Here is a 57,671-nt window from a genome sequence, read left to right on the forward strand (position 1 = left end):
CCGCTGCGGGCCCTGGTCACCGACCCCGTGCGTGACTGGCTGGACAAAGCCACCGCCACCGGGCGGCGCCGCCTGTTCAACGCCGTGGACGCCGCCTCGTCGGCGGCGGGATTCGATGCCGCGGTGGCCGCTGCCGACACCCTGATCCAGCGCGGGGATGCACCGGACATGGCCATGCTGGGCATGCTGGCCCGCCGTCTGGCTGACGGCACCGAACCGCCGGCAGCCAACGTGGATCTGAGTGTCTATGACACCTTCACCACCCTGAACACCACCACCGGAGAAGTCGCATGAACCCGATCACCGTCCAAGACATCCTCGAAGCGGGCAAGCATGCCTCGCTGACCGGCAGCGTGTTGACCGAATGGGCCGAGAAGGGCACCCCGAAACAACGCGAATACCTCCACGAGGTCCTGCTGGCCGAGCACGAATCCCGGCAGGAGTCACGCCGCCAACGATTGCTGAAGGCAGCGAGGCTGCCGGCCATGAAAACACTCACCGGGTTCGACTACGGCAGTGTCCGGTTCCCGGAGGACTACGGCCGCGAACCCCTCGAATCCCTGGATTTCATCAACCGGGCCCAGGACCTGGTCCTCTACGGGGACGTCGGCACGGGCAAGACCCACATGGCCACCGCCCTGGTGGCCGCAGCCTGCCGGCAGGGCATCCAGGCCAGGTTCTTCACGACCTCCGCCCTGGTCATGATGCTGCGCCGCGCCAAGGACGAAGACCGCCTCGACAAGGAACTGGCCGCCCTGGCCAAGAACCAGCTCCTGGCGATTGACGAACTGGGCTACCTGCCGATCGATACCGAAGGGGCCAGGCTTCTCTTCCAGGTGATCGCTGACGGGTATGAAAAACGCAGCCTGATCATCACCACAAATTTGGAGTTTTCCCGCTGGGGAACAGTGTTCGGGGACGACAACATGGCCGCCGCCGTCATCGACCGGCTGGTCCACCACGGACGGCTTCTGCAATTCCGCGGCGAGTCCTACCGGGTCAAAAATGCCCTCATGAAATAGCCAACCGCTGAAATGGACCAGAAACGGGCCGAGGTGGCCTAATTCTTAGCGCTGAAACGGCCTACTTAGACTTGACGAAACACACCGCCGCACCATGCTCGACTGGGCCCACCAGGTCGAGCGCCTGCTCACCGTCGACTACCCCGACGCCGGGAAGGTCGTGCTGGTGATGGACAACCTCAACACCCACACGATCGGCTCGCTCTACGAGACGTTCGCACCGGCCAAGGCCCACGCCCTGGCCCAGCGACTCGAGATCCACCACACCCCCAAGCACGGGTCCTGGCTGAACATCGCCGAGATCGAACTCTCCGCCCTCACCCGCCAATGCCTGGACAGGCGCATCGACGACCTCGACGTACTTAACCACGAACTGGCCGCCTGGCAAGCCAGCACCAACGCCGACCAGCGGCAGGTGAACTGGCACTTCACCACCAGCGACGCCCGCACCAAGCTCCGCCACCTATACCCCGAATATTAGAGACGACGATCTACTAGTGTCCTGCGCCACAACTTCGGTTCCCCATGGTGGAACGGGGCATGGCGAACAGTGGACGGCCGAAGGCCCGTGTGGAGCCATTGGATGAGGCGCGAGATGCGTTGTCCGGTGGGCGCAGGGCGAACTCGTCCCAGATGCTGGCGCCACGCTCGAGGATCGTGTTGGCCGGCGCCGGCGGCCAGGCCAACGTCGCCGTTGCCGCCCGGTGCAGGATCGCCCCCACCCGGCCGCCCCGCCAGCATCACCACCAACCAGGTCGAGGAGGTCATGGCCGCGCCCCCTGGAATCAAAACCGAAGAACGCCACGCACTTGGCCGCTGGCCAAGATGGTGGAACGATCCGGGCTCTCGAAGACCGCAATCGCGAGGCTCTGGAAGGCCTTCGAACTCAAGCCTCACCGCGCCGATGGGTTCAAGCTCTCCAGTGATCCGCTGTTGGCGGAGAAGGCCTACGACGTGGTGGGGCTCTGCCTGAATCCGTCGGAATAGGCCGTGGTGGTCAGCATTAGATGAGAAGTCGCAGGTCCAGGCATTGGCCCGATCCCAGCCGGCGTTCTCAATGATGCCCGGCATACAGAAGAAGGTGCCCCCTGACGACGTCCGGCACGGAACCACGACCTTGTTCGCGGCATGGAAAGCCGCGGACGGTTCCGCGCTCCCCGACCTGCACCGCAAACACCGGACCGCCAAGTTCAGAACGGTCCTGGCCAAGATCGCTGCCCAGGTCCCCGCGGGGCTTGATGTGCACCTGATCCGAGACAACCACTGGACCCAAAAGACCCCCGCGTTGTGAAGACATGGCTGCAGAACCACACGCACGTCTACCTGTACTTCGCCCCAACGCTCACCTCCTGGCTGAACCAGGTCGAGCGGTTCTTCGGCGGCGACGCCCGTGGACCGCCTACGACTTCGCAGGCCAGGGTACGGGGAAGCGACTGCATCAGGGATGTCGGGCATGCCCAAAATTGAACGTCCCGGTTCCAAAAATCAGGCATGAACCCCCGCCCGCGGGGGTTCATGCCGCGGCACAGGGGTCCGTTCGCACGGGGGCCGACAAGGGGCAGCTGCGACAGCCCTCCCGACAAGCGTGCAGTGACGTAAAGAGAAACTAATTCTCAAAAAAACTATTGAACTATAGCTATTTGGTTGTAACCTCGGAGATGAAGTGACCTGCTTCACAGTAGGCATCGCCTGAACGGTCCGAAGTCTCGCACAAGCTAGCAGACCGGATGAAGAAGCATTTCCCCAACTACGACGTACCTTCGTCGGAGTCGGTGCGAACCCGCCCCCGGTGTTCTTCCTCAACGACCCAATGGCGCATTCGTCGGCTATGTAAGCCAAATCAGACGATCAAGGGAGATTGTTATGAGTGAAAATCGTTCAGATGGAGTCGATCATCTGGAAAGGTCAATCGACTGGAAGCAGGGCCTGGCCATTGCGCTGGGTGTGCCCCTGCTGATTCTGCCCTCGTTGGGCTACCTTCCGATGTACTTGTCGGCCGCTGCCATTCTCATCTGGGGGCTGTCGGTCATTCAGGGCTTCATACAGAGCACCGCATATGCTGAAATGGCCACTACGTTTCCCAAGGCCTCTGGTCTGCCGGGTTTCGCGCAGCATGTATTTCGCACCGAAAATTACCAGGGCAAGTACGACAAGAGCAAGCTGCTCGGCGGCTTCAGCGCCTGGAGCTACTGGTTCGCCTGGACCCCGGTGCTGGCAATCTTTTCCATCCTGATCGGCGGCTACCTGCACGGGCTGTTTCCGGTGCTGAGCGAGACGTTCACGGCGTATCAGCTGTCGTTGATCTCAGGACTGGTGATTTTCGGCGGATTGTTCGTCGTCAATTGGTTCGGCCTCAAGGATGGCGCCAAGCTGGGTTACATTCTGGCTGCTTTTTCCCTGATACCACTGGTCATCCTGACAGTGGCCCCTTTTGCCACCGGGCACGTTGAGATGTCCAATATCATCGGCAACTGGTTGCCGGCCGATTGGGCCTGGGATCTGCACCATATCCTAATTCTCTTTGGCATCTTTGGGATCGCGCAGTGGAGTGCCTGTGCCTGGGAAACGGCGGCCATCTACGGTCCTGAATACAAAAACCCGGCCAAAGATGTCTCCAAGGCACTGTTTGCCTGCGGCATCATCTGCTTCTTCTCGTTTGTACTGGTGCAAGCTGCAGTGATCGGCGTGCTTGGTGTCGACGGCGTACTGGCCGAACCCGTGTCGCCCCTGATCCCTGTCGCCCATGCTGTCTTTGGTGAAGCCGGCTCCATGGTCACCATCATCATGTTGATTGCCGCCATGGTACTGATCATCCAAACCGCCTATCTGGGATCTTCCCGCGCCATGCACTCCATGGCGACGGAAGGAAACCTTCCAAAGTCCCTCGGTAAACTGAACCGCCACGGAACTCCGTTCGTTGCCATGCTGGTCATCGGAGGCTTTAACCTGGTCCTGATTTCGATGGGAAACCCCGCGGCGATTGTCGCGGCATCGGCGATTGGCTACACCTGCGCCAACGGCATCAGCCTGTTCGCCTATGTCAAAGCCAGAAAACACCCTGCCTTTGCTGCTCTAGAAAGGCCCTTCAAGGCACCCAAGGGCTGGAAGAATGTCGCCATGGCCTTTGGCCTGTTCAATCTGCCGCTGTGCCTGGTCGGGGTGGTCTACCTGAACAGCCTGGAGGTTGGCTGGACCTCCACCTGGGTTGGATTCCTCGTGTTGGCACTCTATATACCCATCTGGCTGTATTCCCAGCATGAGTCGAGGCGCTCCAAGAAGGCAGCCACTCCTCGTTCATCAGACCACGATGCCGCAGATCTGACAGCTACTAGGTGAGGGAATTGTCGCGTACTAGGTAGAGGAACTGTCGCGCCCGTCCCGTTGCGGATCAATTCAAGGATGGGAAGGCGGACCGGTCACGGAACTCGGTCCTGCCTTCCCGTCTTTGCATCCTGTGAGTGTGCGGGCCCTATTCACTCTACCGAACGCACTTTTCCATGCTTTTGTGCCGCAGAACGCCGTTACCCGATGGTGCCCGTGGGCGCTGAACAGGTGGCCGGCGCAGCAAAGACGGCACGGGTCATGCCCGGCGAAGCTGACAGCTTCCCCACTATTCCCCGGTCTCGGGACTATCTGGCGAAAGCTTGATCGGGTCCCACCGAGCCAGCGAACGCGACCACCGGTTCCGTGTCCCGCCTGCCGATGCCGGCCCCGCTGCCGCACAGCGGCCAGTACCCCGTCAGCTGCGCATTTCTGCAGCAGGACCCACACCGCTCCCAACAGGTCCGGCATCACCCAGAAAGGCAGGATCCGGGCCTGGATGCGGCCTGAGAACGATCAGATCCGCAGGGACGAGGGAACGGCCGGAGGGTCTCCTCCGCAACCAGGCCCGGAGATTGCGTATCCGAGTGCGAATCCACGCCGGTCAGATGCCCCGGGCACATATTGGTCCCGGCGCACGTCATGGACCCGAGCCCAAGACCCTAGCATCGCCGGGTCCAATGGTGCCGTTCGCAACAGCACCTGAACGCCTCCAGAATGTCAAGGGATCGTGGAAAAGTAACTTTAAATTTCGCATGAATTTTTTTAAAAAAGTCTGGACTATATGAATTAACAGGCGTAGTTTTGCTTTGGGGATGAACCCTCGTGACTCACATCACACACCCGAAGAGTTCAAAGTAGAGCTTGGTTGGCCCCTAGAAATAGAGGACGGCGGGTCTGCGATCTTCTTCTTACAGGCGCCGTAGTCAGCGCTCTGGCTCATCCTCAAAGCAGTCTTAAATACACCCAAGATGAACCATTCCCAACGGTATTCACAGGAGAGACCATGGAAACCACACTCGTAGGAACACTGAGCAAGGCCGGATCCATCCACAAGGTGGAAGGCGGCTACATCGGACTGCCGTCGATGAACGAGCCCGGCACGATCGCCGCCATCGGCGACTCCCTGCACAACCCCGAAGGATCGGTCATGTGCGCCGGATTCTTCGAACTGAAGGCCTCCGAGCCGCTGGTGTACACGTACACCTACGACGAGATGAAGGTCGTCGTGCAGGGTGAATTCATCCTCACCGACCAGAGCACGGGAGAAGTGACGCACGCCAAGGAACGCGACGTGCTGTTCTTCCCCAAGGGCACCACGGTCAAGTTTGAGACCCGTGACTACGCCCTGGGGTTCTTCGCCGGCGACCGCACCTTCGCCCCGTAAGACCCACCATGCGTACCGCGTCCATGCCGCCGGCTACAGGCGCCGGCTTGGAACCGGGTTTCCGCGGTGTCATCTGTGCCTCCTTTGGGGCAACAGGTGGCACCGCGGAGCACGACACCGGCAGCCAGCCCCGGCACGACCTCCGTTTCCACTCCGCCACCCCACAGACCCTCTCGGGCCTGAGGAATGTGCTCGGAACCTCCCAGGTAGGTGTCCGTCTAGTACTCGCCGGACCGCCGGCGGACGTCCGTGCAGCCGCAGCCGTTGCAGCGGATTGCGGGCTCCTGGACGAGGAGGTAACGCTCCTCTCGGACGATACCGGCCCCCGCGTTATCTATTGCCCGCACTGCCATGCCACCACCGTTGATCGGTTGGCCGGCTCCGAGGTGGAATGCCAGGGATGTGCCACTGTCCTGGCCACCACCGAGCACTTCTCCCGCCGGAAAGGTGCATATCTGGGTTACGCAGCTCATGCCGAGGAGGCATCATGACAATCACGGCACTCAAGGCCACTGTCCACCCAGCGGTGGAAGGCGGCCTCCTGCTGGAGGTGACAAACGTCAGCCTTCAGACGGCATCGATTGTCAGCATTACGTTCGCCGACCCCTCGGGGGAAAGGCTTCCCTCCTATGTTCCGGGGAGCCACCTCGTGGTCCAGTACGGCAGCGGAGTCAATGCCTACTCACTCACCGGTTCAGGCAACGCTCCGTTCGAGTACTCCATCTCGGTCCTCCGCGTCGAAGACGGCGCCGGCGGATCCGTGGCCATGCACCAGCTCTCGCCCGGTGATCGTGTGCATGTTTCACGTCCCCGCAGTGCCTTCGCCCCGGTGTCAACAGCTACCCATCATCTGCTGGTTGCGGCGGGAATCGGCATCACGCCGGTGCTTTCCCACGCCAGGGCCGCCGCCGAACGGGGAACAGCGTCATCGCTGATCTACGTACACCGGCCCGGGGCCGGGGCGCACATGGCTGAAGCGAGCGAGCTGCTGGGACTGGGGCTGACCGCGCTGGTCGAATGTACTGATCGGGACAGTTTCCAGACGATTCTGGCCGACCAGCTCGCGGCCCAGCCCCTCGGCACCCATCTCTACGTCTGCGGGCCGACCGCCTTCATGGATTCCGTCCTGGAGCAGGCCCGGGAGCTTGGATGGCCGCCGTCTCGGCTGCATTCGGAAGCCTTCGGTGCTCCCTTGCTGGACGAAGGCGAACCCTTCACGGTGAACCTGGTCCGCAGCGGCATCAAGCTGGAAGTTCCTGCCGGCGTTTCGCTGCTGGACACCCTCGAAAATGCAGGGAAGGTCATCCCCAATATGTGCCGCAAAGGCATCTGCGGCGAATGTTCCCTGTCCGTCCTTCGGGGTACACCTCGGCATCGGGATCTCTACCTGTCCGACGAGGAAAAGGCTGAGAACACCACAATGATGTGCTGTGTTTCGCGCAGCAAAGACCCAGAATTGGAGTTGGACCTTTGAGCATCACCATCGACAAAGACCCTGACAGCGCCGTACTCCCGGAACGGATCAAGCGCTTTCCCTTTCCCTTTTCCAGTGACAGCTACCGCTACAGCGCCAACGTCGAGCCGGCCCACAAAACAGTGCCGACAGAAGCCGGTGCCTGGGGTGCAGGGCTGATCGACATCGACGAAAACTATCTTCAGGAACTGGCCGAACGGGACGGGATCCTGGCCCGCGACCCCTCGCGCATGCAGGTCCTGCCCCACATGGGGCCTGCAGTGTGGGACGCGATCACTGCCCTGCTTCCCGTCATGGCCGAGGAAAACCCAAGCATCATGTCCTTCCACCGCGAAGGAAACACCTGCCGTTGGCGGAACACCCTGCAGGACCTGGACGTGGAATTCACCGTCGGCGACGACGATTCGCTGCCCATGGGTCCGCTGCGGTTTCTGGGCAGCCAGATCCAGGACGACATCGTTCTGCTCGACATCCGCGAGGACACAATGTGGCTCGACGCGGGCCTTGTCACCTTTGCTGCCGACTGGTCCTTCGGCTTCGATGTCGGCATGAATTTCCTTGAAATCCATGGTCCGGTTCCGCGGGTGAAGGAAGAAAGGATTGTCTCCCGGGCGCATCAATTCCTCATGCGGCTGCAGCCCGGGGAACAGTACCGCAGAACCAACTGGACCATGACCGTCGGCCAGCGCCTGGACACGTCCACCGAAACCTACCCCGAATGGGGTCCGGACCGCGCCACCATCGCCGACGACCCTGACCTGCCCAACAAGCTCCACCTTCGGGTGGAGGTCCAGCACCTGATCCGCCTCCCGCACACCGGGGTCCTGCTGTTCCTGGTGCGGAGCTACCTCCTGCCCCTGGCCGACATTGCCCGGGTCCCGGCCTGGCGTGAAACGTTTGGGCACGTCTTGGCCGAGCTCCCCGAAGACATGGCCGAATACAAAGGCATCATCCGCTACCGCAAAGCGGCATCCGACTGGCTGCTCGCCAGATAGCACCCCCATCCAACCACACCACCGGAACATCAAAGTCACATAAGTTATCGCAGAAAAAAGTCTGGACTAGATGATTTATCTGGCGTAGCTTTCTTACAGAAGGAATGTACGTGGCGCGCGTCACACCTGCAGGGTTCGAAGTGGAGCGTGGCCGGTCCCTTGGAACGTAGGGATGCAGGGGTGGCAGACGTTCCCTCCCGGAACCCCAACAGAGATTCGGAGGGGACTTCGGCGCAATCTTATTCGCAACCAGGAATGAACAGTTCTGTCAAAGGTGAACAGCACTGGGAATCCAAACCGGGCCGCACGGGCCACCACCCGGAACGGCCCTCGTCCTGAAAAAGATCTAAGGAGAGAACCATGACGATCAATACTGAAACCCAGACCGTGGTAGGGACAGCACACCCCCTGGATCCGCTGTCCCGCGCCGAGATCTCCCGAGCGGCCGCCATCCTTAAGGACGGCCCAGCCGCGGCGGAGTCCTTCCGCTTCATCAGCGTTGAGCTGCGCGAGCCCGAAAAGGAGTTGCTGCGCACCGGTGCCGCGACGGCGCGTGAAGCAGACGCCGTGCTGGTCAACCGTGCCGAGGGACGCGCCTATGAGGCGGTCGTCGATCTTGATTCGGGCATCGTTTCGAAGTGGACGCAACTGGCTGCCAACGTCCACCCTCCCTTTATGCTCGACGAGTTTGCCGAGGGTGAAGCGACCTGCCGGCAGAACCCCGAGGTCCAGGCGGCCCTGGCCAAGCGGGGCATCACGGATATGGACCTGGTCTGTTTCGAACCGTGGTCCGTGGGCTACTTCGGTGAAGACAACGAGGGCCGGCGCCTGATGCGCGCCCTGGTCTTTGTCCGTGATGAGGCCGACGACAGCCCGTACGCGCACCCGATCGAGAACTTCATCGTCATCGTGGACCTGAACTCCGGAGAGGTCGTCAAGGTCGAGGACGACCAGGCGATCCCGGTTCCCAGCGCCAGCGGCAACTACCTGCCCAAGTACGTCGGAGAGGCCCGGACCGATCTGAAGCCCATCTCCATCACCCAGCCCGAAGGGGCGTCCTTCACGGTCACCGGTAACCACGTCCAGTGGGCCGACTGGTCCTTCCGTGTCGGCTTCACCCCCGCGAGGGCCTGGTCCTGCACCAGCTGCGCTTCCGCAACAAGGACACCGAGCGTCCCGTCATCAACCGGGCCTCCCTGTCGGAAATGGTCGTCCCGTACGGAGACACCGCCCCGGTCCAGGCGAAGAAGAACGCCTTCGACTCCGGTGAGTACAACATCGGCAACATGGCCAACTCCTTGACCCTGGGCTGCGACTGCACCGGGGAGATCAAGTACTTCGACGGCATCACCACCGACAGCCACGGCAACCCGATGACCATCGAAAACGCGATCTGCATGCACGAGGAGGACGACAGCATCCTGTGGAAGCACTTCGACTTCCGCGAGGGCACCACCGAGACCCGCCGCAGCCGCAAGCTCGTGATCTCCTTCATCGCCACCGTCGCGAACTACGAGTACGCCTTCTACTGGCACCTCTTCCTTGACGGCAGCATCGAGTTCCTGGTCAAGGCCACCGGCATCCTCTCCACCGCCGGTCAGAAGCCCGGTGAGAAGAGCCCGTACGGACAGACCCTGAACAACGACGGCCTCTACGCCCCGATCCACCAGCACATGTTCAACGTCCGCATGGACTTTGAAATCGACGGCCCGAAGAACGCCGTCTATGAAGTGGACATGGAAATCCCCCAGGACAACCCGACCCACACCGCCTTCATGGCCGTGGACCGGCTTCTGGAAACCGAACAGGCCGCCATCCGCAAGACGGATTCGGCCAAGCACCGCTTCTGGAAGATCGCCAACCACGACAGCCGCAACATCGTGGACGAACCCGTCGCCTACCGGCTGATCCCCACTGATGGCATCCAGCTGGCCGCCGGAGACGAGTCCTACGTGAGCAAGCGGGCACAGTTCGCCCGCAACAACCTCTGGGTCACCGCCTACGACCGGACCGAACGCTTCGCTGCCGGCGAGTTCCCGAACCAGGCCACCGGCGCCGATGACGGACTGCACATCTGGACCCAGAAGGACCGCAACATCGTCGATCAGGACCTCGTGGTCTGGTACACGTTCGGCATGCACCACGTCGTGCGTCTGGAGGACTGGCCCATCATGCCCCGCCAGAACATCGGCTTCATGCTCGAGCCCCACGGCTTCTTCGACCAGAACCCCACCCTGAACCTGCCGGCCAGGATCGAAGCCACCACCACCGAAACCTGCTGCAAAACCGACTAACAACCCCTCACCACTAGCGCAATGAACTAGCGCTGGAGAAGGACTAGTCCCCCAACCTGTGGTCCCCGGCGCTGCTGTTCACAGCAACACCGGGGACCACACTCACACCCACACCAAAAACCCACCAGGGAGCGTGATCGGCGTGTTCAACATCCCCGCAATTACCTGGACCCTCACAGCCGTCCTGCTGCTGAGCGGAAGCCACCACGCCCTGCAGGCGGCAAGGTCCCACCACCTCACGGACAAGGTCAACAACAGCCTCCACACCCTCATGAACGTTCTGATGGCCGCCATGCTGTGGAACCTCGCCCCCGCAACCACCCTGGCCCAGATCGCAGTCCTCACCGCCGCGGCACTGTGGTTTGTCATCCAGGCGGTCGCCCGGCCGGAATTCAAAACACTCTGCGCCGGTGGCCAGAGCCGGCTCAAATGCGCCTACCACGGACTCACCATGGCCGGCGCCGCCCTCATGGTCGCAATGATGGCCCACATGACCACCCCCGGCCAGGGCATCGCTCCGGCAGGCGGAACGCCAATGGCACACAACCACCACGCGATGGCCGCCGCAGCCCCCAACACGGCCGCAGCACCATTGGGCGGATCGGCCGGACTGGCGATCCCGCTGACGGTCTTCTTCGGAGCCGCGGCGGTGGTGTTCATGATCCTGCCACTGCGTTCCCGGGCAACGACAACCACCCCCGGCCACACGGCCACACGAAAACTCACCCTCCGGGCAGAACACGGACTCGAAGCCCTCGGCGCCGCCGCCATGGCCGCAATGTTCGCCACCATGGCCACATGAGCCCCAACGGCCCACCGCCGCTGCGAAGGAACCAACGCAGACCCAATAAGGGCGCAACCGGCATCGAGAAGCCGCGACACGGCTAAGCATCGGCTGCCCCTGGAAGCCTGCGGCGGACGAAACCATCCACCCGGCCCGACCAGGTCTCCTCTGACACCGCAGCGGCACTCCCAGGATCTGGGCAGTGGATGCGCCCCCGCCGTCGTCCCCGGACGCCGGATCAACCAGCCCGACGCGGCCAAAGACTGCCAAGCCCCCCGGTTCCCGCCAGCCCCCGGCCCACCCACCAGCCCCGGCCGGCAACGGAGGAAGCCACCCCCCCAGGGACCGGCCGGGGCAACCGTTCGCAACGAAACCCCACGGCCTCAACCAAAACCACCAGCCGGAAACTTCCACAGCCACACTTTCGGTGTGCCGCCGCTTGTCTGCCGGCCACCGCAACACATACCCGTGGCCCCGGCCCGGCTGGCCCCGCAGAGCATGCCGGTGAGCACCGATCTTGATTCCCACCAGGCGACTCTCCCTGGATCGATAGGATGAAAGCCATGACCGACTCCGGCGACCTCGCCATCCCCGACGACTACGGCCACCTCCTCGATTCACTCAAGGCACGGGTCCGGTCGGCCCGGACACAGGCACAACGGAGCGTCAACACCCAACTCATCCCCTGTACGGGTCCATCGGCCAGGACATCCTCACCCGCCAGGACAAGGACGGCTGGGGCAGCGGAGTCATTGGCCGGCTGGCCGGGGACCTGCACACGGAATTCCCCGACATGACGGGCCTGTCCCGAAGCAACCTGCAATACATGCGCAGCTTCGCCGCAGCCTGGCCATCCTTCGACCCAAATGTCCCACAGCCTGTGGGACATTTGCCGTGGGGCCACATCCGCACCATCCTGGACAAGAACCTCAACCACGATCAACGCAACTGGTACGCGGCCGCCGCGGTCGAGAACGGCTGGTCCCGCAACGTCCTCATGAACATGATCATGAACAAAACGCTGGAGCGCAGCGGCGCCGCACCGTCGAACTTTGCCACCCACCTGGTGGCACAGGATTCCGAACTGGCCCAACAGATCGCCAAAGACCCCTACAACTTTGACTTCCTCGGCCTCTCCGGCGAAGTCGCCGAACGCGACCTGGAACAGTCCCTCATGGACCGCATGGTCGAGACCCTGCGCGAGCTCGGACCCGGGTTCGCCTTCGTCGGCCGGCAGGTGCACTTCGACGTCGACGGCGACGACTTCTACCTTGCTGTTCTTCCACATCAAGCAGCTCCGCTATGTGGTCATTGAACTCAAGACCGGCAAATTCAAGCCTGACCACATCGGGCAGCTGCAGTTCTACATCGCCCTGGTCGAGGACAAGCTCCGCCGGGACGCCCATGCCCCGACCGTGGGAATCCTCGTCTGTGGCAGTCGCAACGACCACACCGTCCGCTATGCCCTGAACAAGGCCGACTCCCCGATGGCGGTTTCAACCTACACCTATGAAACGCTCCCCGCTTCAGAGCAGGCGGCCCTGCCCAGCGAAGACCACCTGACCGCGGCGCTGGATTGGGTCCAGGACCAGGCACCCGGCGGCCAGCCAACGTAGCCGTGCGCGGCGTCGACAACGCTGCCTATTGGCCCGCGGGGCCCTATTCCTCTCCCCCGGTTCGCGGATCCGCGGTCCTGCGCTCCTTGGCCGTCGTCTCGCGGATCTGGGCCAGCTCCCCTCGCAGTTGGTCAACTTGCCGGCCATAGGTGTCGTAGAGGTCCTTGATGCGCTGCTCCCCATGGGCACGCTCACGCTCGACATCGGCTCTGGCCGCCTCACGCTCGGCGGTCAACGTTGCCAGGTTGCCGCGCAGGTCGGCCGCCGCCTCGCGGCTACGTTCAAGGTCCGCCCGGGCGCCCTCGAGCTGGCCCCGCACCTCCTCGGCCGCGGCTTCCCCGCGGCCGGCGCGCGCCGCCTCGGCCTCGGCGCGGCTCTCGGCCGCGCCCGCGCGCTGCTCTGCCTCGGCCCGGGCCTGCCCCTCCTCCTCGGCCCGTTGGGTCACGAGGTCACGTTCCTGTTCGACCTGCCTCAACTGTGCACGTGCCGACTCGAGGTCGGCCAGCAGCTGCGCGGCATCATTCTGGGTCTGCTCCCGGTCGGCCGCGGCCGCCGCATGCGCCTGTGCGATTTCTGATACGAGCTGCTCGCCCCTCTCGCGGGCTGTGGCCAGCTCGTCTTGGACTCCAGCCAGTTCCCCGGCCAGGTCCTGGCTCGTCCGTGTGGCTTCCTCGGCCGCGGCGTCGGCTTCATCCTTGTCGGCCTCGGCCCGGCGCTGGGCCTGCTCGGCGCGGGTGGCCCGCGCGTTCGCGGCGGCGACCTGCTCGGCGGCCTCGGACGCCACCGACTCGATCTGCGCCTCCGCCGCCTCGGGGTCCCCCACCGTGCGCAGCTCCTCGACAAGGGCCGTCAGCTGCTGCCCGAGGTGCTCAATCATCCCGGACACCTGCCCGGTAATCTCGCTCGCCCGCTGGCGTGCGGTATCCACCGGGCGGGTCTCGACGGTGCGGGCCGTGTCCTCACCGAGCCGCTGCCGGGCCCGCCAGGCCGAGGCCCGGTTGTGGGTGGGGTCGTCGCAGTACTCCGGCGGGCGGCCGGTGCCGGCCTCCGACGCGAGGGTGGGGCGCCGGCACCCCGGGTACCGGCAGGTGCGCTCTTCGACGATGTTCTCGCTCAAGTTTCCATTGTATCGTTTTCGGCACAGAATGGAATATGAAACTAAACGAAATACGAAATACGTTTGCCATCGGCCCGTCACCAGGTTGCCCTGGTGTCACTTTCCGAACTCGTCTGCACAAATTTCCATACTCGCCTGCACAGCTGCGAAAGACATGGTCGACGACCTCACACGCCGTGAAGTGAAGCTCAGTATTGGCGGGTCCGTTCACGATCCGACTGACCCGGTCGGCAGGCTGCTGTTCAATTTGTTGGCGATGGTCGCCGAGTTCGAGGCGGACTTGGTCCGTTCACGAACTCACGAAAGGGATGCAGGTCGCGAAAGCGGCCGGTCGGCCCCCGATAAGCAGCCCAAACTGTCCAAGGCCCAGGAGAAGCACCTGGTCGAGGTCTACCAGCGGGGTGGCAAATTCGGACTGATGGTACAGGCAGTCCGGGGCGAACACACCACCGCGCAGATCGCTGAACTCTTCAGCGTGGCGAGGTCCACGCTCTACCGGGCAATCCAGCGCGCCGGTGACACTGCCGTCTTAGCTTGTTATTTAACCCTTGAGGGTGGGGCCACGGAGGATGGGGTGGCCGTTCGGCGCATCACGTTGCCAAGAAGGCCGCCGTTTCCGATGCTTTGTGTAACCAAACAACGAAGCACCACCGGGAAACGACGGCCTTGATCATGACCATCCCTGACAGCTTTCCAGCAGCGCAACCGGCATCGGATCACCATCGATTCGATGCGTTCCGGGAAGGGTTCCACGCGTGCCTGACGCGCCGTGCCGACACGTTGTTCGAACTGGCCGATGCCCTGCTGTGCGGCCAGGAAAGCCACCGACCTGGCCCACCTGTCCCTGGAGCCGGAACACCACCGCGGGTACGGGGCGCTCTATGACGCGATGAACGCAGGGCAGATCAACCTGGCGGCGCTCCGATGCCCGGATCACCGCGCTCCCCGTCCCGAGAATGCCCGAACCTGCCGGCCGGGCACGGATCGTGCTCGCGATGGATGTCTCGAACTGGTTGCGTCCGGATGCCGCGGCCAGTCCCGAACGCGCCTTCTGCCACACCTACGCCCGGGGCAGCGGTCAGGCACAGATGATCCCGGGATGGCCCTATTCCTTCGTGGCCGCCCTGGAACCGGGGGCGACCTCGTGGACCGCCCTGCTCGACGTGGTGCGGCTGGGGCCCGGCGATGATGCCACGGAGGTCACCGCCGGCCAGTTGCGCACCGTCGTCGAAGAACTCACCCGGGCAGGGCACTACCGGGATGGCGACCCTGAGGTGCTGATCGTGATGGACGCCGGCTATGACGTGGTCCGCCTGGCCTGGCTCCTGCAGGATTTGCCGGTGATCCTGGTCGGGCGGCTGCGATCGGACCGGGTGTTCTATGCCCCTGCCGGCACACGCCGCGGCCCGACCAAGGGACGCCAGCCACGGCACGGGGCCCAAGCTCGTGCTGGCCGACCCGTCCACCCACCCGGCGCCGGTGTGTTCCACGGAGCATGTCCTTGACCGCTACGGCACCACCCGGGCGGTCGCGTTCGCCCGGATGCACCCCAGGCTCGAGTCGCGGGGCGGATGGACAGGGCACCCGGGCCCCTTGCCCCTGATCGAGGGAACCGTGATCGGGGTGAACGTCGAGCGTCTGCCGGGAAACCAGAACCCCAAGCCGTTGTGGCTGTGGGCCTCAAAGCACGCACCCGCCGACGCCCTGGAGGCGGACCACTGGTGGTCGATGTATCTACGCCGCTTCGACCTGGAACACACCTTCAGGTTCCTCAAACAGGGCCTGGGATGGACCAGGCCCCGGCTGCGCCACCCCGAGGCAGCCGACCGGTGGACCTGGATCGTGCCGAGCGCCCATGCGCAACTCCGGCTCGCACGGCCCCTGGCCGCCGAATGCCGCCTGCCGTGGCAACAGCCAACACCGCCGTCAAGGCTCACCCCCGCACGGGTCCGGGCCACCTATCGGCGGACCTGCCAGAACGCGGTTCATCCGGCAAAGACGCCGATAGCCTCCACGGCCGGGCCGGGACGTCCCAGGGGCCGCCCCAACCGGGTCAAACCCGTCATCCAGCCCGTCGGCGTGGCCCACCAAAGGTTAAATAACAAGCTAAGCGTCGGATATTCCACTTTTTCACATTGCAGGCCCCTCCTCCATGCGTCCTACCCCTCCAAAACACGTAGGGGTAGATGGTCGATGACCGCCCACCTCTACGTTGCGTTCAGAGAAGGATATGAACTAATTATTTAATTATGTCTAGAAGTAATTATCATCGATTGAGTTGGGCGCGAATCGCTTGGTCCAGGAAGTCGACGACCGTCATTTCGCGTTGGGCAAGGTATCCGTCAAGCTCGTCTCGGAGACCAATCTCGATCTTGGATGAGAACGGTTCCATGCGCCGTTTCGATCGTGGACGGCCGGGGCCGGGGCGCGGCACTCCACCACTCTCCTTCGAACCACGGGCCGCCGCCCTGGTCGGCAGCTCTGTCGAATCACTTCCATGGCTCGATTGGCCTTCGACGAGTGGTTGATTGGTCAGAGCGTCAACCACATCAGCGACCGGGGCCTTGCGGATAGAGGACTTCCTCTCGATGGTTGCCACTATTTCGCTCCGTCCAATCTGCGCGCATGTTCAACGAATCGCTCGGTCATGATTGCCGCCCCGCGGCTGGAAAGCTTCGTTAGAGGTGTTCTTGAACTAACCGCATCCTGCATGGCAGTACGACTCGGCAAGTGTGGGAGTTTCACATTGTCGCCATACTCAGCTTCGAGTTCGCCAATTTGGAACGAGTGTTCCGCGGTGAGCGGCGAGCTGGTCTTGTTGATGATGATCCCGGCAAATTCCAAGCTCTGATTCAGATGCGGCAACGACTTGACTTTGCCTACTGTCTCAAGGAATTCAGTTACACCCTTGACTGAGAACGCGGCAGGTTCCGTGACCGTAATAACCCGATTGGCCCAGATCAGCCCATTGAGGGTTAGCCTGCCTAGAGCTGGCGGAAGATCAATGAGGATGTGGTCATACTTCTCGAGTTCCTCCGAATTCCAGGCTGCTGTTTTGAGACGCATTTCCGGAGTCATGAGCGACTCGGATTCGATACGTGACAGTGACTCAGAGCTAGGTACGGCGTCAATGCCGGCCCATGACGTTGATACGATGGCCTGCCCCAAGGTTCCAGGCTCTCCTCCGTAGAGGACGTCAAAGATGTCAAACTCCCCTTCGGCTTCCAATGCTGCAGTTGCATTGGCCTGGGGATCGAGATCAACAACCAGCACTCGGCGCCCAATGAGACTCAACCCCATGGCAATACCGAGGGTCACCGATGTCTTGCCAACTCCGCCCTTGCGGTTTCCTATCGCAGTTACAACTGCTGGCATTGAAGCCTCCTCATGTCCTTACATACATCATTCAGGATTGACTGACGTACGTCAATCTGTCATGACATATTTATTTAACTGGATGATGGAGGAATGTAACGACGCTACTGCATCACGCGCCGGAGTTGCCCGCCAAATATCATTCAATCAATACGTCATGACAGAAATATTTAAATCCACACCGCCCAATTTCTGCTGGGATGGCCCTTCCTACCCAAGCGGATACCTTGATGCGATTGACTCCCGCGCGTCAATCGCATCAAGGTATCCGTGGCTTCCGTCACTAGGTCAAGATGCTGGACGCCCTACGTGGGTGAGGCGTTTCAAATTTAAATAAATACATCATGGCGTAATTATCAAACGAGACGGAAGTGTCCTGGGTATCTCCGGTCTGTAAGCTCCACATCGATCTGCTCAATCTGAACCTTCGCGAAGTCCAACAAGGACAGGAGCATGAATCGACGATGCGCAGCAGCGCTGGTATCTTCTAAGTTCCAGCCCCGGAACTTGGACCTGGTAACCAAACGGGGTCCCCAAAACACCGGCGGTCCACTCTTACGAGGCTAAACGAACTTTAGCCTTGTAAAGCAAATGAAGTGGCCGACAGAGGGCCGACCCTACGCAGCGCGAAGTTGCCAGCCCAACGTGCTAGGGTCATCGCCGGCCCAGGGCACCCAGGGATCATACTCATCGCGTTCCTGGTCGTAGAGATCCGCTTCCGTGATGGCCGGTTCCCTGCGGCGTTCCAGGAAAGCCTGCCACGCCGCGCGTTCCTTCCGCACCCTGCGTTTGTGCTCCTCGTACACCTCCTGGACACCCAACCAGTCCGCGAGCTGGGTCAGGTTCATGGTGTGGAGGATGTGCCAGGTGCCGTGCCGGCGCTCAATCATGGACAGCCCTGCCATGGTCGTCAGCGCCTGGTCGATGGCGGTCCGTCCGATGCCGGTGGAGCGCACGATCTCTGCCGTGGTGGGAGAGAGGCGGTCCCGCTCGATGGCCTCATAGGCCAGTGCCGCGATATCGCCCAGCGCCCTAAATACCGGGCGGATTCCGTAGATCTTGCCCTTCCGCCAGGACAGCGCATTTGCGGTGGAGCGCCACTGTCCAGGCAGGGACAACAGGTACACATCGGCGCGCTTGCCCCGACCCCGTTCGATCCTCTCCAGCAGCCCCTCGGTCAGCGCCTCCAGCCGGGGGAGGAGGCGCGCAATGGTGCCATGGTGCTTCCCCATGGCTATCGCGAAGGACCGGCACCCCACATCGACCACCAGGGATTCCTTGGCCCGGGCAAATCCGATCACAGCCCGCAGCAGCAGACGCAGCGTGATCCCTTCCCGGCCACTTCTGGCCAGCCGCTGGTCAAGGACTGCGTAGAGCACGTTTTCAAGATCATTGATTTCAGCCAGCACACTGACGCTCGAACGCCCCGCAGACCCCCCCCCGCCGTGGGTTAAAGCAGGCTCTGTGTCGTAGTTAAGTGAACTCTTTCCCCCGGCGGTTCTGGTCCCCGGTTTTTGGGCCACCCAGGCCTGGGCCTTGTCCCATTCGTAGGGCAGGAGCCGGCCGGCCCGGTCGCCGTAGAGGGCGGCCAGGCCGGCAAAGTCGGTGCCCAGGCGTGCCTCGATGTCGGGGAGGGTGAGGGAGAAGGTGGAGAGGTGTGCCAGCACGGCCATGCGTGCCTCCGACGGGCTCGCATACCGGGCAGTGTCGTAGATCCCGGTGCGGGCCACCTGGCGCAGCACCGAACCCCGCGGCCCGGGGATCCTGACGAAGGCCGCAGCCCCCGTGTCGACTACAGGACGGCGTGCCTTGGTCGCCTTGCGGGCGCGGAGCTGGTGGAGGGATGCGGCCAGGGCCAGGCGCAGGGCCGTGATCGTGGGGGCCGGGTTCCGGCGGCGCATGATGTCGTAGGCCTGCGCCAGGGGGGTGTCGAGGTCCTGGTGGCCGACACCAGACTTGTGCACCGATCCGGGAGGGCGGATGCACCCATCGGTGATGTTCTGGTGGGGGCCGGGGTCAAGGCTGGGGAAGCGCAGGCCCAGGGCTTCGACGAGCTCGCGGGCGTCCTCGGCCGCCAACCGGTCAAGGAGGGGGATGTAGAGGTGGCGGCCGCCGCTGGGGGAGTGGTCGGCCACGTATCGGATCCCGCAGGAGTCCAGCAGGGCGCCGATGGCGGCCGCGTCGGCGTCAACAACCGTCTGGGCGGCTTTGGAGGTGTCAAGGTCCAAACACAGCGTGGCGACGGTGCCGTCGGGACCGTGCACCATGACGGCCGCCGGCCGGGACGGCAGCGCCTTCGTGATTTTGGGCGGGTGGGCAGGGCGCGGGTACTTGCCCGCGCGGGTGGCCAGACGCATCACCGGGGCACCCGCGACCAGGGGTGCGAGAGCAGCCCAGACCTGGGCGGGGGTGGGGGAGGAACCCGACACGGCAAGCGTGTCGACAGGGTCGCCTAGACCCTCAAATGGGTGTGCGTGTATGATCGTCATATTCCTAGTCGGTAGTGGGCATGACAAAGCCGCTATTCCTTGAGGTAGCTGGAAACCGGGAGTCTTGGCGGAATCAGGGTTTTTAGCTACAGATTGTTTGTCAGGTGGGGCCCGCTACGGCGGGCCTTCTTCCTTTAAGAAGCGATGCGGGCGATAGGCGGTGCCTCCTGGGTACTAATCTGGTCAAGTTGGACAGTGGACAGGTGGCTCTTCACTAAGGTCGCGACGTAGTCGCTCACCGTCATGCCATAGGCCTCCGCGACAGCTGCAAGTTTGTCAGCGTCGGGTACGAGCATGCGGGATCCAACAAGTCTGCGGTCGCCTTTGCTGCGGCGACCGCCTCCACGGTTTCCAGTTGCTGTCATAGGAATCATTCAACCTGTAACTGTTTCCATGTTTCGGGACCTAATGGGCGTGTCGTTCAGAAACCTTTTGTTACGGCGGCGGCTGCCGCCAGCCAGGCCCGCTGTGTCGCTGGTTGCAGGGGTGGGACCCAAGTACGCCTGAAACCTGCCACGCCCGTGGTTTATCGGTCGGTGGGGAGGGTGTCGATGGCGTTTTGGCGGTCGGCTTCGGATGGTTTCGTGTAGCGGCGGGTGGTCTCCAGCCGGGCGTGGCCCATGAGTTCGGCGACGAGCACGACGTCGTGGCCCTCGCGCACGAGGTTGGTTCCGAACGTGTGGCGCAGGATCTGGGTGGTGAAATCGATGTCGGGGCTATCGGTGAAACCGGCGTCGCAGGCCAGATCCCCAAGGATGCCATCGCATCCCTTGACGCTCAGTCGTTCGCCGCGGTAGTTCAAGAAGACCGCGGGGTTGTTGGCCGCGCCCGGCCATGAGGGGCGTTCCTCGTTGATCCACAAGGCCAGGTTCTCCCGCAGCACGGGGTGGACGGGGACTTCCCGGTAGCGGCCGCCCTTGCCGGAACGAACGATCAGCAGGCCCTTGCGGGCCGAGAGGCGCACGTCCCCGAGGTCGAGTGCGGTGATCTCGCTGATCCGCAACCCGGCATAGAACGGGGTGTAGCCGATGGCCCGGTTGCGGGGGTGGGTGCAGCGTTCACAGGTGCGTAGCCAGCGTTTCTGGTTGCGTTCGTCCAAGGCCCTGGGTGCGGTGGAGGGCAGTTCGAGCCGTTTGGCGTTCGGGGTGCCCACGCCGGTGCGGGTGTAGAAGTCGCTCAGGGCCGCCAGATGCGCGTTGATCGTGGCGGGTTTGCGCTTGAGGACTTTCTGAAGGTGGGTGCGCCAGTCCCGGACGGCTCCGTCTCGCGCCGCTGGGTCAAAGAGGGCCGAGCTGTCCACGTCGGCGCCATCGAGCCAGGCGAAGAAGGTACGCACCCGTGAGGCGTAGGCGCGGCGGGAATCGTCATCGAGCGGGGCAGACCCCAGAAGCAGGAGGTATTCGCCCCAGAGTTGTTCCAAATACGGGGCCAACACGGCCGGGGCACGTCCCCGTCGAGGCTTTTCTTCTGCTTCCGTTGTGATATCTGAAGCTGCCCCGGGGCCTTCCTGTCCCGCAGATTTCGCGATATCTGAAGTCATTGCAGTATTCTACTTCAGATATTCGTTGTTATCTGAAGTTGTTTCGACTTGTGCGCCTCGCTGGTGCCTCCGGTTCCCTGCAGGAGAGGAAGATTCGTGACGTCCGTGGACAGGACCGCCTATCCGAGATTCACCGCTGCGGTATCGGAGCGGCAGTTGGCAGAGTCGTTCACCCCGACCGAGGACGAGAAGGACTGGGCCGGGGCAAAGACACGGGACGAAGCCGGTCGTGCGGTGCTGCTGACGGTGTTGAAGTGCTATCAGCGGTTGGGGTATTTCACGCGGGCCGAGGAGGTTCCCGCGGCCGTTACCGGCCATGTTGGAGCGCTGTTGGGTGTGACGATCGACCTTGCCGGCGCGTCCCGGGCGGAGAGGACCTGGTGGCGCTATCGCGATTATGTCCGCGTCCGCATGGGCGTCGTCTACGATGCCAAACGGGTTCGCCGGATGGCTGCCGGGGCGTTGGAGGCCGCGGTGGTGACCAAAGACCACCCTGCCGACCTGATTAACGTGGCGTTGGAGGAACTGCTCCGTGCCGGCTGCGAGCTGCCCGGGTATTCGACTCTCGACAGCATGGTCGCCAGGATCCGTGCCCGGTACAACACCACGCTGTTCGCCGGGGTTCAAGAGCGGATGGCTTCCGGTGACCGGCTGCGGTTGGAACGATTGCTGCTGGTGGACCCTGTATCGCGGCGCAGCGAATTCGAGACGCTCAAGGCGCCCGCGGGCTCGGCGATGAAGCTGGGGAAATTCAAGGACCGCATCGAGCTCCTGCGCCGGCTCGACGCGGTCGGCGAGACCGGCACCTGGCTCGGCGGCGTCTCGGCGCAGCGGATCTCCCATTTCGCCGGGCAGGCCCGCGCCCTCGATGTCGATGAACTCTCCAGGACCGGGGAGCCCAAGCGGCTGACCCTCATCGCGTGCCTGCTGCATGAGACCCGTATCCGCCTGCGCGACGAGACCGTCGAGATGTTCTGCAAACGCATGGCCCTCGTCCACAAAAAGGGACGCGAGCGGCTCGAGGAACTCAAACTCGCCCACCGCGCCGAGTCGGAGTACCTGCTCGATGTGTTCGGAGAGGTCCTCTCCCTGGCCCATGAGGTGTCCGGGAATGAAGAGACCTCCGAGGGAGGGTTCGACGCAGCCGCGGCGGGGCAGAAACTCTTGGAGACGCTTCAGGCCGCCGGTGGCCTGAAGCGGCTGACAGCCGCACACGAAGCGGTCTCGGCCCACCACGGACGCAACTACTTGCCACTGCTGGAATCGTTCTGCCGGGCTCACCGCGCCGCCCTGTTCGAGCTGTTGGAGGCCCTTGTCCTGGAAGCGACCAGCGCTGATGCCAGCGTGGTGAATGCCGTGAACTTCATTCGTGCCTGCCGCAAACGCACCGGTGAATACGTCCCCGAAACCCTCACGGTTGCCGGCGAAGATGGCACCTTGCGGAAGCTGGCACTCGATCTGGACTCCTTCGCTACCGAGGCGTGGAAGAAGGTCATCCGTGACAAGAAGCACCCCGGGAAACTCGCGCGCCGCCACCTGGAGGTCTGCGTGTTCTCATTCCTCGCCGCGGAACTGCGCTCGGGCGATATCGCAGTGGTCGGCGCCGATTCCTACGCGGGGCTGCACCGGCAGATGATGACTTGGCAGCAGTGCCGCGACCTCGCCGAGGACTTTGCTCCCAGACCGGCATCCCCGCAACCGGGAGCGGGCTGGTCGAGCACTTCAAGGCGCAGCTGGCCGACACCGCACAGGCCGCCGACGCCGGATACCCGGCCAACACCGACCTCGTCCTGGAAGGCGACCGGCCCTTGCTCAAACGCCGGAAAGGGGCCGACCGGAGGCCATCGGCCATCGCCCTGGAAGCAGCCGTCCATGAGCGCCTGAGCGAACGCGGACTTCTGGACATCATTACCGTCAGCGCCCACCGGCTGGGCTGGCACAAGCATTTCGGACCGGCCTCGGGCTCCGACCCGAAACTGCGCGACGCCTTGGGCCGATACTGCCTCACTGTCTTCACCTACGGCACCCTCCTTGGCCCCGCACAGGTCGCCCGCCACATGGAAGGCGCCGTCAGCGCCCACGAGCTCTACACCGCAGGGAACAAGCACGCCACGGCCGAGAAGATCACCCGTGCCTCGGCCGAGGTCATCAATGCCTTTGCGCATCTGGACGTCGCCTCCGTCTGGGGCGATGGGCGCACCGTCGCAGCCGACGGCACCCAGGTCGATACCTGGGAGAACAACCTGCTGGCCGAGTCCCATATCCGCTACGGGGGATACGGAGGCATCGCCTACCGCCACGTTTCCGACACCTACATCGCGCTGTTCAGCCACTTCATTCCCTGCGGAGTGTGGGAAGCGGTCTACATCATCGAAGGACTGCTGCAAAACGACTCCGAGCTGCAACCCGACACGATCCACGCCGACACGCAAGGACAGTCCCTGCCCGTCTTCGGTCTCGCCGCGCTCCTGGGCTTTGACCTGCTCCCACGCATCCGGGACTGGAAAGACCTCATTCTCTACCGCCCCGACACGACCACCCGCTACACGCACATCGACTCACTGTTCGGTGACACAGCCATCGACTGGGGACTGATCGAGACCCACTGGCCCGACCTGATGCGCACCGTCATTTCCATCCGCGAGGGCCGCCTGTCATCAGTCACCCTTTTACGCAGGCTGGGCAACCACTCCCGCAAGAACCGCCTCTACCGGGCCTTCCGCGAACTCGGGCGCGTCGTGCGCACCATCACGCTGCTCCGCTATCTATCCGACCCCGAACTGCGCGAACAGATCACCGCGATCACCAACCGGGTCGAATCGTTCCACAAATTCAGCGACTGGCTGGCTTTCGGGAACGAAATGATCGGTCACAACGACCCCGAACAGCAGGAAAAGATCATCAAGTTCAACGAGCTGCTGGCCAACATCGTCATCTACTCCACCGCCTGCGACATCACCGCCGCCGCCAACGAGCTCGCAGCCGAAGGCCACACTATCGACACCGAAGACCTGGCCACGATCTCTCCCTATATCACCAGGAGCATCCGCCGCTTCGGAGACTACGTCCTCAACCTCGCCCCGCCGGACCAAGACCCGCAAACGAAACTAGACCTGCAACCAGGGGCACTATTCCCACCCACCAGAATCTAGAACCATGCATTCCCCGCCATGGGGCATGGCAGGTTTCAGGCGTACTTGGGTCCCACCCCTTGCAGGGCGTCACCTGATGGGTCCGTTGACCAGGGCCGGGTCGTAGGGGACTGGGACGACGGCGCGAACATGCGGAGCGAAGCCGTCCGCGATGCGCTGGGCCTCTGCCTTGGCGCGTTTGAGGGGTCGCCACTCAAGGTGCGTTTGGCGTCGGTGGATTCGGAGACGATCACGACGGCGTTGCGAGCCAGCTCTGAGTCGTGGCCACCCCCGGATTCGAGCGTCTGTAACGTCAGGCGCGCTGCTTCGTCCCGGTCTTGGGGTCTGACCTGCAGCGGAACAGTGGTTGGCGCTAAGCCTTCCGCTGACTTGGCTTCACGCCCCGAACATGCGCCAGAGCCGTTAGCGCCGGATCCTGTTCCATTGTTCGTGACGGGCCAGGGACGCGTCGTATACCCTGCTGCACCGGCGCTCCGTGGACGCTGGTGGCAGCCGGCGGAATTACCCGCCTGGGGACGCGCGCCGCGCGATGTGGATGCCACTGGCCGTTGCCGAGAATTCGAGTTCAGCCAGGCTGGTAAGGATGAGATCGGCGCTTAGATCCGCCGCTGCATGTGTGCCCGCCACCGCCAAGGTCGTGCACCCGGCATCATGCGCGGAGCGCAGGCCAGCCGATGCGTCTTCGACGACGAGGCAGCGGCCGGGCTCGAAGCCCAGCCGTCGGGCGCCGAGCGCGAAGGGTTCGGGGTCCGGTTTGCCGTGTATGACGTCGTCGGCGGTGACTACCACGCGGGGCGACACCAGCCCGGAAGCAGCGATTCGTGCCGCGGCCAGGGCCCGCGTACACGAGGTAACAATTGCTTTGCGATATTCCCCGATCGCCGAGAGCGCTTCGGCGGCTCCCGGAAGGATGGTGATACCGCAGAGCTCGGTGATCTCAAGTTGTTGAATGCGCTCAAAGGCTGCGTCGAACTCTTCGGGCGGGACCAGAGAAGCCACAATATCCCGGGCCGGCTGGCCGTGGGCGCCGTCGAGGAACGATGGAGCGAGTCCACGTTCGGCACACCACGCAAGCCAGGACCGAAGCACCGCGGGGGTCGAATCAATGAGGGTGCCATCCATATCGAACAAGACAGCGTCAAACGTCTGCCCGATCACGGGCCGCAACGGCCAGCTCACCTCAGCGGCATTGGCTCCGGAGACAAGGATGGTGCGGTCATTCAAGGGGGTCATGGATGCGGCGTCTTTCTTTCTCGGCACTCGGACATAGATTTTTGGCTTATCGTCTGTGGATTCGCCCATCCGAAGACAAATTTAGTCCATATGTGGCTTGTATCTCTTAAGTACCCCCCCTGTTGTTGAGGTGGGGTGGTCGTCGTTTACGGTGGCCTTGGGAGGGCCGGGGTGGTTCCGGTTTTCGGCTTCGCGGTTCGTGGTGAAACCGAGTCCGCTGGCATGAATTTATGCCGTCGTTCGGGCGGCACTGCTAGATGAGTTATTCCAAGGGGTGTTGGAGGGCCATCGCGTCTTGACGCGGGATGCAGGGGTGCCCAGAACCGGCGGCGTCAAACCCAACGCCGACCCCGGAGGCCCCCGTGGACGCCGATCTGGACACCCCTACAACGGCATTCTCTGCCGCCACCGACGACCTGGTGAAGGCCCACCCCGAACGGATGCCCTACCGGCCCCGGGTCTGCACCAGCCCCCGGATCACCGACGCCGAACTCATCACGCTCTCGGTCATGCAGGCCCTGCTGGGGTCTACCAGCCAGGCCCGCTGGCTGAGATATGCGAACACGTTCCTGCACGCGATGTTCCCCTCCCTGCCGGGCCAGGTAAGACTGCAACAAGCACCTGCGCCGGCCCCCGGGCCATGAACTGGCTCATCGGCGTGCTCGCCCAGCGGAACGACATCTGCTGCGACGACGTGTGGGTCGTCGATTCAACCCCGGTCGAATGCGCCCGCTCCACGGAGACCGTGCGCCGCTCGGAGATGGCCGGGTGGGCCGAATACGGGTACTGCCCCTCCCACACCCGCTGGTTTTGGGGCTGCGCCTGCACCTGGTCGCCACCGTGCACGGGCTGCCGGCCGGCTATGCCCTGACCGGGGCCACCGCCGATGAACGCCAAACCCTCCTGGACATCCTCGCCAACACCCCGGCCATGAACCCGCTCCAGGCCGACGGCCACCGGCAGCTCCTCATCGGCGACAAAAACCACTACGGCGCCGGGTTCGAGGAGGAGCCGAACGGGGTCGGGACCGGGCTGCTGCGCCCGGCACGCAAGGGCGAAAGACCCCGGCCCGGGGCCCGGTTCTTCAAACCCCTGCGCCAGATCATCGAATCCATCAACGACACCCTCAAAGGCCAGCTCAATCTGGAACAATACGGCGGGCGCACCCCGGCCGGGGTCACCACACGCATCATCCAGAGGCTGCTGGCCATGACCGCGGCCATCTGGCACAACGACCAGACCGGCCAGGCCATCCGCCGCTCACTGATCGCCTACGACCCCGGGAAACCCCTGGGCGGACCCGAGTGAGCATGACGTTGGCCACAAAGACCAGATGGTAAGTGGTCCACGGCGACGGCCCGGTGGTGAGGCCCTCGACTGACGGTCACGAGCGTGTCTGCTCCCAAGTCTCCCCAAAGGGAACCGTGTCGCTGAGCTCGAACGTGTACCGGACAGGATCATGGCGGGTGACCAGGATGCCGGCAGAGCGCTGGGCCATTGCTGCTTGACGGAGCACAGCCTCTGCATCGTTGAGCAACTCGTAAAGTTGTTCAGGCTCGCTGATGAGGACTTCCAAATGCTCGATCGTTTGACTACTCATGATGAACAGCTTCCTTGTGATGTGGATCAAGTGCTGTAAATACTCTGATGTGAACACTCGTTCAAGTCAACCGTTCTAGATAAAGATGTTGAAATTTTTCCCCCGCCAATAGTCGTAGAGCCTGTTCCTACACCCGCTTGGCGAGCCGTTGCTGGTGATTCCGATCATGGTCCAGCGGGCCCTGGCCTCGTGGTGGGGCGGCAGCCGTTCATAGGGGTGTGGCTTGTGAATTAGGGGGCGCTTCGTAACTGTTCAGGGGGTGGCGGGGATCCAGGGGTTCCCGCAGAAGAGGTCCCTGAGGGCACCACCGGCGTTTTTGCCCTGTTTCCGTGCGGTTCCGACGTAGGAGCGCACGGCCAGAAACGCTTCGGCGCCCTCCCATGACCGCCAGGATCCGGAGACCTTCTGCTGCAGCTTGACCATCCGGACGTCACGCTCCGCGTGGTTGTTATCGAAGCTGACGGTGAAGTCGTGGGCGAAGCGCAGGACATCGTCCTCGTAGGTGTCCAGGCGTTTGAGCAGGGAACGCACCGGGCCCATCGCGGGCCGGCCGCGCTTCCCGGTCGGTGGCGGGAGCGGATTCAGTCCCACCCCGCGGGCAATCAGGCGCCGGTACCGGCGCCGGCGTCCGCGCAGCACCCACTTGTTCAGGCTGGTCTTGCCTGCCGCTTTGGCCCCGTCCACGGCCACGAGCATCTCCACCAACAAATCGGCCATCCGCAGCGGCCAGTCCTGCCCGCCGGCCTCGGCGATCCCGGCCAGTTCCCGGAGGTGGTGCGCGTTGCACAACCCATGCCGGACCGGGTAGCGGCGGTAGGCCGGAAGCCCGGCGTGCACCGCCACCCCGTTGAAGCCGTGCCCCAGGATCCCGCCGGCTTCAATGGACCCGCCGCTGCGTGCCGGGGCCAGATGCAAGAGCGTCACCGCCCCGGTGGAGGCCACATGCACCCAGGCCAGCTTCCCCTGAACCCGGGCCCCGGTCTCATCAAAGTGCGCCACCCCTGCGTGGCGCACCCGGGCCCTGGCCGCTTCCAGGAACGGTTCGAGCAGCTTCTTCGCCCGCGGTTGCAGGGAGGCCAGCCACCCGGTGGAGACCGGGGCACCGAAGGCGTCGGCCATCAGCTCGGCGGTGCGGGCCACCGGCAGGTGGTGCCGGCCCATCAGCTAGGCGCCCAGCCCCTGGATCCTTGGCCCGTAGCAGGTGGTGGCGGTGGCCTCGGCCGGGAAGGGCGCTTCGCACTGGTGCCCGCAGGAGCATTGGCGGGTGCGTGCCCGGTGCTCGGTGATGTGCAGCCGGATCGCGGGCAGGTCGAAGACCTGCCGGAACCGCTCTCCGGTCACCGGTCCCTGGGAAACATCCAGCCCGCAGCGCCCGCAGCGGTCCGGTTCGTGGATCGGCACCACATCGGCGGTATCGACCGGTTCCGGGCGCATCCCCGGATCCCCGGACTGCTTGCCCGGGGAACGGCCCGAGGGCCGGCGCAGGGACCGTGGCGGCGGTTTGGTGAACGCGTCGGTGCTCGGTGGTTTGGAGGAGTTCTGCGAGTTCTTTTTCAGGCGGCCTTCGAGGGTGGCGACCCTCGAGCGCAGGGAGCCGACCCCGGTTTTCAGGGCCGTGATCAGCGCGTCGGATTCTTCCAGCCGGGCCAGCAACGACCCGACCGTGGGAACAGCGGATGAATCGGACATGTGAACCAGCCAACCAGGGAAGGTGCCTACCTGCCTGCGAACCTCTTCAGAATCCACCCGGCGGACGCCTAAACCGCGTCAACACGCCACACGCCCCCTGAATAGTTACGGCGCTTCAGAAAACGGAAAAAATACCACGCTAAGCCTTGGACAGTGGGCGCAGTGGCCTGAATTTGCCTGGGCCGATCCGGGCGGTGCTGCGCCAGGTGTAGTCGCCGGTGAGGTTGATGTGTTCCCAGCCGAGCGGAGACAAGTGCTGCAACAAGGCGTCATCGAAACTGTGGTCTCGGTCGCGGAGGTTGTTGGTGGCCCGTTCAAGGTAGACGGTGTTCCAGAGCACGATGGCGGCGGTGAGGAGGTTCAGTCCGCGGGCGCGGTAGCGTTGTTGTTCGAATCCGCGGTCCCGGATTTCGCCGAGGCGGTTGAAGAACACGGCCCTGGCGAGGGCGTTGCGTGCTTCTCCCTTGTTCAGTCCGGCGTTGACCCGGCGGCGGAGTTCCACGCTTTGGAGCCAGTCCAGGATGAACAGGGTGCGTTCGATCCGACCCCTTGTACACGAGTTCCTGGAGACTGCGGATGGCGTTGTTTTTGGCGGGGCGGGTCCTTTTTGGTGTAGGAGTCGCCTCCGGAGTCGTCGTAGCTCTCGTCGTCGGAGAGGAGGTACCAGGCGTCGGTGAGCGTGGCGTGTTCGGTGGAGACGACGGCCTTGGTCTTGTCGCGGCGCACGATGAGCCTGCTAAACGTGCCCCGAGGTAGCTGTCCTTGGTGTGGCGGGCGCGCTCAACGTCGCGACGCCCAGCGCGCCCTTGAGGTACGGATTCCCGGGGCGGGTTTTGGTGGAATTAACCCGGCCTGCGGAGGCCGTTGGAGCCGGACTGAGTCCGGCCCAGGAGGCCAGTCCGCCGGGGATTTCAAAGTGGCTCATATCCGCCTCGGTTTCCGCGATGATGCCATCGGCGACCAGGCTGGAGACCCCGGGAATCGTGGCGAGGATTTCCGGACGGCCTGAAAGGGCTCCATGGCCGCGTCGAACCATCGGGTGAGGGAACCAACGCGGTCAAGGTCCATGGAACAGATGAACCCGTGGTGGGCCTGTACCCGGCCGGGCGCGGCGACAGGAGCCCATGGAGGATTTTTGGCAGAACGTTGGAAAGCATCAGCGAGCTGGAGCGGGGATCCGCGGGGCACTGCGTCACGGTCACTGTCCGCCGGGCCCTGCGGCGACGGCTGCCAAATCGCGGGCGGCACCGGATGGGGGTGCGCTGCCCGTGAGCCAGATCGCGGTGAGCGGCCGCCGCAGGGGCGGCCCGGAGACGGCAACGGCAGCGAGGCGGTGCAGGGCCAGGTCGTCGCCGACGGCCAGCTCGCCGAGCACTCCGGGTGCGGTGCCCGCCGCAATTGCGGAGCGGACCGCTGCAGTGGTGGAGAGCTCGACGGCGGGCGCTGCCATGGTTTTTTGGGTGTTCTGGGTGAGGAGGTGCTCAAGCGCTTCCCGGGTACCGCTGCCCTGTTCGCGGGTTACCAGGGGGGTTGCTGCCAGTTCCTCCGGAGTGACGGCGGAACGCCTTGTGGCCCATCGATGCTCCGGAGCGACAACGAGGACCAGGTCATCGTAGCGCACGGTGCGGCTGGCCACATCGGCGGGAACTGTGGGGCTTTCGATGAACCCCAGGGCGGCCGCACCGGACCGCACAAGCTGCCCCACTGTCGCACTGTTGGACACACTGAGCTGAACCTTCGTCGGGACCAGCCCGAGTGATTCCTGCTGGCGCCGCAGTGCCACGAGCCACTGTGGCAGCAGATACTCGGCAATGGTCTGGCTGGCCGCCACATGCAAGCGGCTCACACTGTCGGCGCGGACCGACGCTATTCCGGCGTCCAGGCGTTCGGCCGCGGCGAGGACCTCGGCTGCCCAGTCGGCAATCAGCGCACCCGTCTGCGTCAGCGTGGAACCACGCGGGGTGCGGGCCAGCAGCGGGGCGCCCACCTGCGCTTCCAACGACTTCATCCGCAAGGAAGCGCTCTGCTGTGACAACCCCAGCTGGTGTGCCGCCGAGGACAGGCTCCCCAGTTCTTGGACAGCGGCGAGCATCTGCAGCGCCGCCAGATCCGGCATCCGCGCACTGAGCATCGGGGCTCCTTCGTTCAGGCTTCCGACTCGAGCCACAATCCACGCTTGTGACCCCACAACTATATGCCCCCTACTGCCGGATTCCGCACAGGGGAAGGATGGAATGCATGAGAACCTCGGCCCAGCTCCCCACCCCCACCACAAGCACTGTGCTTCAGTCTTCTCCGGCAAGGATATAGGCCGCTTTCCAGACCTGGATGACCGGCCTGACCAACTGCTTCAACAGAAAGGAATCCCGGTCCGAAACCGCCTGCCAGCTACGGCGTTTCACCGGATCGCACACGACCATGACCCAGAACCTGATGCCCGCCCAGCGGCGCCGCGACCGGGGGCGTACCCTGCCGCCGGCCCTAAAGACGAATCCCCTCAAGCACAAAAGGGCGCCCGGCCTCGTGGTTGCGGCAGCCGCCGTCGGGGTAGCGTGGCTGGTGCACCTGGCCGTGCCGGCGATGCCGTTTTTGACCGCCGCGGTCATTTTGGGCATTCTGGCAGCGAATGTGCCGGTCAGCAGCTCCCCTGTCGCCGGTATCTTGCGGCCCGGCCTGGATTTCTCGGGCAAGAAGTTCATGCGGCTGGGCATTGTGTTGCTGGGCCTGAAACTCAGCCTGTTTGACGTGGCGGCGTTGGGCTGGGGGACCCTGGGGATTATCGTCTCGATCGTGCTCCTGACTTTTTTTGGGACGCTGCTGCTCGGCAAGGCCCTCAAGCTCCCTGGCGACCAGCCGATCCTGCTGGCCACAGGCTTTTCGATCTGCGGCGCGTCCGCCATTGGCGCCATGAGTGGCGTGACGAAGACTGACCACCGGGATACCGTCGTGCCGATCGCCCTCGTCACCTTGTGCGGAACCCTAGCCATCGGCGTGTTGCCGCTCCTGAAAATCCCGCTGGGACTGGATCCGGTGCCGTTTGGCCATTGGGTGGGAGCGAGCGTGCACGACGTGGGCCAGGTGGTTGCCACGGCGCAAACCGCCGGTCCTGCAGCCTTGGCGGGTGCGTTGATCATCAAGCTCACACGCGTGCTGATGCTGGCGCCGATGGTCACCGGCGTTGCCCTTGTCCGGCGCCGGACGCACAAGCGGGTCGGCAGCCCATTGAGGGAGTCCGGTGCCGAGATAAAACTACCTCCGCTGGTGCCGCTGTTTGTTGCCGGGTTCATGGCCATGATCCTGGTGCGGACGCTAGGCTTCCTGCCGCCGGCTGTCCTGGGCATGGCCGGGACAGCTCAGGACCTGCTTTTGGCTGCCGCCCTGTTTGGTCTTGGCTCATCCGTTCGGGTCGGCTCGCTGATGCGGACCGGCGGCCGGGCGATCGTCGCGGCCATGTTGTCCTGGGCCCTCATCGCGGCCCTGGCATACGGGGGCGTGCAGCTGATGTGACGCCGAAGTCGTGTGCGGCATGTCGTGCCGCCCCACCGGACTGTGGCGGCGTCCACGGCCTGGCGCTTTCCAGCACGAGTAGTCATCATCCTCGCCTGGGACGGTGTTGAACGTCATGGCCCCCGGCAATCCTGCAGCACAGAGACTGATCAACTTAGCTTGTTATTTAACCTTCGTGGGTGGCGCCGACTGCGATGTGTTGTCTCGAATGATAATCCCTACAGTGAGTCGCTGTTCAAGACCCTGAAGTACGGTCCGGAACTCCCGGAACGCTTCACCTCAGTCCACGACGCCGGAGCCTTTATCAGCGGTTTCGTGGACTGGTACAACCACCACCACCAGCACTCCGGCATCGGCTTCCACACGCCCGCGAACGTCCACTACGGCCACGCCGCCAATGTCGCCAAAGAACGCTCGGCAACCCTCGCTGCAGCCCGGACGAAACACCCCGAACGCTTCACCACCACCACCGACCCCAAAATCCTCGAGCTCCCAGGAGCGGCGTGGATCAACCAACCCAAGGAAACCCCCGAACAGTCAGCCGCCTAACTCCCGTTGGTACCGTTCAGCTTGAAAAATTCCGCTTGGGCCGGGTGGTGAGTGAGTGGACGGACAAGCCGTTCATGCTGATCCGGCATGGTTTGCATCATTTTCTGGTCTTTGTGGATATGTGGTTTGGGTCTCATAATGGATTGAAATCCATCACATCAAGCACGAGGTCTGCAATGAGCGCTACACCCTCCACGACCGCCAATCAGCATCGGGATGCCCGCCGCTCCGTTATCGGCGCCTTTGTCGGGACTGCCCTCGAGTGGTACGACTTCTTCCTATTCGGCACGACGGCGGCAATCGTCTTCGGCCCTCTGTTCTTTCCTTCATCCAGTCCCACAGCCTCACTCCTGGGTAGTTTCGCGGCAATGGCCGTGGGTTTCGTCGCACGGCCGTTGGGTGCCATGGTCTTCGGGCACTTCGGTGACAAATTGGGGCGAAAAGGCGCGCTTGTCGTGACTGTCATGCTTATGGGAGCCGCAACAGCCCTTATCGGTGTTCTTCCGACCTTTGCCACGGCGGGCGTCATCGCGCCGGTACTGCTCGTCATCCTCCGCTTCGCGCAGGGCATTGCTGCTGGTGGCGAATGGGGCGGCGCCACAGCCATGGCCGTCGAAAATGCTCCCGTTCATAAGCGAGGCCTGTACGCGGCCCTGGTGCAACTCGGTTCGCCGGCCGGAACTCTGCTGAGCAGCGGCGCAATTGCCATTGTCGCTCTGCTTCCCAAGGCGGATTTCATGGAGTGGGGGTGGCGGCTTCCTTACCTTGCCTCCGTTCTCTTGGTTGGTGCAGCACTGTGGGCACGTTGGTACCTCCCGGAGACGCGCGAGTTCAAGGCGCTTGAAGCTTCGGGGGAGACAGCGCAGTCTCCGCTTCGTGAACTGTTCCGCAACCATCCCGGCAAGCTCCTTGTGGGTGTGGGTGCTTACCTCTACTCAACGGCCGGTTTCGGCGTCATCACAACTTTCATGATCAGCTACGTCACGCTCGTCCTGAAGCTGCCGGCCTCGGTCATCCTGAACGCGTCCGTGCTTGGCGCCCTCGCACAGGGCATTGTTCTCCTTGTGGCGGGCAAGGTAGCTGACCGTATCGGAGCAGCAAAGACGGTTTTGATCGGTTACATAGTGACGCTCTTGCTCGCATTTCCAATCTTCTGGCTTGTCGACACAAAGGACCCCGGCTTGATCATGGTCGCGATGCTTCTGGCGTTCGGCCTGGGCACGATCCCTTACGCCCCGATCGGAGCGATGTTCCGCGATTACTTCCCCGCGAAGATCCTGTACAGCTCGATGGCCCTTTCGGCGAACATTGCCGGCATCATCGCCGGGTTCACTCCACTCATCGCAACTGGCCTTCTGGCCGCGACAAACAACCTGTCGTGGGGCCCAGCAACATTCCTTGCCCTGATTGCTCTGGTCTCCGTGGTCTCGACAGCGGTGGTGCTACGCACCCTTAAAAGGGAGGCTTCCCTGAACACCACCGCCAGTGAACGAAAGGTTCCCTCTCAAGTCCAGGGGATTTAGAAGAGGCGACACAGTGCTGCCCCTGCTGCCGAGCGTGGACCGACGTGCCGATGCTGAGCGCCGGTCCAGCTTCCTTTTCTTGGCGGTTGCGTCGCATCAAGGCCAGGACCTGAAGCTGACAGCATCGCCAACGGAAGTTCATCGATGCTTGCCTGACGGAACGGGCAGGGCGTAGGAAGAGGTCATGCCGAATATCCCTGAAGACGCGCACGCTTCGTCCGGCTCTTTTGGCGATTCCAACCCCTCCGTTGTCCTGGAGGCAGCGGCGGCGACGGCGGCTGCCCTCCTTTCGAACGGGGCCGCGGCGAGTGAGGCAGCGGAAGCGGCTTCACAGATAACCGAAGCCGGCGGCATGCAAACGGCGACCACCTCGGCCGGCTACTCCGATGTCACGATCTACTGGACTGATTCGGAGGAACGGACCTATTTTGCGATCCGTCCCGTGCCGGCACGTGTCTTCGACTATGGCAGGCTCACGTCGGTGATGGAACTCGTGGACCGGGTACGCTCCGGACACGTACGACCCTACGAGGCTTCAAGATCGGTTCGAGCGCTGGAGCAACAGCGCGCCCGTTATCCTTGGTGGGCGACCCGTCTCGCCACAGGGGCAGCAGGCTCGATGGCATCGGTGCTCTTCGGCGGGGGCCCGTTCGTGGCGATGGCGGCCTTTTTAGTTAACCTCGTCGTTGACTGGCTGTTCACCGCATTGTTCCGTCGAGGCTGGCCTTCATTCTTTGTCCAAGCGGTCGTTGGAGTACTGGCCGTAGCAGTAGCCGCCGTCATCCAAGCCATCGCCCCCGAAACGTCGCCTGCTGTCGTTGTAGTGGCCGTCATCATCGTTGCCCTGGCAGGAATGACATCGACGGGGGCGGTCCAGGATGCCATCACCGGTTGGTATATCAATGCTGCCGGCAGGATATTCGAAGGTGTCACCAATACGGCAGGGCTCGTGGCCGGCGTACAGCTCGGACTTCTCGTGATCCATTTGCTCGGCCTGCCGCTCTCTATCAGCCAGAACGTCGGCATCGGCACCTTCCCTTTGCCTGTCGTCCTGGCCGCCGCAGCACTTGTGGCTCTGGGTTTCGGCATCGCCAGCCAAACCCCACCGCTCGCATTCATACCCACGGCGTTGTTGGCCGCCCTTTCCTATGCAACCTTCAACGTCGTCATTCCGATTGCGGGGGCGATATGGGGTGCAGCAGGAGCCGCGTTCCTGGCGGGTCTCATCGCCGTCGCGGTCACGAACCGTCTCCGGCTTCCTACGACCGCTGTGGCGACATGCGCCATTCTTCCAATGCTTCCCGGCCTCCAGCTGTATCAAGGACTCCTCGAGTTGAGCGGCCGGCAGCCGCGGCCCGGCTCGTCCCTACTTGCAGCGGTTGGAACGGCCTTGGCGCTGGCCGCCGGCACTTCCTTCGGGGAGTACTGCGGAGTAATTCTTTGGCGCGCACTGCGCGTCATCGCCGGCCGTGCCTTCGTCCCGCTCTTCGCAAGCCCCACTCGCAAGGGCAGATGGGAGTCGCATCGAACAGCTCATACTAAGGGGCCGCAGCGGGCGACATCAGGCGACCAAAGGCTCACCCCTGACGACGAGAATTGAGGAAAACAATGAAAATAGAAGTCGATACTGACTCAGTGATTGCTTGGCGGCGACATATTCACCAGAACCCGGAGCTTTCGTTCCATGAGACACGGACCTCCGACCTGGTGCGGGCCACGCTCGAGGGTTTCGGTCTTGAAGTCATCCAGCCGGCCGAAACCAGTGTGATTGGAATCCTCCGCGGGGCATTTCCCGGCCGGACTGTTGCGCTCCGCGCCGACATGGACGCCCTGCCCCTCGACGAAGAGACAGGCCTGGAATTCGCGTCGAAAAACCCTGGCATCATGCATGCCTGCGGGCACGACGCCCATACCGCGATGCTGTTGGGCGCAGCGAAAGCGCTCACAGAGATGCGGGCGCAGCTTTCCGGTGTCGTGAAGTTCATCTTCCAGCATGCCGAGGAACAACCTCCTGGAGGGGCGGCAGAGCTGGTATCGGCGGGCGTCCTCGATGACGTGGACGCGATTTTCGGCCTTCACATCATGAACCAAAGGTCAGGGACGATTGTCATCCCCCACGGGCCGGCGTCTTCTGCCGTGGACGGCACGTACATCACCATTCAGGGCAGAGGATCCCACGGTTCGATGCCCCAGCATGGGATAGACCCTGTCGTTGTTGGAGCAGAAATAGTGCTGGGGCTCCAGACTGTCGTTTCCCGTTCAATCGCTCCCGACCATTTCGCCGTCGCAACTGTGGGTACCTTTCAGGCCGGGGAGGCCCCCAATGTCATTCCGGACACTGCCCGGCTTGGCGTGTCTCTGCGTACTTCTGAATCGGGTGATCGTGAATACGCCAAACAGCGGGTGGAAGAGATCGTATCCGGAATCTGCGCTGCGCACCGAGCCTCATCCACTCTGGAGTGGCAGGAGGGCTACGCTGCCGTCATCAATGACGAGGCGTGCGCGCAATTGGCCTTCGCTGCCGCTTCGAAGGTACTGAAACCCGAGGATGTTGGATGGGGTCCTGCGACGAGTGCCAGCGAGGACTTTTCCGCCTACTCGAACAAGATACCCGGATGCTTCATTTTCCTGGGCGGCGGAGACGAGTCCCAGGGATACCCGTATCAAAATCATCATCCGAAGTTCGATATCGACGAGTCCGCCTTGCAGGCGGGAACGAAGGCCGAGGTGCAGATTGCGCTCGACTACCTTTCTTCCGGCACGTGAGAGCCCAGTGAGTGGCCCGTTGAACCGGACTGCAGGTAATAAGCCGTTCAGGAGTCGTTAAGGGCCCCCTCGGATGACGCTTGTGTACCCGATAGAGGCATGCTTCTCCCGAGGCGGCATTGCCTTTGTTTATGCTGTCGCGGCATGCTTAGAAGCGTGAACTATCGACGACTCGAATATTTTCTGGCCGTGGTGGATGCCGGCACCGTGACAGCTGCTGCAGAAGAGCTGCGGATCGCGCAGCCGGCGCTCAGTCGCCAGCTCCGTACGCTCGAACGGGAAATCAAAATGCCCTTGTTCGAGACGCGCGGGAATCGCCTTGTGCTGACTCAGGCTGCACACGCCTTCGTTGAGCTGGCGCGCCGGTTGATCCAACAGACGCGTGCCACGGAGGAAGCTGTCACGGCGCTCCGTACCGGCGAAGTGTCCACACTGACCGTTGCGGCAACTACGGCCTCGATCCGTGGCTTTCTTGCCCCCTTTATCTCCACCACGACCGCTGAGGATCCCCTGCTGCTGGCCCGGGAGACCCCCCACTTCGGGATCCACGAGGCGCTCCTGCACGGGGCGGACTTCATTGTTTCGCCAACCACACAGAGGCCGGAGCTCGAAACCTTGGATCTCGGCAGCATCCCGCTCAAGGCGTACGTCGGGGCGGCGCACCCCTGGGCGGCGGAAGGCAGGGCTGAAGTCACCCTCGAAAAGCTCAGCGCGGGCCCCCTCATCCTCCCTTCCCATGCCAGCGTGAGCCGCTACATGCTCGATGACGCCTTGAGCCAACAACGGCTTAAGCCCTCCAACATCCATGAGTGTGAGGATGGGCTGTCCATCCAGGCGCTGGCCGCAGCAGGCCGGGGGATAGGGGTCACCACGGACCTGCCGCATTATGGTGCCTATCCGATGCGGATTCGAACCGGCAACGGCGCCGGGAACAAGGGCGCGGCCTCGGCAGCCGGACTGCTTCAGCTGCCCCTGCACGTGGCCTGGCTCCCCAGCCACTTCGCGGCGGGCGTTATCCGCGGCCTGGCCGAACGCCTGCGGGACTTTTTGGACAGCCAAGGCGCTACGCTGCCTCCTGTTACCGCCCAGTGAACAGAGGCCATGCTTTTTAGTTATGGATAATACACTTTTTATGCATTAGACAGCATGGTTGCACCTCCGGTCTACTTGAGGGACGAAACGAGACGTCCGCCACATCAAGACCAGGAGGCAAGGTGTTCTTTGACGCGCTTTACACGAACGGTGCGATATACACCCAGGATATTCACCGTCCCCGCGCCCGAAGCCTCGGCGTCCACGCGGGACGCGTCGTCAGCCTCGATGATGAACTGCCGGCCAGCCTCTTCCGTGAGGTCCATGACCTTGGCGGCGCCGCCGTGGTGCCCGGTTTCAACGACGCCCACCTTCACCTTTCCTATCTAGGGGAGGCACAGCTGCAGGTGGACCTGCGTCCCGCCGCATGCCCCACCATGGAGGCGGTTCTGGCCGCGGTCGAAGTTGCCTGCTCCACTGCACCTGCCGGGTCCTGGGTGATCGGTGCAGGCTATGACCAGAACTACCTCGACGAGGTCCACCCCACAGCGGAAATGCTTGACCGGATCAGCAACGGACATCCCGTCTGGCTTCACCATAATTCCCGCCACATGGGCGTGGCCAACACCGAGGCCTTCGAACGTGCAGGGTTCCCGGAGCGCCGGAACGTCCCGATTCCGGAGGGCGGCGCGGTTGTTAAAGACGCCGAAGACCGGGCCATTGGTTTGCTTCAGGAAACGGCGCGTGCCCTGATCACGGAGGTCATTCCGGCCCCGGCTGTCGAGGACATCGCCGCGATGGTGGGTGCGGGCAGCCGCCTGGCCCTGGCCCTGGGCATCACCAGCATCACCGAACCTGGTGTTGGGGCACCCGCGCACGTGGGGCACAGCGTGTCCGACCTTGCCGGATACCAGCTGGCACGAGAGAGTGGACGCCTCGGCGTGCGCGCCACGGTCATGCCGTATTTGACCACGCTGCACCGGCTGGGGGACGACGCCGGCGGGCCATTCGGTCTGGACCTGGGCCTGCGTTCGGGGCTGGGTGATGAGTGGTTGAGGATCGGGCCCGTGAAGGTCCTTTCCGATGGCTCCATGATCGGCCGCAGCGCGTTCATGTGCTGTGATTACCCCGCCGATGCCGCCGCAGGCGTCAGCAACCGAGGGATGCTGCAGTTCCCCGAACATGACCTTCGAACCTGGCTCACCGGCGCTCACAGTTCCGGCTGGCAGGTGGCCGTGCATGCGATCGGTGACGCCGCACTGAACGTGGTCATGGATATTTTGGAGGAGGCCCAGCGCGCCCATCCGCGGCAGGACCCGCGCCACCGGATTGAGCATCTAAGCTCCGCCACCGATGATCAGCTCAAACGGGCTGCCTCCCTCGGCCTGGTCGGCGTGCCGCAGGGCCGGTTCATTTCGGAACTGGGTGACGGCGTCATCCGCGCGGTGGGCCAGGACCGCGTCCGCTACACCTACCGCGTCAAGGGCCTTCTGGACGCCGGGATGGAAATCCCCGCCAGCACCGATGCGCCTGTTGTGGACGCAAATCCCATCCTTAATATCCACGATCTGGTCAACCGCCGGACGGCCTCGGGCGCAGAATTCGGCCCGGAGGAGCGCATCAGCGTCGCCCAGGCCGTGCGCGCCTACACGGTGGGCAGCGCCTACGCCGTCCACGAGGAAACGTACAAAGGCACCCTGGCCCACGGGATGCTGGCGGACTTCGTCACCCTTTCGGAAGACATCTATGAGGTCAACCCGGAAGGCATCCTGGACATCAAGGTCACTGGCACCTATGTCGGCGGCCGGCAGGCCTGGCCCGGCCTCTGAACCACCCCTAGTAATCCGCCGCCGCACCAGCACAGGCACGCGCGCCGTCGCTCTCACGGCACCCCATCTCCAAGGAGCTCCACATGCAGAAGAAACACGCAGGACAGGCGATTGTCGATTCGCTGGCACTGCACGGCGTCAAGCGCGTTTTCGCGGTACCGGGCGAAAGCTACCTGGCCGTTCTTGACGGGCTGCATGGTGCCTCCATCGACACCGTGGTCTGCCGGCAGGAGGGCGGCGCCGCCTACATGGCCGAGGCGCACGGCAAGTTCACCGGCGAGCCCGGCGTAGCAATGGTGACCCGAGGCCCCGGTGCGGCCAACGCCTACGTGGCCGTTCATAGTGCATGGCAGGACGGTACCCCCATGGTGCTGTTCGTTGGCTTGATTCCGACTGCGGACCGGATGCGGGAGTCCTTTCAGGAATTTGACCCCTACGCTTGGTTTGGGACCCAAACCAAGCGGGTGTTCGTCATTGACGAGGCAGAACGTGCCTCGGAAATTGTGGCTGAAGCCTTTTTCGCCGCCAAATCGGGCCGGCCCGGCCCGGTCGTCGTCGGCCTGCCCGAGGATGTCATCACCCACGACTTCACCAGCCGATTGCACCAGCCCATCGCCGTCGCCGAGGGCGGTGTTTCCCCCGCGGAACTGGAGCAGCTGACGTCGACACTGGGACGCGCTCAAAGGCCTCTGATCTTCATCGGCGGTCAGCGCTGGACCCCGGAGTCTGCGGCCGCCGTGACCCGTTTCGCCGAAAACAATGGAATTCCGGTCATTCAGGACTGGCACGCCGCGGACCGCGTTCCCTTCGATTCTCCCGCGAACGCCGGATGGCTGGGGTATGGCCGCACTGAGACCGCGGCCAGGATGTTCGATGAAGCCGATGTGCTGCTTGCCGTTGGCGCAGTGCCCACCGATGTCCCCACGGACGGCTTCACGCTGCGACAGTCAGCGGACGCCGTGAACATCCTGGTCAATATCGACACCACTCTGCGTGGCCGCTCCGGTGCCGTCACCAGACATATCGTGGCATCCCCGGTAGCCTTCGCGGAGGCAGTGGACGGACTGGATCTGGGCCAGGCTGCACAGTGGCAGGAATGGCGCGCCGCCGGCCGGAAGGCACAACAAGACCTGTCAACCCTTCCGGCCTACGACTCCCTGCCGTCAACCCGGGAAGGTACCGCCCACATGTCCGTAGTGGTCTCAGAACTTGTCCAGCGGCTGCCCCGTGACGTGGTGAGCACCTTCGGTGCCGGCAATCACTGCGCCTGGGCCCAGTACTACATCCCCACGAACGAATTCCCGTCGCAGCTGGGCACCCGCAACGGCTCCATGGGCTACTCCATCCCCTCCGCCGTAGCGGCAGCACTGGAAAGCCCCGAGCGGCTGGCCGTGGCCGTGTGCGGCGACGGCGAGTTCCTGATGAACGGCCAAGAGTTCGCCACCGCGGCACAGTACGGCGCCCCGCTGCTCGCCATCGTGATGGACAACGGCCAGTACGGAACCATCCGCTCCCACCAGGAGGCCCACTTCCCGGGCAGGATCAGCGGCACCCAACTGGACAACCCCGACTTCGCCGCCTTCGGCCGCGCCTTCGGCGGCCACGGCGAAACTGTCACCTCCGACGACCAGGCTGCCGGGGCCGTCGAACGCGCCCTGAAAGCCGTCCAGGAACAGCGCCGCCCCGCCATCATCCACGTCATCGCCGACCAGCGCATCGCCCTCCCGTAACGGGACAACCACACAAAGGAGACTTTTCGTGACCACATACGCAGTCACCAACCCCGCCACGGGCAAACTCGTGCAGGAATACACCACCGCCACCGACACGCAGGTTCAGGACGCCCTGGCCGCCGCGGACAAGGCCTTCTCCGCCTGGCGCCACAGCCCCGTGGAGGACCGCGTCCGGCTGCTGCACCGCGTCGCCAACCTCTACGCCGAACGCCGGGACGAACTCGCAGCGATCGTCACCCGGGAAATGGGAAAGCCCATCTTCCAGGCACAGATCGAGGTGGACATCGTGGTTTCCATCTACCGCTACTACGCCGAGAACGGCCCAAAGTTTCTCCAGGACGAGAAACTCGACGTTGCCGGTGGCGGCTCAGCCGTGGTCACGAAGGAAGGCCTGGGTGTGCTGCTGGGCATCATGCCGTGGAACTTCCCGTACTACCAGGTGGCACGCTTCGCGGCCCCCAACCTGATGAACGGCAACACCATCCTGCTCAAGCACGCCCCGCAGTGCCCGGAGTCTGCGCTGGCGATGGAAGAAATCTTCCTCGCCGCCGGCGCTCCCGAGGGGGCCTACGTGAACATCTTCGCCACAAATGGCCAGGTTGCCGACATCATCGCCGACCCCCGCGTCGCCGGCGTGTCCCTGACCGGTTCCGAACGTGCCGGTTCAGCTGTCGCGGAAATCGCCGGCCGCAACCTCAAAAAGGTGGTGCTGGAACTGGGCGGCTCCGATCCATTCCTGGTCCTTGACTCCGCGAACGTGGACCGGGCGGTATCACAGGCCATGTTCGGCCGCTTCGGGAACGCCGGCCAGGCTTGCAACGCCGCCAAGCGCATCATCCTCACCGAGGGAGTGCACGATGAATTCGTCGAGAAGTTCACGGCCGCCATTTCCGCCATCTCCCCTGACGATCCCACCAAAGCTGAAACGTTCATGGGTCCACTGTCCTCGGTGGCCGCCGTGGACGGCATCGCCGGACAGGTAGACGACGCCGTTGCCAAGGGCGCGACCGTCCTCACCGGCGGCTCCCGCATCGACCGGGCGGGCGCCTGGTACCAGCCCACCATCCTCACCGGGGTCACCGACGAGATGCGTGCCTTCTCCGAAGAGCTCTTCGGCCCCGTGGCCGTGGTCTACAAGGTGTCCTCCGAGGAGGAAGCGGTGGCGTTGGCCAACAATTCCGCCTACGGCCTGGGCGCGGTAGTCCAGTCCGACGACCCGGCAAAAGCGCAGGAAATCGCCGCCCGGCTTGATGCCGGGATGGTGTACATCAACGAAGCCCCCGGCACCGCCGCGGAACTGCCCTTCGGCGGCATTAAGCGCTCAGGTGTGGGCAGGGAGCTGGGCAAGTACGGCATGGAGGAATTCGTCAACCGCAAACTGGTCAAAGCAGGCAAATAGCAGTTCACCCCCGAATATGCCGAAAGAGCATCGATAAAGCTCCTTTTCGGCCTTAGACAGCATATGTGAGGCGCGCCATACTAAAACAGGCCGCCCATCCCCGTTTGAAAGGAACTCTCATGCCTGTAGCCGCGGAAGTAACCGCCGAGGCAGCCCTGGCCCACCGGGTGCGGTCTGCCCGTCCCTCGGAGGTGCGCAAGGTTTTCCGTGCCGCCCAGCGTCCGGGCATGATTTCATTCGCGAACGGCGCCCCATACCTGGGCGCCCTGCCGTTCGACCAACTGGCCGCCTCCGCGCAGCAGATCCTGTCGCAGTCTGGTGCGGTGGCTCTTCAATACGGCGCTGGCCAGGGCCTTCCGGTGCTGCGCAAGCACATCAGCGCGCTGATGGAGCTTGAAGGGGTAACGGCAGATCCGGACCAGGTGGTGGTAACCGCCGGCAGCCAGCAGGCCTTGGACCTTGCGGCCAGGATTTTGGTTAACCCTGGGGATGTCATCTTCGCGGAGGCGCCGTCCTACGCGGGTGGCATGGCCGTGTTCAGCGGCTATGAGGCCCAAATCGTGCATGTTCCCATCGACGCTGATGGCTTGATCCCCGAGGAGCTGGAAAAGGCCATTGCCAGGGTCGTTGCCTCGGGCCGGACTGCGAAGGGCCTGTACACCATTCCGAACTTCCAGAACCCGGGAGGCGTTAACCTCTCAGTCGAGCGCCGCGGCAGGGTCGGACAAATTTGCCGCGACAACGGACTATTGATCTTCGAGGACAACCCGTACGGGCTGCTCGGATTCGACGGTCAGACCCTGCCGGCCATCCAGCCGGACTTCGCGGACATCACCATGTACTTCGGCTCATTCTCAAAGATGATCGCCCCCGGCCTGCGCTTAGGTTGGGTCCTGCCGCCCGCTTCCCTCCTCGAGCACTTCATCAACACTTCCGAAACCACGCTGCTCAACCCGCCGGTATTCAACCAGATGCTGCTCAGCTCCTACCTGGATAACCCGGCCTGGCAGGACAAGCTGGAGGAGTACCGCGGCTTGTACCAGGAGAAATTCCTCGCCCTGCTGGAGACCCTGGAACAGGTCATGCCCAACGGCACCACCTGGAACCGTCCCACCGGCGGCTTTTACCTGTGGGTCACCGTTCCGGAGGGCATCGACACCGAGGCCCTGGTTCACGAGTGCATTGAGCGGGGCGTCGTTTACGTTCCGGGCACTGCCTTCTACACCAACGGCAAAGGCCACAACGAGCTGCGGCTGTCCTTCTGCCTACCCACCATCGACCAGATCCGTGAAGGCGGAGCCATCCTTGGCGAAGTCTTCACCCAAGCCGCCGAGGCTGCCAAGACCGAGGGACCAGCAACATGAGCACAGAGACGGCGGACGGTTTCAAGGCCAAGGCAGAGGCTACCCTGGCCGCAGAGCTGGACCGCGTTCTGGCGTTCAGCCACAGACTGCACGATAATCCTGAAACCGGATGGGAAGAGGTCAAGGCCTCTGCATGGCTGGTAGAGGAACTCCATGGGGTGCCCAACGCCCGGGTCACCCATGGCTTGGGGAGCCTTCCGACAGCGGTATGCGCGGAGGCGGGCAACGGGACCCTGGTCCTGACCATCTGCGCCGAATACGACGCATTACCTGGCGTAGGCCATGCCTGTGGTCACAATATTATCGCCTCCTCGGCACTGGGTGCCTTTATTGCCCTGGCGCCACTCGCCGATGAGCTGGACCTCACCGTCCGGCTGCTGGGGACCCCGGCAGAGGAAAACGGCGGTGGAAAAATCGTCATGCTCGAACAGGGCAATTTTGATGGCACCCACGCCGCGATGATGATCCACCCCGGGAACGTGGATGAATCCGAAATGCACCCGTTCGCCTGCTCCGGCTTCGCCGTCAGGTATGAGGGGCGTGCCGCACACGCCTCTGCCAGCCCGCACGAGGGCATCAACGCCCTGGATGCCCTGACAGTGGCGCTGACCGCCATCGGCCTGGCCCGGCAGCAGCTGGAACCCGGCCAGCAGATCCACGGCAGCGTCGACGGGGCGGGCACCGCGCCCAACATCATCCCCGAAAAGGCAACAGGGAAGTGGATGGTGCGCGCCCACGACGTGCAGTCGCTCCAGCGGGTCACAGTGGTCCTGGAACGCTGCCTCCGCGCCGGGGCTGTGGCCACCGGTGCTGTCCTGCACATTGAGCAGGTGGGCCGCACCTACGCCGACATGCGGAACGACGCCACGATGACGGACCTGTTCACCGCCAACGCCGCACGCCTGGGCCGCACCATGAGCAGGACTGACAAGCGCGGCGGCTCCACCGACATGGCCAATGTCTCCCAGGTTTTTCCGTCCATCCATCCCATGATCAGCCTCGGCGACGGATGCCCGCCCATCCACAATGAGGCTTTCGCCCACCACGCCGCCTCACCGGCCGGCGACCGGGCGGTCCGAGACGGCGCCCTTTCCATGGCTTTCACGTGCATCGACTTGGCAACCGATCAGCAACACCGCAGCAGGCTGCTGGCACGCTGAACGACCCTATCCGCTGGCTTCTTCAGCCAGGCCGGGTTGTCGCCCGCCTATGGACCGGCCGCGCACCGGCCGGAGGCACTGCGCCCGCAACCATCTGGCACTCAGCCCCTGAGGATGTACCGCTGGCTGCGGCAAAGGGGCTGGAACCTTCTTTCCCAAGCACGCGACCGAAAGAAAGAGAAATGGAACCCAACAAAAGCCAGAGCAGCAGTTTCGCCTGGGCCAGGCTAGAGGTTGGCCAGGAGCTTGAGCTCCTTGAGGCGGGCCGCCGGCAGTTCAGTGGACGAGTCGACGCCGTAACGCAGGAGCGCGACATCATCTGGCTAACGTCAGCTACCGGTGAGCGGCGTCTTTTCCACGTTGCTGACGGCTACACGCTCTCACTCCTTCCCTAGCCCAGGCGCCCCCGCTTTCACCCGCCGTTCCCTGCTGCAGGGAACTTAAGCCCTTTCCCCTCCTCGTCATCGTTTCAGGGCCTCTCCAACCGGTATCTGCGAGTTTCAACAGATTCCGGGTGGAGAGGCCCTGAATCATTTAACGTGTGGGGCTTGAAGCCGGGAATGTCACGCCGACGCGGGGATCTTCGACACAAACCACGTAACAAAGAAGCCGCCCAAACCGGCCATACCGCGATCGGCGACTCTCTCCGCCTACTCCGGACGGGATGTGTCCCCTTCATGCCGCTACGGCATGAACACACTACAAAAGGAGTCTTAGACGTACTAGAACCTACGTCACATACTCGATCGACAGGTGTTCGCGTGAGCTATCCCACATGCCCCTGTCCTCGCATCGATTCAAGCAAAGGACCACTCGTGATTCAGAAGCACCAGGCTCCGGCAGTCGCATCGGCGCGCCTCCGGCACCGGCTCCTCCCTCTGGCCGCTGCAGCCGCGGCCGTTGCCGTCGCCACCACGGGCTGCACCACCGGCGGCGGCAGCGGCGACTCCGCCGCCGCTGCAGGCAAAGCATCCACCGACACCATCCGCACCGTATTTAACGCCGACCCCACCACATTCGCGCCGGTCGAGGTCCGCAACGCGGATGACTACATGGCAAACCGCCTCCTGTTCTCCACGCTTGTGCGCCGGGATGAAAACAACAAGATCGTCTCCGATCTTGCCACCAAGTGGGACATCACCCCCACCGAGGGCACGTTCACCATCCGCAGCGGCGCCACCTGCTCCGACGGCACCCCCATCACCGCCGGCGTGGTGGCGGAATCCCTCAAGGTGTTCGCCTCCCCGGACAGCAAGTCCAGCTTCCGCCCCCTCGTTTTGGGTGCTGGCCCCGCTACCGTCACCGCCGACGACGCCGCCAGCACCGTCACCGTCAAACTCGCCCAGCCGTGGACCGACCTGCTGCAGGGCATGAGCCTGCACGCCACCGGCATTGTCTGCCCGGCCGGCCTCAAAGACCCCAAGGCCCTGACCGCTGGCGACGTTGCCGGCGCGTTCTCAGGCCCCTACACGCTGACGAAGAAGCAGCACGGCGTCGGCTACACCTTCACGCTGCGGGATGGCTACAAGACCTGGCCCGCCTACGAGACCAAGATCGAGGGCACCCCGGCCCGCACGATCGAAGCCAGCGTTAATGCCAACGCCAGTGCCGTCTCCAACGAGCTCCTGACCGGGACGAAGGATATCGCCAACATCCGCGGGAAGGACAGCACCCGGTTCGACGGCAACAAAGACTTCAGCACCACGACCATCCCGCAAGGCAGCCTGTACATCATGTTCAATGAGCGTCCCGGCCACCCCTTCGCCGATCCGGCGCTGCGCAAGGCCGTTGCCCAGGCGTTGAACGCGACCGCGTTCAACCAGGCCGCGTCCGGCGGTCTGGGCGAGATCTACTCCTCCTTCGCCCACCCGGGCGTACCGTGTTCGAACAAGGACACCTCCTTGCTCATCGCGACGGACCCTGCGGCTGCCCAGAAGGTCCTCGCCGGCATCAAGATCCAGATGGTTGGTGCACAGGTCTTCGGCCCCAACGGTGCCGCCAACACCTACGTGGCCGAAGCCCTGCGGGCCGCCGGTGCGGACATAGCGCTGCGCAACGTAGACCTTGCCACCTGGAGCACGGACCTGACCCAGAAGCTGGACAGCTGGGACATCACCGTTATGGGCGGTATCAACGCCGGCGGCACAATGTTCGGGGCACTCTCCACGGTCATCGGCACGCCGGTGGAAAAGGGCGGCCTGAACTGGGGCGGCCTGGAGAACCAGCCCGTCCTTGACCTGGTAGCCAAGGCCATGACCCAGACCGACGCAACCGAGCGTTGCGGCACCTACCAGGAAGCCCAGAAAGTCATGATCAGTGAAGCCCACGTGATCCCGCTGGCCAGCCTTCCCTCCCAGGTCACCATCCACTCCGGCTTCGCCATGCACACCATGAATGGCCAGCCGGACGAAAGCACCATGCGGATCACGAAGTAACGAACCGATATGACTTCTTCGATTGCTGTTGAGGCTTCCCGCACTCCCGGCGTTGGTGCCGGGGGTGCGGGGGGCCGCTTTCTCCACCACCCGTGGGTCGGGTTCCTGGTGCGTCGCCTCTCCGGGCTGGTTCTTTCTTTTGTGGTCCTTGTGATCGTGACGTTCCTGATTGTGCCGCTGATCCCGGGGGATCCTGCAGTGATTGCTGCCGGTGACGGCGCCAGTCCGGCACAAATTGCTAACGTCCGGTCCGAACTCGGACTGGACCTGCCGCTCACCTCTCAATTCCTGAACTATGTCTCCGGCATCCTCCGGCTCGAAATGGGCAGCTCATTTGTCTCGGGGGAGAACGTCTCCACCCTGATCTTCACGCGGTTCCCGTTCACCGCGGAGATCGCCATGCTGGCCATTGCCCTGGTGTTGCTGCTGTCTGTGCCCCTGGGCATGACGGTGGCAATCCTAACCCGGGGCGGGCGGAACAAGTGGCTGGACAACGCGTTCAACTTTCTGACCAGCCTGATCTACTCCATCCCGCAGTATGTGGTGGCCACCTTGCTGGTGGTGGTCTTTGCCGTAACGCTGCGCTGGCTGCCAGCTGCCGGCGCAGCCACCCTGAGTTCGTTGGTGCTGCCTACCGCTGCCTTGATGCTGGGCCCGGTCTGCGTGATTTCGCGGATCGTGCGGCGCGAAACGGCGGTGGTCCTGGACAAGGACTATATCCGCACGGCCCGCGGCTGGCGCCTGAGCGTGCTGCGGACCAACGCCCGCTATGTCCTTCCAAACCTGGTCACCACCACGTTGACGCTCTCCGGGCTGATCCTGGCCGCGCAACTGGGCGGTGCCGTGGTCATCGAAACCGTTTTCGCCTGGCCGGGACTGGGCCAGGGAATCGTGAACGCCATCCTGCAGCGCGACTACCCGGTGATCCGGGGCATCATCCTGGTCCTGGGTCTTCTCGCGACTCTCATCATCATCCTGGTGGACCTGATCCTGGCCATCATCGACCCGCGCAACCTCGGAGGAACCTCAAGTGATGTCTAGGTTTAGGAGTAAGGAGGTCTGGACTCCGGCCATGATCACCGGCGTCGGTCTGCTCATGGCCTTGGTCCTCGTTGCCATCATCGCCCCGCTGACGATGCGACAGGCGGCCGAACAGCTGACCCCCAGCGCCGCGATCGGACCCAATGCTGGGCATTGGTTGGGCACCGATGACTTCGGCCGTGACCTCCTGGCCCGGGCGCTGGTGGCCACGAGGCTTACCCTGCTCATGACCGCCGGCGCCGCCGCCATTTCGGTGATCTCCGGCGTCCTCATCGGCCTGGCCATCTGGCTCTCGGGCCGGCGAGTCCGGGAGGCTGCCCTGCGCGTCCTGGAAACTGCCGTCGCATATCCGTCCCTGATCTTTGCCCTGGTCATCGCGGCCGTCCTGAAACCGGGGGTGTCTTCTGCTGTCATCGCGATCGGAATCGCCGGGATCCCCGGCTTCGCCCGGATCACAGCCAACCTGGCGTCGTCGGTGTCCAACAGCGATTTTGTGGTCACCGCCCGCCTGCTGGGCGTCAGCCCGGTACGGATCGCGGCCCGGCACATGCTGCCGAACATGGCAGAACCGCTGCTGATCCTCTCCGCGACAGTCTTTGCCTTGTCCCTGGTAGAGATCTCTGCATTGTCCTTCATCGGACTGGGCGTCCAGTCCCCGGACTACGACTTCGGCCGGCTCCTAAACGACAGCCTCGGCGCGCTCTACACCCAACCGATCGAGGCCGCCGGTCCGTCGGTCATGATTGTCCTGACCGGGCTCTCGGTCATGCTTATCGGTGACGCCCTGGCAGCCCACGCCGACCCGAGGGCCAAGCGGAGCTTCTTCCGCCGGGTTCTGGCCCGGGACCGCACCCTCACCATCCCGGAGACTGACAGCGCCCTCGTGCGGGTCGAGAACCTGCGCATCAGCATCCCGGGCCGGAACCAGCTCGTCAAAGGCCTGTCCTTCGCGATCAACCCGGGCGAGGTCGTGGCCCTGGTCGGTGAATCAGGATCCGGTAAATCCCTCACGGCCATGGCCATCGCAGGCCTGCCCTCGGAGGACCTCTCCGTCGAAGCAGACGTGTTGCGGGTGGACAACATGAACATGCTCGCCGCGCCCGATCCTTCACACCTGGCCAAGGAAATCAGCATCATTTACCAGGACCCGGGCACCACCTTCAACCCGTCCCTGCGAATGGGCTCCCAGCTGACCGAGGTACTCCGGACCCACCTGGGCATGGGCCGGGCCCAGGCACGAAGGGTAATCACCGAGGCACTGGCGAGTGTGAACATCACCGAACCGACCCACCGGCTGCGCCAGCACCCGCACGAACTGTCCGGCGGGATGCGCCAGCGGGCCATGATCGCCGCGTCGATTGTCACCTCGCCCAAACTGATCATCGCCGACGAGCCAACCACAGCCCTGGACGTCACCGTCCAGGCCGAGGTCCTGCGGCAGTTCCGGCGAATCCACCGCGAACAGGGCACCGCCATGCTGTTCATATCGCATGACCTGGGCGTCGTTCAGGCCCTTTGCGACACCATACTCGTGATGAAATCCGGGGAGATCGTCGAACGGCTCACCTCCGCCCAGCTTGGAGCCCGCGACGTCCGCCACCCCTACACCAAGTCGCTGCTGGCCGCGATCCCCACCCTGGAACTCGGCCAAGCACCCTCTACCGCAGGAGCTCCAACCCTATGAAAACCAACGCACAGACGCCTCCGGCAGCCCGGGACCCCCAGCCGGCGGCCCCGGGCCGCCGTGCAGCGCACACCGCCGGCACTGCCGCCGGTCGCACGGATGCTGCTGCCGGTCCCGCCGCCCTGCAGGCCGTTTCGGTCACCGGCCTCAATGTCCGCTTCGGCGCCGCCCACGTACTCAAAGACGTCACCATGGCCGTCCCTGCCGGGACTGTGGTCGGACTCGTCGGGGAATCCGGCTCCGGCAAATCCACCCTCGGCAAAACCCTCGTCGGGATCAACAAGCCCGTCAGCGGCGAGGTCCTCATCGGAGGGGAGGACTTCACCCGCCTGCGCGGCAAACGCCGCCAGCAGATGCGCCGCGAAGTCCAGTACATCCCGCAGGACCCCTACTCCTCGCTCAGCCCCCGCCGCACCACCGGCCAGACCCTCGCCGAGGCCCTGGACCCCAACGGCGCCAACCCCATCCAGCACCGCCAGGTCATCGCAGCAGCACTGGAACGGGTCAAACTGGACCCCTCAGCGGCCGATAAGTACCCGCATGAGTTCTCCGGCGGACAACGCCAGCGCATCGCGATCGCCCGGGCCCTCATGCTCGAACCCAAACTCATCATCGCGGACGAAATCACCTCCGCCCTGGACGTCTCGGTCCAGGCCGACATCATCAAGCTCCTCCAGGGCATGCGCGGAACCGTGGACTCCGCCATGCTGTTCATCTCGCACAACCTCGCCGTCGTCCAGCAGGTCTGCGACTACGTCATCGTCATGTACCAGGGCCGCATCGTCGAACAAGGCCCCATCGACACCGTCTACCGCAACCCCCAACACAACTACACGGCGAAGCTCCTCAGCTCCGTACCCGGATCACCAGGCTTCACCCTCAACTAAGTACGGTGAAGCAAGAATGGACCGTCGTGCGCAGCGAACCTGCGTCACGACGGGCCGCTTGTCGTGGTCTTGGGGGAGATTTACCTTGCGTTGTGAAAGATGAACCCGGCCAGCGGGCCTCCTACAGGCGTGCATGGTCCGCGCGCTCGAGCAGCCGGAACACAATGTAACCGATGACGAGGCCCCAGAACGCCGGGTGGATGTTGAAGGCTCATGCCGGAGAGGGTCACGACGAATGTCTCCAGGGACCCCAGGGTGAAGGCTGTGGCGAAGGCGGTCACAAAGGCCTGCTGGAGAGCCCGCAGCATCGCGATGCCGCCCAGGGCCAGGATGAATTCCTTCGGCGTGGCGAGCATAAGCCGGGTGAGCGTGGGAGCCAGGAGGGCGCAGACCAAGGCTAGGATGCCGTAGACCACGGCGGTCCCCCCGCCTCCCCGGCGGCCAGGGTGACTGCTATTGGGCCGGAGCCGGCGAACATGAGGCCGATCACCCCGTTGGAAACGTAGGGCAGGCTCAAGTCACTGAGGACCTGGCGCACCCCTGCCGCGCGACCCCCCGGGCGTTCCAGCAGCTTTTTGGGGCGCCGGAGCCACAGCGACTCCAGTGTGGGGCATAGCGTGTGGGACCGGGCGGGGTTGGGGCATTCTGACTCCTTGCAGGTCAGAGAATCCCGGCATCCATCCTGACCTCCGCCCCGCCGCTCGGCCGTGTTGACCTAACTCCTTGGCTGGTGTCCGGAGATACTTCAACTTCGGCATCGGCCACCCCTGGTCCTATTAACACACCGAGAACGGACCATCCACTACATCTGCCGCGCCACCAATGGTCAGCGCCCGGCTAAGCTCATCGGCAGCATCAGAGCAAATCTCTTAGCTGAGCCATATCAAGCGGCGCAGCCGCCTCCCAGCTGCCGGGCTGCTCACTCATGCCGGGGGTTCTTCGGGTTCCACGCCCCCTGCGTCATGCCGCTTCGGCATGAATAAGTGCAAATAAAAGTATTGGCAGGCATGAAACTTGGGAGCCTATAGTCATTCCAGTTGACCTTCGCAGTTGACCGGGATCCAGCGAGCTATCCAAAAAGAAGTGAGGCCGGCTTGCTGACACCCAGTGATGACTATGAGTTTTGCAGCTCAAGGTCCGCATCGAGGGTCGTTGCAATAGCTAGCGGTGTCAGTCCGGCTAGAGAGAAGGTATCCATGAAAGTCTTACGAAGCTACTCGCCGACATCGCACTACGAGGCCATGACCGGCCACCATGCGCCTACCAGTGGTTGGTGGCAGCCACGGTTGGGATCTCAGGAATCGCGCTATGTCCATCAAGGGGAACTTATGCCAACGCAACAGGGGTCCCAGACGGTATGGGTACTCATTGAGCAGGTTCACCCTTCACACGCAGACTTAGTCTTTTCCTACACCACCTGTCACTTCAAGGAAGTGACGGCATGAAACGCAGGACGCTTATCCGTAGCAAAGCCGAGGCTGGCGAACTGCAAATACATGATTCGAAGGTCCCGAACGAGTTCGAGCAAGCCGGACCGCGGGAAGCAGCCACTCGTGCGTCTTCCACGCCATTGGCAAATGCGTCGCAGCCCCTCCCAGGGAATCAGTTCCACCATAAAACGGAGCAAACTCAAGGGAAACGGCTTAGATCCGACGCAGAAGTGGCCAGGTAACCAATACCGCCTTGCTAGACGCCGCCTTCGTTAACGAACCCGTTTGACCGCGGGCACCCACACTCTCCGTTTTTATCTCCCTTGACGTATAACGAGGCTCGGACCTGCGGTGCGACAACGGAGGTGTTACGCCCGAGCCGGCCTGCGCTCCTGAACCGTAAGGTGAAACGCCGACAATGGATCTTCGTCAACTCAGGTTGAGGCATAACCACTCCCGGTCGGCGGAAGCTCTTGGGAGCACATCAAACATGCGACACACTAGAAAGTCACACCCACATGAAAATCACTGTTGACCTCCCCATCGCCGTCACCGCAACCGACCGTGCCAGCATGGAACACCAGCTCGACGCTGCCGTGGCCGCCGCCATGACACAGGCGATGCACGAAGGGCGTCAGGGGATCCTGGTCACCCAACACGACAACGATTCCTTCACGGTCGACCTCAGCGATGCTGTCCCCTTCGGGCTGACCCGCGAACACCAGGATTGGTAGACCATCCGTGGCAGGGCTGATACCGGAGCGTCGGCAACAGACCCCTGCCGGGCGCTCAAAAAGGCACCGCGTCGCGGCCCCGCCGGGGCAACCTTGCGCACCGACCATGGTTCGCTGTGCAGTGCCGAAACGACGCGAGACGGTTGGAGAAAGAGTTTAGGACGTCAATGACCTGCTGTAGGGGATCCGAAGCGGCCGCATGATGGCGACTTCTGTCCGGTCTCAGTTTAGTTGGCAACGCTGACGTGGGGTTTTGCCACGTTTATTGAGACAGACCTGGCCGCTTCCGTCTCATCGAAGTTGGCAATTCCGTATTCCGCGGCTGGTAATGCCGGCTCCTTTGCGCTGCGCTTTCTCGCCGGCGTCATCTGCCCCAGATTGTCCATGCGGTGGCCAGTGCCGCATCTGAGGTCTGTGTGCTCTGCGGTGATGCCGTGGAAGCGCGTTTTTCGAGCTCACGGGCGATGGCGTTGAACATGGCGGTGATCCTGTGGGCCGCGCGCCAGGACTCGTCGTCTTCTGCCTCGAGGAAGAAGCCTGTGGTGGCACGGACGCAGAGCGCGTGGCGCTCACCGGGGCGGAGCTCTGGCTGGAGCATTCGGGTGTTGAATCCGGGGTTGGTGATGAGTCGGGCGGTCCTGACGGTTTCCGGGTAAGTGAGTAGGCTGAGGTTGGAGATTCCTCCCCGTCGGGATCGGGTTGCGAGGATGCTCCTTCCGGTCCTGACGATCGCGCATTCGCGGGCCAGCTGCATCACGGGAGAGCGGACCAGGATACCTCGCGGGGCGAGGACGCGACGGTAGTGGCGTTCGGCGGCGACGAGTTCTGGCGCGGCGCGGATGTCGTGCTGCTGCGCTCCGAGCCATCGGCGGTGCCGGGCGCAGACCCACCCGATGCGGGGAAGCCGCCCGGTTGCGTCTGCTCCGTCGGTGCAGCGTAGGCAGAGTGGGCGGTCGATGACTTCGGCGCCGGCGATCTCTGGTGGTGTGGTGAAGGCGGTGTGATGGAGTGCGCCGAGATCGCGCCATGCCTGCAATCGTTCCCGTGTGTGGCGGTGGCTGGTTTTGGGCATGGCGCCGGTCTGGGAGAGCGCCCGTTCGATCTCTTCGACGGAAGTCCCGTTCCGTGCGGCGTGGCGGGAGGCGTAGCTGATCAGGCCCTCGCCGCCGAAGATCCTGGTGGGGACCGGCAGCGGCTGGATCGTCACTGGGCCCGCTTCAGCCCGCGCTTGCGCGGCTGGGCCGGCCGGATTGCTTGGGCTTTGTGGTGTTCGTCCGCGGCGTAGTCGGTCGCGGTGGCGTCGAGGCGGCGCCGGTCAATCTTCTCGGCCCCGTCGATGATCGCCCCGATCGCCGCGTCGGAGAGAAGGGCGCGGAGGGCTCCGATGCTTCCGCCGGTGCGGTCCCAGAGATAGGCGGCTTCCTCTGCGAGGGATTCGGGTTCGTGGCCGGCGAGGGGCAGGAGGTCCTCGACGCCGAGAACGAGCTCGGTCCAAGCTTCGCGGTCCGCCTTCGATCCGATCCCGTAGGGGCGCATCTGGTGCACGATCATCCTGGCCTTGATCTGCCTCCCCATGTTCCCTGCGAACAGGTCGGTGGCGGGCAGGTCGATGCCGGCATAGAAGAAGGTCGCGTCCAGCCGGTCGGCGAACTGCTTGAGGGCGCTGGCCGCCTCGGCGCCAGCCTGCCTGTTGGTCGTCAGGTTGTGAACTTCATCGACGACCACCAGAGTTGTCCCCAGGGTGCGCAGAACGGACACGACCTGTTCGGTCACTGTTTGCGCGGTGGCCCTCTGGAGCACGGGCAGGCCGAGCCAGTGCGCGAAGGCCTGCATGAGCATCTTCGGCGTTGTCGCTGGCGGGACCACCGCGTAGACGACGGGGGCGAAGGCTGAATCGGTTATGCGGTCCAGGCGTGTGCGCTCAGCCTTCTCGTGGCGCTTGCCGATCAACTGTAACGCGGTGGACTTGCCCATGCCGGCGGCGCCGGAGACCGCGAGTCCGCGGCGCGCCGTGGCGGTGCTCGCAGCGTTGCGGGCAAGAGTTATCCGGGTCTGGCGGGCGAGTGCTTCGGTGTCGGTTGTTTCCAACACGGTGTCGGCGGCGAGCCAGGCGAACCGTGCCCGGTCGTAAGCGTCCTTCGCCTCGGGCGAGAGGGCATTGATCGCTTTGAGGGAGAGCCGGTCGGGCTCGTTGGGGTTGTGCTGGACGAACTGGCGCCATGCGGTGAGGGAGTCGGGTGTCGCGATGGCTCAGTCCTCCAGGAGATCGATGCGCCGTGCCTTGCGGCGCGGCCGGGAACCTTCCGCTGCGTCTTTGCCGGGATGGAGAGGAACCGGGGTGGCATCCTCGGCCGGCCGCGATTCCCGATCGGGGTCATGGTGCCGGGGCATTGCGGCGTCGGGGACGGCTGGACCGGTAATGCTGGCACGTCTGGTGGCCTGGGTCTCGGCACGTCCGGCAGGGGCTGTCATGATGCGGTTGATCTCGGCCAGCAGGTCCCTGCCCGGGACGGTTTCGGCGCGCTTCCCGATGGCTTTCTTGGCGGCCGTGAGCACATCGAGAGAAAACGGGCCGACCAGGTGCCGTGCAAGGGACCATTCGGCCTCGATCCACCGGCCCTTCCTGTGGTCGCGGACATGGATGGACTGGATCCGGTAGGGGTCGTAGCGGATCTCCCAGCGTCCGGCCGCGGGGGAGGGCAGGCCGGAAGGGGTGCCCCGGTACTCGTGAAGGGCCGGGGCGTCGTAGTGCAGCCCTTTGAAGTTGATTCCGTAGGGCTGGATGGTGCGCCATGCAATCGGGAGCAGTGCGATGTAGTCGTCCCGGGTCAGCGTGACGGGGATCTGGGGTGCGACGCTGGCCAGCGCTGCGAAGGCTTCGTTCGGGGTCAGGTCCTTCTTCGGCATGGCCGGGTGGCGCAGGCCCGGGTGCGGGCGGTTCTGCCAGATGGCCACGAGCCACCAGTCAAGCAGGCTCTGCACGTCGGCGAGGGTGAACCTCGCCTCGGCGGCTGGGTCCTTGCCCCGCCGGACCACGTTCGGGCCGGTGTAGCCGGCCAGGTACTGGGTGAACCCGGAGTTGACGCCGGCGAAGAACCGCTCGATGTGGGGCTTGTCCGTCGGCGTGCGCGGTGCGGCCTTGGTCAGGCTGATCTGGAGACGTTCACACGCGGCCGTGAACGTGGAGCCGATGTAGACCTTGCCCCGGTCCACGGTGATCGATTCGGGGACGATGACGGGCTTGGCTGCGATCGCGGCGCGGACCTCCTCGTCTCCTGGCAGCATGCCCTGCGGCAGGACTGAGCGTGAGTAGCTCAGCGCGGCGTCCCAGCCCGGCTGCATCGGCAGGGGAGTCATGGCCCTGGCCAGCAGCACTGCGGCATCCACAGCCTTGGTCGCCACCGGCCGCAGGATCGCCCCCAGCGGTGTCCGGGTCGCCACGTCCAAGGCGACGGTGAGATCGACCCGGCCTGTCGACCCGTCAGGGTAGATGACCATCAGGTCCAGGGG

Annotated in this window: 44 protein-coding genes and 8 pseudogenes (2 of these 52 cut by a window edge); 34 read left to right on the forward strand and 18 right to left on the reverse strand. The window is 63.8% G+C overall.

All coding sequences use genetic code 11. From position 1 onward, the window contains the following. The 13 genes and pseudogenes from istA to ACQCSX_RS21195 all read left to right on the forward strand — a co-directional run. Positions 1-294 carry the 3' end of an IS21 family transposase gene (gene istA / locus ACQCSX_RS21135; RefSeq protein WP_427016398.1) on the forward strand. Its footprint begins 1,173 nt before the window's first position, so the window shows 294 of its 1,467 coding nt (coding positions 1,174-1,467); its start codon lies beyond the left edge, outside the window; its stop codon occupies positions 292-294. Further along, entirely contained in the window at positions 291-1,022 is a 732-nt protein-coding gene (gene istB, locus ACQCSX_RS21140) for an IS21-like element helper ATPase IstB (RefSeq protein ID WP_427015968.1), read from the forward strand. The genes istA and istB overlap by 4 nt, the downstream gene beginning before the upstream one ends. A gap of 88 nt (positions 1,023-1,110) precedes the next feature. Further along, a pseudogene (locus ACQCSX_RS21145) lies at positions 1,111-1,503 on the forward strand (transposase); the annotation flags it as partial. Positions 1,504-1,847: 344 nt separating this feature from the next. Continuing rightward, a complete protein-coding gene (locus ACQCSX_RS21150) occupies positions 1,848-2,009 on the forward strand; it encodes a hypothetical protein (RefSeq protein WP_427019234.1) in 162 nt (53 codons plus the stop codon). A 94-nt stretch (positions 2,010-2,103) separates the two neighbouring features. Continuing rightward, positions 2,104-2,313: a hypothetical protein gene (locus ACQCSX_RS21155; RefSeq protein ID WP_427019235.1), complete on the forward strand. Its 210-nt coding sequence runs from the start codon at positions 2,104-2,106 to the stop codon at positions 2,311-2,313. A 572-nt stretch (positions 2,314-2,885) separates the two neighbouring features. Next, positions 2,886-4,358, forward strand: a complete 1,473-nt coding sequence (locus tag ACQCSX_RS21160) for an APC family permease (RefSeq protein WP_427019236.1) — start codon at positions 2,886-2,888, stop codon at positions 4,356-4,358. 991 nt (positions 4,359-5,349) lie between these two features. After that, complete coding sequence (locus ACQCSX_RS21165) at positions 5,350-5,730, forward strand: cupin domain-containing protein (protein WP_427019237.1); 381 nt, start codon at positions 5,350-5,352, stop codon at positions 5,728-5,730. 23 nt (positions 5,731-5,753) lie between these two features. Then, complete coding sequence (locus ACQCSX_RS21170; protein WP_427019238.1) at positions 5,754-6,221, forward strand: dimethylamine monooxygenase subunit DmmA family protein; 468 nt, start codon at positions 5,754-5,756, stop codon at positions 6,219-6,221. After that, a complete protein-coding gene (locus ACQCSX_RS21175; protein WP_427019239.1) occupies positions 6,218-7,204 on the forward strand; it encodes a PDR/VanB family oxidoreductase in 987 nt (328 codons plus the stop codon). The genes ACQCSX_RS21170 and ACQCSX_RS21175 overlap by 4 nt, the downstream gene beginning before the upstream one ends. Further along, a complete protein-coding gene (locus tag ACQCSX_RS21180) occupies positions 7,201-8,199 on the forward strand; it encodes a heme-dependent oxidative N-demethylase family protein (protein WP_427019240.1) in 999 nt (332 codons plus the stop codon). The genes ACQCSX_RS21175 and ACQCSX_RS21180 overlap by 4 nt, the downstream gene beginning before the upstream one ends. A gap of 360 nt (positions 8,200-8,559) precedes the next feature. Then, positions 8,560-10,493: pseudogene (locus ACQCSX_RS21185) on the forward strand (primary-amine oxidase). A 142-nt stretch (positions 10,494-10,635) separates the two neighbouring features. After that, positions 10,636-11,295, forward strand: coding sequence for a DUF5134 domain-containing protein (locus ACQCSX_RS21190; RefSeq protein WP_427019144.1), 660 nt, complete (start codon positions 10,636-10,638; stop codon positions 11,293-11,295). Positions 11,296-11,986: 691 nt separating this feature from the next. Next, a pseudogene (locus ACQCSX_RS21195) lies at positions 11,987-12,893 on the forward strand (PDDEXK nuclease domain-containing protein). Between the two features lie 43 nt (positions 12,894-12,936). Here the strand turns inward: ACQCSX_RS21195 and ACQCSX_RS21200 are convergent. Continuing rightward, positions 12,937-14,010, reverse strand: a complete 1,074-nt coding sequence (locus tag ACQCSX_RS21200; protein WP_427019241.1) for a hypothetical protein — start codon at positions 14,008-14,010, stop codon at positions 12,937-12,939. 154 nt (positions 14,011-14,164) lie between these two features. Between ACQCSX_RS21200 and ACQCSX_RS21205 the strand changes: the two genes are divergently transcribed. Both ACQCSX_RS21205 and ACQCSX_RS21210 read left to right on the forward strand, forming a co-directional pair. After that, a complete protein-coding gene (locus tag ACQCSX_RS21205; RefSeq protein ID WP_427019242.1) occupies positions 14,165-14,680 on the forward strand; it encodes a recombinase family protein in 516 nt (171 codons plus the stop codon). A gap of 2 nt (positions 14,681-14,682) precedes the next feature. After that, positions 14,683-16,104: pseudogene (locus ACQCSX_RS21210) on the forward strand (NF041680 family putative transposase); the annotation flags it as partial. A 172-nt stretch (positions 16,105-16,276) separates the two neighbouring features. Here ACQCSX_RS21210 and ACQCSX_RS21215 read toward each other — a convergent pair. The 4 genes from ACQCSX_RS21215 to ACQCSX_RS21230 all read right to left on the reverse strand — a co-directional run bounded on the left by ACQCSX_RS21215 (position 16,277) and on the right by ACQCSX_RS21230 (position 21,294). Further along, a complete protein-coding gene (locus ACQCSX_RS21215; RefSeq protein ID WP_427019243.1) occupies positions 16,277-16,609 on the reverse strand; it encodes a hypothetical protein in 333 nt (110 codons plus the stop codon). Next, on the reverse strand, positions 16,609-17,385 hold the full coding sequence (locus ACQCSX_RS21220; RefSeq protein ID WP_427019244.1) for a ParA family protein: 777 nt from the start codon (positions 17,383-17,385) through the stop codon (positions 16,609-16,611). The genes ACQCSX_RS21215 and ACQCSX_RS21220 overlap by 1 nt, the downstream gene beginning before the upstream one ends. A 617-nt stretch (positions 17,386-18,002) precedes the next feature. After that, positions 18,003-19,814 carry a hypothetical protein gene (locus ACQCSX_RS21225; protein WP_427019245.1) on the reverse strand — a complete coding sequence of 604 codons (1,812 nt, stop codon included), beginning with the start codon at positions 19,812-19,814 and terminating at the stop codon, positions 18,003-18,005. Between the two features lie 586 nt (positions 19,815-20,400). Next, entirely contained in the window at positions 20,401-21,294 is an 894-nt protein-coding gene (locus ACQCSX_RS21230) for a tyrosine-type recombinase/integrase (RefSeq protein ID WP_427019246.1), read from the reverse strand. A 216-nt stretch (positions 21,295-21,510) separates the two neighbouring features. Here ACQCSX_RS21230 and ACQCSX_RS21235 point away from each other — a divergent pair, with 216 nt between their 5' ends. Further along, positions 21,511-23,298: a DUF4158 domain-containing protein gene (locus ACQCSX_RS21235; protein ID WP_427019247.1), complete on the forward strand. Its 1,788-nt coding sequence runs from the start codon at positions 21,511-21,513 to the stop codon at positions 23,296-23,298. Next, positions 23,223-24,566, forward strand: coding sequence for a transposase (locus tag ACQCSX_RS21240; RefSeq protein WP_427019248.1), 1,344 nt, complete (start codon positions 23,223-23,225; stop codon positions 24,564-24,566). The genes ACQCSX_RS21235 and ACQCSX_RS21240 overlap by 76 nt, the downstream gene beginning before the upstream one ends. Positions 24,567-24,638: 72 nt before the next feature. Here the strand turns inward: ACQCSX_RS21240 and ACQCSX_RS21245 are convergent. Beyond that, a pseudogene (locus ACQCSX_RS21245) lies at positions 24,639-24,886 on the reverse strand (chromosome partitioning protein ParA); the annotation flags it as partial. A gap of 181 nt (positions 24,887-25,067) precedes the next feature. Beyond that, positions 25,068-25,868, reverse strand: coding sequence for an HAD family hydrolase (locus tag ACQCSX_RS21250; protein WP_427019249.1), 801 nt, complete (start codon positions 25,866-25,868; stop codon positions 25,068-25,070). Between the two features lie 293 nt (positions 25,869-26,161). Between ACQCSX_RS21250 and ACQCSX_RS21255 the strand changes: the two are divergent. Beyond that, positions 26,162-27,107 (forward strand): annotated as a pseudogene (locus ACQCSX_RS21255) (IS982 family transposase). Between the two features lie 76 nt (positions 27,108-27,183). On the opposite strand, the gene ACQCSX_RS21260 reads toward ACQCSX_RS21255, so the two are convergent. From ACQCSX_RS21260 to ACQCSX_RS21290, 7 genes and pseudogenes are all read right to left on the reverse strand, one after another. Next, positions 27,184-27,399 (reverse strand): hypothetical protein, encoded by a 216-nt coding sequence (locus ACQCSX_RS21260; RefSeq protein WP_427019250.1) that lies wholly within the window; start codon positions 27,397-27,399, stop codon positions 27,184-27,186. 252 nt (positions 27,400-27,651) lie between these two features. Beyond that, entirely contained in the window at positions 27,652-28,560 is a 909-nt protein-coding gene (gene tnpC / locus ACQCSX_RS21265; protein ID WP_427019251.1) for an IS66 family transposase, read from the reverse strand. Positions 28,561-28,563: 3 nt separating this feature from the next. Beyond that, on the reverse strand, positions 28,564-29,088 hold the full coding sequence (locus tag ACQCSX_RS21270) for a DUF6444 domain-containing protein (RefSeq protein WP_427019208.1): 525 nt from the start codon (positions 29,086-29,088) through the stop codon (positions 28,564-28,566). A gap of 139 nt (positions 29,089-29,227) precedes the next feature. Next, a pseudogene (locus ACQCSX_RS21275) lies at positions 29,228-29,635 on the reverse strand (Tn3 family transposase); the annotation flags it as partial. Beyond that, a complete protein-coding gene (locus ACQCSX_RS21280; protein ID WP_427019252.1) occupies positions 29,557-29,814 on the reverse strand; it encodes a hypothetical protein in 258 nt (85 codons plus the stop codon). The pseudogene ACQCSX_RS21275 and the gene ACQCSX_RS21280, both read right to left, overlap by 79 nt. 10 nt (positions 29,815-29,824) lie before the next feature. Beyond that, entirely contained in the window at positions 29,825-30,124 is a 300-nt protein-coding gene (locus tag ACQCSX_RS21285) for an IS110 family transposase (protein ID WP_427019253.1), read from the reverse strand. Between the two features lie 162 nt (positions 30,125-30,286). Next, a complete protein-coding gene (locus ACQCSX_RS21290) occupies positions 30,287-31,219 on the reverse strand; it encodes a LysR family transcriptional regulator (RefSeq protein ID WP_427019254.1) in 933 nt (310 codons plus the stop codon). A 302-nt stretch (positions 31,220-31,521) separates the two neighbouring features. Between ACQCSX_RS21290 and ACQCSX_RS21295 the strand changes: the two genes are divergently transcribed. The 15 genes and pseudogenes from ACQCSX_RS21295 to ACQCSX_RS21365 all read left to right on the forward strand — a co-directional run bounded on the left by ACQCSX_RS21295 (position 31,522) and on the right by ACQCSX_RS21365 (position 51,997). Further along, entirely contained in the window at positions 31,522-32,595 is a 1,074-nt protein-coding gene (locus tag ACQCSX_RS21295; protein ID WP_427019273.1) for a YeiH family protein, read from the forward strand. 192 nt (positions 32,596-32,787) lie between these two features. Then, positions 32,788-33,144: pseudogene (locus tag ACQCSX_RS21300) on the forward strand (integrase core domain-containing protein); the annotation flags it as partial. Beyond that, positions 33,099-34,667 (forward strand): MFS transporter, encoded by a 1,569-nt coding sequence (locus tag ACQCSX_RS21305; protein ID WP_427019255.1) that lies wholly within the window; start codon positions 33,099-33,101, stop codon positions 34,665-34,667. The pseudogene ACQCSX_RS21300 and the gene ACQCSX_RS21305, both read left to right, overlap by 46 nt. Before the next feature lie 184 nt (positions 34,668-34,851). Next, positions 34,852-36,267 carry a threonine/serine ThrE exporter family protein gene (locus ACQCSX_RS21310; protein ID WP_427019256.1) on the forward strand — a complete coding sequence of 472 codons (1,416 nt, stop codon included), beginning with the start codon at positions 34,852-34,854 and terminating at the stop codon, positions 36,265-36,267. An 8-nt stretch (positions 36,268-36,275) separates the two neighbouring features. Further along, positions 36,276-37,433, forward strand: a complete 1,158-nt coding sequence (locus ACQCSX_RS21315; RefSeq protein WP_427019257.1) for a M20 metallopeptidase family protein — start codon at positions 36,276-36,278, stop codon at positions 37,431-37,433. 156 nt (positions 37,434-37,589) lie between these two features. Beyond that, positions 37,590-38,525 (forward strand): LysR family transcriptional regulator, encoded by a 936-nt coding sequence (locus ACQCSX_RS21320; RefSeq protein WP_427019258.1) that lies wholly within the window; start codon positions 37,590-37,592, stop codon positions 38,523-38,525. Positions 38,526-38,647: 122 nt separating this feature from the next. After that, a complete protein-coding gene (locus ACQCSX_RS21325) occupies positions 38,648-40,294 on the forward strand; it encodes an amidohydrolase (RefSeq protein WP_427019259.1) in 1,647 nt (548 codons plus the stop codon). An 83-nt stretch (positions 40,295-40,377) separates the two neighbouring features. Continuing rightward, on the forward strand, positions 40,378-42,024 hold the full coding sequence (locus tag ACQCSX_RS21330) for a thiamine pyrophosphate-dependent enzyme (RefSeq protein WP_427019260.1): 1,647 nt from the start codon (positions 40,378-40,380) through the stop codon (positions 42,022-42,024). Positions 42,025-42,052: 28 nt separating this feature from the next. Then, positions 42,053-43,426 carry an NAD-dependent succinate-semialdehyde dehydrogenase gene (locus ACQCSX_RS21335; protein ID WP_427019261.1) on the forward strand — a complete coding sequence of 458 codons (1,374 nt, stop codon included), beginning with the start codon at positions 42,053-42,055 and terminating at the stop codon, positions 43,424-43,426. Between the two features lie 119 nt (positions 43,427-43,545). After that, entirely contained in the window at positions 43,546-44,790 is a 1,245-nt protein-coding gene (locus tag ACQCSX_RS21340; RefSeq protein WP_427019262.1) for a PLP-dependent aminotransferase family protein, read from the forward strand. After that, positions 44,787-45,950, forward strand: coding sequence for an amidohydrolase (locus ACQCSX_RS21345; protein ID WP_427019263.1), 1,164 nt, complete (start codon positions 44,787-44,789; stop codon positions 45,948-45,950). Before ACQCSX_RS21340 ends, ACQCSX_RS21345 begins: the two co-directional genes overlap by 4 nt. An 815-nt stretch (positions 45,951-46,765) precedes the next feature. Further along, positions 46,766-48,385 (forward strand): ABC transporter substrate-binding protein, encoded by a 1,620-nt coding sequence (locus ACQCSX_RS21350; RefSeq protein ID WP_427019264.1) that lies wholly within the window; start codon positions 46,766-46,768, stop codon positions 48,383-48,385. 9 nt (positions 48,386-48,394) lie between these two features. After that, complete coding sequence (locus tag ACQCSX_RS21355) at positions 48,395-49,426, forward strand: ABC transporter permease (protein WP_427019265.1); 1,032 nt, start codon at positions 48,395-48,397, stop codon at positions 49,424-49,426. A gap of 31 nt (positions 49,427-49,457) precedes the next feature. Next, the gene (locus tag ACQCSX_RS21360) at positions 49,458-51,110 is read left to right on the forward strand and encodes a dipeptide/oligopeptide/nickel ABC transporter permease/ATP-binding protein (RefSeq protein WP_427019266.1); all 1,653 of its coding nucleotides are present in this window, start codon (positions 49,458-49,460) and stop codon (positions 51,108-51,110) included. Further along, positions 51,107-51,997 carry an ABC transporter ATP-binding protein gene (locus ACQCSX_RS21365; RefSeq protein WP_427019267.1) on the forward strand — a complete coding sequence of 297 codons (891 nt, stop codon included), beginning with the start codon at positions 51,107-51,109 and terminating at the stop codon, positions 51,995-51,997. Before ACQCSX_RS21360 ends, ACQCSX_RS21365 begins: the two co-directional genes overlap by 4 nt. An 80-nt stretch (positions 51,998-52,077) precedes the next feature. On the opposite strand, the gene ACQCSX_RS21370 is transcribed toward ACQCSX_RS21365, so the two are convergent. Next, positions 52,078-52,413, reverse strand: coding sequence for a benzoate/H(+) symporter BenE family transporter (locus tag ACQCSX_RS21370; protein ID WP_427019268.1), 336 nt, complete (start codon positions 52,411-52,413; stop codon positions 52,078-52,080). 1,532 nt (positions 52,414-53,945) lie between these two features. On the opposite strand from ACQCSX_RS21370, the gene ACQCSX_RS21375 reads away from it, so the two are divergent. Then, positions 53,946-54,161, forward strand: coding sequence for a hypothetical protein (locus ACQCSX_RS21375; protein ID WP_427019128.1), 216 nt, complete (start codon positions 53,946-53,948; stop codon positions 54,159-54,161). Positions 54,162-54,525: 364 nt separating this feature from the next. Here ACQCSX_RS21375 and ACQCSX_RS21380 read toward each other — a convergent pair whose 3' ends face one another. From ACQCSX_RS21380 to ACQCSX_RS21390, 3 genes are all read right to left on the reverse strand, one after another. Then, positions 54,526-55,368 (reverse strand): hypothetical protein, encoded by an 843-nt coding sequence (locus ACQCSX_RS21380; RefSeq protein WP_427019129.1) that lies wholly within the window; start codon positions 55,366-55,368, stop codon positions 54,526-54,528. Next, positions 55,365-56,252: an ATP-binding protein gene (locus ACQCSX_RS21385; protein WP_427019130.1), complete on the reverse strand. Its 888-nt coding sequence runs from the start codon at positions 56,250-56,252 to the stop codon at positions 55,365-55,367. Before ACQCSX_RS21385 ends, ACQCSX_RS21380 begins: the two co-directional genes overlap by 4 nt. A 159-nt stretch (positions 56,253-56,411) precedes the next feature. Further along, on the reverse strand, positions 56,412-57,671 hold the 3' portion of the coding sequence (locus ACQCSX_RS21390) for a Mu transposase C-terminal domain-containing protein (protein ID WP_427019131.1). Its footprint extends 783 nt past the window's final position; only the last 1,260 of its 2,043 coding nucleotides appear in the window; its start codon lies beyond the right edge, outside the window; it ends in the stop codon at positions 56,412-56,414.

Origin of the sequence: Pseudarthrobacter sp. P1 (genome assembly GCF_050156935.1) — a bacterium.
Lineage (GTDB): Bacteria > Actinomycetota > Actinomycetes > Actinomycetales > Micrococcaceae > Specibacter.

Bases quoted from the DNA above. Each gene is read 5' to 3' on its own strand.
- istB (WP_427015968.1), top strand. From the start codon at position 291: ATGAACCCGATCACCGTCCAAGACATCCTCGAAGCGGGCAAGCATGCC.
- ACQCSX_RS21150 (WP_427019234.1), top strand. From the start codon at position 1,848: ATGGTGGAACGATCCGGGCTCTCGAAGACCGCAATCGCGAGGCTCTGG.
- ACQCSX_RS21160 (WP_427019236.1), top strand. From the start codon at position 2,886: ATGAGTGAAAATCGTTCAGATGGAGTCGATCATCTGGAAAGGTCAATC.
- ACQCSX_RS21165 (WP_427019237.1), top strand. From the start codon at position 5,350: ATGGAAACCACACTCGTAGGAACACTGAGCAAGGCCGGATCCATCCAC.
- ACQCSX_RS21170 (WP_427019238.1), top strand. From the start codon at position 5,754: ATGCCGCCGGCTACAGGCGCCGGCTTGGAACCGGGTTTCCGCGGTGTC.
- ACQCSX_RS21175 (WP_427019239.1), top strand. From the start codon at position 6,218: ATGACAATCACGGCACTCAAGGCCACTGTCCACCCAGCGGTGGAAGGC.
- ACQCSX_RS21205 (WP_427019242.1), top strand. From the start codon at position 14,165: ATGGTCGACGACCTCACACGCCGTGAAGTGAAGCTCAGTATTGGCGGG.
- ACQCSX_RS21220 (WP_427019244.1), bottom strand. From the start codon at position 17,385: ATGCCAGCAGTTGTAACTGCGATAGGAAACCGCAAGGGCGGAGTTGGC.
- ACQCSX_RS21250 (WP_427019249.1), bottom strand. From the start codon at position 25,868: ATGGGCGAATCCACAGACGATAAGCCAAAAATCTATGTCCGAGTGCCG.
- ACQCSX_RS21260 (WP_427019250.1), bottom strand. From the start codon at position 27,399: ATGAGTAGTCAAACGATCGAGCATTTGGAAGTCCTCATCAGCGAGCCT.
- tnpC (WP_427019251.1), bottom strand. From the start codon at position 28,560: ATGGGCCGGCACCACCTGCCGGTGGCCCGCACCGCCGAGCTGATGGCC.
- ACQCSX_RS21270 (WP_427019208.1), bottom strand. From the start codon at position 29,088: ATGTCCGATTCATCCGCTGTTCCCACGGTCGGGTCGTTGCTGGCCCGG.
- ACQCSX_RS21285 (WP_427019253.1), bottom strand. From the start codon at position 30,124: ATGGTTCGACGCGGCCATGGAGCCCTTTCAGGCCGTCCGGAAATCCTC.
- ACQCSX_RS21290 (WP_427019254.1), bottom strand. From the start codon at position 31,219: ATGCTCAGTGCGCGGATGCCGGATCTGGCGGCGCTGCAGATGCTCGCC.
- ACQCSX_RS21295 (WP_427019273.1), top strand. From the start codon at position 31,522: ATGCCCGCCCAGCGGCGCCGCGACCGGGGGCGTACCCTGCCGCCGGCC.
- ACQCSX_RS21310 (WP_427019256.1), top strand. From the start codon at position 34,852: ATGCCGAATATCCCTGAAGACGCGCACGCTTCGTCCGGCTCTTTTGGC.
- ACQCSX_RS21315 (WP_427019257.1), top strand. From the start codon at position 36,276: ATGAAAATAGAAGTCGATACTGACTCAGTGATTGCTTGGCGGCGACAT.
- ACQCSX_RS21330 (WP_427019260.1), top strand. From the start codon at position 40,378: ATGCAGAAGAAACACGCAGGACAGGCGATTGTCGATTCGCTGGCACTG.
- ACQCSX_RS21340 (WP_427019262.1), top strand. From the start codon at position 43,546: ATGCCTGTAGCCGCGGAAGTAACCGCCGAGGCAGCCCTGGCCCACCGG.
- ACQCSX_RS21345 (WP_427019263.1), top strand. From the start codon at position 44,787: ATGAGCACAGAGACGGCGGACGGTTTCAAGGCCAAGGCAGAGGCTACC.
- ACQCSX_RS21355 (WP_427019265.1), top strand. From the start codon at position 48,395: ATGACTTCTTCGATTGCTGTTGAGGCTTCCCGCACTCCCGGCGTTGGT.
- ACQCSX_RS21360 (WP_427019266.1), top strand. From the start codon at position 49,458: ATGATCACCGGCGTCGGTCTGCTCATGGCCTTGGTCCTCGTTGCCATC.
- ACQCSX_RS21365 (WP_427019267.1), top strand. From the start codon at position 51,107: ATGAAAACCAACGCACAGACGCCTCCGGCAGCCCGGGACCCCCAGCCG.
- ACQCSX_RS21375 (WP_427019128.1), top strand. From the start codon at position 53,946: ATGAAAATCACTGTTGACCTCCCCATCGCCGTCACCGCAACCGACCGT.